Annotated in this window: 53 protein-coding genes, 1 tRNA gene and 1 pseudogene (1 of these 55 running past the window's edge); 20 read left to right on the forward strand and 35 right to left on the reverse strand. The window is 61.3% G+C overall.

The window, feature by feature from the left end; all coding sequences use genetic code 11:
• Positions 1–54 precede the first annotated feature (54 nt).
• Positions 55–951 carry a LysR family transcriptional regulator gene (locus tag HGP16_RS15570; RefSeq protein WP_168840924.1) on the forward strand — a complete coding sequence of 299 codons (897 nt, stop codon included), beginning with the start codon at positions 55–57 and terminating at the stop codon, positions 949–951.
• Positions 952–980: 29 nt separating this feature from the next.
• A complete protein-coding gene (locus HGP16_RS15575; protein WP_168840925.1) occupies positions 981–1,544 on the forward strand; it encodes an O-acetyl-ADP-ribose deacetylase in 564 nt (187 codons plus the stop codon).
• A gap of 3 nt (positions 1,545–1,547) precedes the next feature.
• Here HGP16_RS15575 and HGP16_RS15580 read toward each other — a convergent pair whose 3' ends face one another.
• Complete coding sequence (locus HGP16_RS15580; protein ID WP_168840926.1) at positions 1,548–2,711, reverse strand: adenosylhomocysteinase; 1,164 nt, start codon at positions 2,709–2,711, stop codon at positions 1,548–1,550.
• Between the two features lie 126 nt (positions 2,712–2,837).
• Positions 2,838–3,743, reverse strand: coding sequence for a LysR substrate-binding domain-containing protein (locus tag HGP16_RS15585; RefSeq protein ID WP_168840927.1), 906 nt, complete (start codon positions 3,741–3,743; stop codon positions 2,838–2,840).
• A 264-nt stretch (positions 3,744–4,007) separates the two neighbouring features.
• Between HGP16_RS15585 and HGP16_RS15590 the strand changes: the two genes are divergently transcribed.
• From HGP16_RS15590 to HGP16_RS15600, 3 genes are all read left to right on the forward strand, one after another.
• Positions 4,008–4,505 carry an NUDIX hydrolase gene (locus tag HGP16_RS15590; RefSeq protein WP_205926568.1) on the forward strand — a complete coding sequence of 166 codons (498 nt, stop codon included), beginning with the start codon at positions 4,008–4,010 and terminating at the stop codon, positions 4,503–4,505.
• Positions 4,506–4,601: 96 nt separating this feature from the next.
• A complete protein-coding gene (locus HGP16_RS15595; RefSeq protein WP_168840928.1) occupies positions 4,602–6,137 on the forward strand; it encodes an inorganic phosphate transporter in 1,536 nt (511 codons plus the stop codon).
• A gap of 71 nt (positions 6,138–6,208) precedes the next feature.
• A complete protein-coding gene (locus HGP16_RS15600) occupies positions 6,209–6,946 on the forward strand; it encodes a 16S rRNA (uracil(1498)-N(3))-methyltransferase (RefSeq protein ID WP_168840929.1) in 738 nt (245 codons plus the stop codon).
• A 4-nt stretch (positions 6,947–6,950) separates the two neighbouring features.
• On the opposite strand, the gene HGP16_RS15605 is transcribed toward HGP16_RS15600, so the two are convergent.
• Positions 6,951–7,565, reverse strand: coding sequence for a LysE family translocator (locus HGP16_RS15605; protein ID WP_168840930.1), 615 nt, complete (start codon positions 7,563–7,565; stop codon positions 6,951–6,953).
• Positions 7,566–7,808: 243 nt separating this feature from the next.
• On the opposite strand from HGP16_RS15605, the gene HGP16_RS15610 reads away from it, so the two are divergent.
• The 3 genes from HGP16_RS15610 to HGP16_RS15620 all read left to right on the forward strand — a co-directional run bounded on the left by HGP16_RS15610 (position 7,809) and on the right by HGP16_RS15620 (position 11,193).
• A complete protein-coding gene (locus HGP16_RS15610) occupies positions 7,809–9,182 on the forward strand; it encodes a glutamate--cysteine ligase (RefSeq protein WP_168840931.1) in 1,374 nt (457 codons plus the stop codon).
• 135 nt (positions 9,183–9,317) lie between these two features.
• Entirely contained in the window at positions 9,318–10,187 is an 870-nt protein-coding gene (locus tag HGP16_RS15615) for a DUF937 domain-containing protein (RefSeq protein WP_168840932.1), read from the forward strand.
• A 127-nt stretch (positions 10,188–10,314) separates the two neighbouring features.
• The gene (locus tag HGP16_RS15620; protein WP_168840933.1) at positions 10,315–11,193 is read left to right on the forward strand and encodes an aldo/keto reductase family oxidoreductase; all 879 of its coding nucleotides are present in this window, start codon (positions 10,315–10,317) and stop codon (positions 11,191–11,193) included.
• Positions 11,194–11,201: 8 nt separating this feature from the next.
• Here HGP16_RS15620 and HGP16_RS15625 read toward each other — a convergent pair whose 3' ends face one another.
• The 3 genes from HGP16_RS15625 to HGP16_RS15635 all read right to left on the reverse strand — a co-directional run bounded on the left by HGP16_RS15625 (position 11,202) and on the right by HGP16_RS15635 (position 14,018).
• Positions 11,202–12,800: an ABC-F family ATP-binding cassette domain-containing protein gene (locus HGP16_RS15625; protein WP_168840934.1), complete on the reverse strand. Its 1,599-nt coding sequence runs from the start codon at positions 12,798–12,800 to the stop codon at positions 11,202–11,204.
• A gap of 150 nt (positions 12,801–12,950) precedes the next feature.
• Positions 12,951–13,529, reverse strand: a complete 579-nt coding sequence (locus tag HGP16_RS15630) for a dienelactone hydrolase family protein (RefSeq protein WP_168840935.1) — start codon at positions 13,527–13,529, stop codon at positions 12,951–12,953.
• 189 nt (positions 13,530–13,718) lie between these two features.
• Positions 13,719–14,018 carry a DUF1127 domain-containing protein gene (locus HGP16_RS15635; protein WP_168840936.1) on the reverse strand — a complete coding sequence of 100 codons (300 nt, stop codon included), beginning with the start codon at positions 14,016–14,018 and terminating at the stop codon, positions 13,719–13,721.
• A gap of 201 nt (positions 14,019–14,219) precedes the next feature.
• Between HGP16_RS15635 and HGP16_RS15640 the strand changes: the two genes are divergently transcribed.
• Positions 14,220–15,173, forward strand: a complete 954-nt coding sequence (locus tag HGP16_RS15640; protein WP_168840937.1) for a LysR substrate-binding domain-containing protein — start codon at positions 14,220–14,222, stop codon at positions 15,171–15,173.
• 36 nt (positions 15,174–15,209) lie between these two features.
• On the opposite strand, the gene HGP16_RS15645 is transcribed toward HGP16_RS15640, so the two are convergent.
• The 5 genes from HGP16_RS15645 to guaB all read right to left on the reverse strand — a co-directional run bounded on the left by HGP16_RS15645 (position 15,210) and on the right by guaB (position 19,618).
• Positions 15,210–15,842, reverse strand: coding sequence for a TetR/AcrR family transcriptional regulator (locus tag HGP16_RS15645; RefSeq protein WP_168840938.1), 633 nt, complete (start codon positions 15,840–15,842; stop codon positions 15,210–15,212).
• A gap of 206 nt (positions 15,843–16,048) precedes the next feature.
• Positions 16,049–16,930: a dienelactone hydrolase family protein gene (locus tag HGP16_RS15650; protein ID WP_168840939.1), complete on the reverse strand. Its 882-nt coding sequence runs from the start codon at positions 16,928–16,930 to the stop codon at positions 16,049–16,051.
• Positions 16,931–17,074: 144 nt separating this feature from the next.
• On the reverse strand, positions 17,075–17,497 hold the full coding sequence (locus HGP16_RS15655) for an MAPEG family protein (RefSeq protein WP_168840940.1): 423 nt from the start codon (positions 17,495–17,497) through the stop codon (positions 17,075–17,077).
• A gap of 42 nt (positions 17,498–17,539) precedes the next feature.
• Complete coding sequence (locus tag HGP16_RS15660; RefSeq protein ID WP_168840941.1) at positions 17,540–18,130, reverse strand: hypothetical protein; 591 nt, start codon at positions 18,128–18,130, stop codon at positions 17,540–17,542.
• 3 nt (positions 18,131–18,133) lie between these two features.
• Entirely contained in the window at positions 18,134–19,618 is a 1,485-nt protein-coding gene (gene guaB, locus HGP16_RS15665; protein WP_168840942.1) for an IMP dehydrogenase, read from the reverse strand.
• A 388-nt stretch (positions 19,619–20,006) separates the two neighbouring features.
• Here guaB and plsY point away from each other — a divergent pair, with 388 nt between their 5' ends.
• Complete coding sequence (gene plsY / locus HGP16_RS15670) at positions 20,007–20,678, forward strand: glycerol-3-phosphate 1-O-acyltransferase PlsY (RefSeq protein WP_168841107.1); 672 nt, start codon at positions 20,007–20,009, stop codon at positions 20,676–20,678.
• Between the two features lie 53 nt (positions 20,679–20,731).
• Here plsY and HGP16_RS15675 read toward each other — a convergent pair whose 3' ends face one another.
• Positions 20,732–21,604, reverse strand: a complete 873-nt coding sequence (locus tag HGP16_RS15675; protein ID WP_168840943.1) for an MBL fold metallo-hydrolase — start codon at positions 21,602–21,604, stop codon at positions 20,732–20,734.
• 347 nt (positions 21,605–21,951) lie between these two features.
• Between HGP16_RS15675 and HGP16_RS15680 the strand changes: the two genes are divergently transcribed.
• Positions 21,952–23,382 carry an MFS transporter gene (locus HGP16_RS15680; RefSeq protein WP_168840944.1) on the forward strand — a complete coding sequence of 477 codons (1,431 nt, stop codon included), beginning with the start codon at positions 21,952–21,954 and terminating at the stop codon, positions 23,380–23,382.
• An 80-nt stretch (positions 23,383–23,462) separates the two neighbouring features.
• On the opposite strand, the gene HGP16_RS15685 is transcribed toward HGP16_RS15680, so the two are convergent.
• The 5 genes from HGP16_RS15685 to HGP16_RS15705 all read right to left on the reverse strand — a co-directional run bounded on the left by HGP16_RS15685 (position 23,463) and on the right by HGP16_RS15705 (position 27,968).
• Positions 23,463–24,200 (reverse strand): RlmE family RNA methyltransferase, encoded by a 738-nt coding sequence (locus tag HGP16_RS15685; protein ID WP_168840945.1) that lies wholly within the window; start codon positions 24,198–24,200, stop codon positions 23,463–23,465.
• Positions 24,197–25,780, reverse strand: coding sequence for a Ppx/GppA phosphatase family protein (locus HGP16_RS15690; protein ID WP_168840946.1), 1,584 nt, complete (start codon positions 25,778–25,780; stop codon positions 24,197–24,199). The genes HGP16_RS15685 and HGP16_RS15690 overlap by 4 nt, the downstream gene beginning before the upstream one ends.
• Before the next feature lie 144 nt (positions 25,781–25,924).
• Complete coding sequence (locus tag HGP16_RS15695) at positions 25,925–26,728, reverse strand: anti-sigma factor family protein (RefSeq protein WP_246703489.1); 804 nt, start codon at positions 26,726–26,728, stop codon at positions 25,925–25,927.
• Positions 26,721–27,365: an RNA polymerase sigma factor gene (locus HGP16_RS15700; RefSeq protein WP_168841108.1), complete on the reverse strand. Its 645-nt coding sequence runs from the start codon at positions 27,363–27,365 to the stop codon at positions 26,721–26,723. The genes HGP16_RS15695 and HGP16_RS15700 overlap by 8 nt, the downstream gene beginning before the upstream one ends.
• A 60-nt stretch (positions 27,366–27,425) precedes the next feature.
• The gene (locus tag HGP16_RS15705; protein WP_168840947.1) at positions 27,426–27,968 is read right to left on the reverse strand and encodes a tetratricopeptide repeat protein; all 543 of its coding nucleotides are present in this window, start codon (positions 27,966–27,968) and stop codon (positions 27,426–27,428) included.
• A gap of 198 nt (positions 27,969–28,166) precedes the next feature.
• Here HGP16_RS15705 and HGP16_RS15710 point away from each other — a divergent pair, with 198 nt between their 5' ends.
• The 3 genes from HGP16_RS15710 (at position 28,167) to HGP16_RS15720 (ending at position 31,195) form a co-directional block, all read left to right on the forward strand.
• Complete coding sequence (locus HGP16_RS15710) at positions 28,167–29,219, forward strand: type III polyketide synthase (RefSeq protein WP_168840948.1); 1,053 nt, start codon at positions 28,167–28,169, stop codon at positions 29,217–29,219.
• Positions 29,219–29,716, forward strand: coding sequence for an isoprenylcysteine carboxyl methyltransferase family protein (locus tag HGP16_RS15715; protein ID WP_168840949.1), 498 nt, complete (start codon positions 29,219–29,221; stop codon positions 29,714–29,716). The genes HGP16_RS15710 and HGP16_RS15715 overlap by 1 nt, the downstream gene beginning before the upstream one ends.
• 231 nt (positions 29,717–29,947) lie before the next feature.
• On the forward strand, positions 29,948–31,195 hold the full coding sequence (locus HGP16_RS15720) for an FAD-binding oxidoreductase (RefSeq protein ID WP_168840950.1): 1,248 nt from the start codon (positions 29,948–29,950) through the stop codon (positions 31,193–31,195).
• A 64-nt stretch (positions 31,196–31,259) separates the two neighbouring features.
• Here HGP16_RS15720 and HGP16_RS15725 read toward each other — a convergent pair whose 3' ends face one another.
• The 9 genes from HGP16_RS15725 to HGP16_RS15765 form a co-directional block, all read right to left on the reverse strand.
• A complete protein-coding gene (locus HGP16_RS15725; protein WP_168840951.1) occupies positions 31,260–31,787 on the reverse strand; it encodes a gluconokinase in 528 nt (175 codons plus the stop codon).
• Positions 31,788–32,051: 264 nt separating this feature from the next.
• Complete coding sequence (locus HGP16_RS15730; protein ID WP_168840952.1) at positions 32,052–33,005, reverse strand: peptide ABC transporter ATP-binding protein; 954 nt, start codon at positions 33,003–33,005, stop codon at positions 32,052–32,054.
• Positions 33,002–34,018 (reverse strand): ABC transporter ATP-binding protein, encoded by a 1,017-nt coding sequence (locus HGP16_RS15735; protein WP_168840953.1) that lies wholly within the window; start codon positions 34,016–34,018, stop codon positions 33,002–33,004. Before HGP16_RS15735 ends, HGP16_RS15730 begins: the two co-directional genes overlap by 4 nt.
• Positions 34,018–34,926, reverse strand: a complete 909-nt coding sequence (locus HGP16_RS15740; protein ID WP_168840954.1) for an ABC transporter permease subunit — start codon at positions 34,924–34,926, stop codon at positions 34,018–34,020. The genes HGP16_RS15735 and HGP16_RS15740 overlap by 1 nt, the downstream gene beginning before the upstream one ends.
• Positions 34,927–34,935: 9 nt before the next feature.
• Positions 34,936–35,940, reverse strand: coding sequence for an ABC transporter permease subunit (locus tag HGP16_RS15745; protein ID WP_168840955.1), 1,005 nt, complete (start codon positions 35,938–35,940; stop codon positions 34,936–34,938).
• An 89-nt stretch (positions 35,941–36,029) separates the two neighbouring features.
• On the reverse strand, positions 36,030–37,625 hold the full coding sequence (locus HGP16_RS15750; RefSeq protein WP_168840956.1) for an ABC transporter substrate-binding protein: 1,596 nt from the start codon (positions 37,623–37,625) through the stop codon (positions 36,030–36,032).
• 340 nt (positions 37,626–37,965) lie between these two features.
• On the reverse strand, positions 37,966–38,454 hold the full coding sequence (gene rirA, locus HGP16_RS15755; RefSeq protein WP_168840957.1) for an iron-responsive transcriptional regulator RirA: 489 nt from the start codon (positions 38,452–38,454) through the stop codon (positions 37,966–37,968).
• Between the two features lie 248 nt (positions 38,455–38,702).
• Positions 38,703–39,050 carry a VOC family protein gene (locus tag HGP16_RS15760; protein ID WP_168840958.1) on the reverse strand — a complete coding sequence of 116 codons (348 nt, stop codon included), beginning with the start codon at positions 39,048–39,050 and terminating at the stop codon, positions 38,703–38,705.
• 143 nt (positions 39,051–39,193) lie between these two features.
• Entirely contained in the window at positions 39,194–40,690 is a 1,497-nt protein-coding gene (locus HGP16_RS15765) for a CoA-acylating methylmalonate-semialdehyde dehydrogenase (RefSeq protein ID WP_168840959.1), read from the reverse strand.
• A gap of 124 nt (positions 40,691–40,814) precedes the next feature.
• On the opposite strand from HGP16_RS15765, the gene HGP16_RS15770 reads away from it, so the two are divergent.
• The gene (locus HGP16_RS15770; RefSeq protein ID WP_168840960.1) at positions 40,815–41,696 is read left to right on the forward strand and encodes a LysR family transcriptional regulator; all 882 of its coding nucleotides are present in this window, start codon (positions 40,815–40,817) and stop codon (positions 41,694–41,696) included.
• Between the two features lie 47 nt (positions 41,697–41,743).
• On the opposite strand, the gene HGP16_RS15775 is transcribed toward HGP16_RS15770, so the two are convergent.
• Positions 41,744–41,953, reverse strand: coding sequence for a hypothetical protein (locus tag HGP16_RS15775; RefSeq protein WP_168840961.1), 210 nt, complete (start codon positions 41,951–41,953; stop codon positions 41,744–41,746).
• 192 nt (positions 41,954–42,145) lie between these two features.
• Between HGP16_RS15775 and HGP16_RS15780 the strand changes: the two genes are divergently transcribed.
• On the forward strand, positions 42,146–42,292 hold the full coding sequence (locus tag HGP16_RS15780) for a hypothetical protein (RefSeq protein WP_168840962.1): 147 nt from the start codon (positions 42,146–42,148) through the stop codon (positions 42,290–42,292).
• Positions 42,293–42,343: 51 nt separating this feature from the next.
• On the opposite strand, the gene HGP16_RS15785 is transcribed toward HGP16_RS15780, so the two are convergent.
• Positions 42,344–42,420 (reverse strand) — tRNA-His (locus HGP16_RS15785).
• A gap of 217 nt (positions 42,421–42,637) precedes the next feature.
• Positions 42,638–43,084 carry a phasin gene (locus tag HGP16_RS15790; RefSeq protein WP_168840963.1) on the reverse strand — a complete coding sequence of 149 codons (447 nt, stop codon included), beginning with the start codon at positions 43,082–43,084 and terminating at the stop codon, positions 42,638–42,640.
• A 222-nt stretch (positions 43,085–43,306) separates the two neighbouring features.
• Here HGP16_RS15790 and HGP16_RS15795 point away from each other — a divergent pair, with 222 nt between their 5' ends.
• The gene (locus tag HGP16_RS15795; RefSeq protein WP_168840964.1) at positions 43,307–46,960 is read left to right on the forward strand and encodes an ATP-binding protein; all 3,654 of its coding nucleotides are present in this window, start codon (positions 43,307–43,309) and stop codon (positions 46,958–46,960) included.
• 18 nt (positions 46,961–46,978) lie between these two features.
• On the opposite strand, the gene HGP16_RS15800 is transcribed toward HGP16_RS15795, so the two are convergent.
• From HGP16_RS15800 to HGP16_RS15810, 3 genes are all read right to left on the reverse strand, one after another.
• Entirely contained in the window at positions 46,979–47,380 is a 402-nt protein-coding gene (locus HGP16_RS15800) for a GFA family protein (protein ID WP_168840965.1), read from the reverse strand.
• A gap of 22 nt (positions 47,381–47,402) precedes the next feature.
• A complete protein-coding gene (locus tag HGP16_RS15805) occupies positions 47,403–48,104 on the reverse strand; it encodes a Type 1 glutamine amidotransferase-like domain-containing protein (RefSeq protein WP_168840966.1) in 702 nt (233 codons plus the stop codon).
• Positions 48,105–48,235: 131 nt separating this feature from the next.
• The gene (locus tag HGP16_RS15810) at positions 48,236–49,126 is read right to left on the reverse strand and encodes a LysR family transcriptional regulator (RefSeq protein WP_168840967.1); all 891 of its coding nucleotides are present in this window, start codon (positions 49,124–49,126) and stop codon (positions 48,236–48,238) included.
• A gap of 175 nt (positions 49,127–49,301) precedes the next feature.
• Between HGP16_RS15810 and HGP16_RS15815 the strand changes: the two genes are divergently transcribed.
• The gene (locus HGP16_RS15815) at positions 49,302–50,198 is read left to right on the forward strand and encodes a DMT family transporter (protein WP_168840968.1); all 897 of its coding nucleotides are present in this window, start codon (positions 49,302–49,304) and stop codon (positions 50,196–50,198) included.
• A gap of 20 nt (positions 50,199–50,218) precedes the next feature.
• Here the strand turns inward: HGP16_RS15815 and HGP16_RS15820 are convergent.
• A pseudogene (locus HGP16_RS15820) lies at positions 50,219–50,446 on the reverse strand (chromate transporter); the annotation flags it as partial.
• 345 nt (positions 50,447–50,791) lie between these two features.
• Between HGP16_RS15820 and HGP16_RS15825 the strand changes: the two are divergent.
• The gene (locus tag HGP16_RS15825; protein ID WP_168841110.1) at positions 50,792–51,814 is read left to right on the forward strand and encodes an SAM-dependent methyltransferase; all 1,023 of its coding nucleotides are present in this window, start codon (positions 50,792–50,794) and stop codon (positions 51,812–51,814) included.
• Between the two features lie 88 nt (positions 51,815–51,902).
• Here the strand turns inward: HGP16_RS15825 and HGP16_RS15830 are convergent, their stop codons facing one another.
• On the reverse strand, positions 51,903–53,822 hold the full coding sequence (locus tag HGP16_RS15830) for a DEAD/DEAH box helicase (protein ID WP_168841111.1): 1,920 nt from the start codon (positions 53,820–53,822) through the stop codon (positions 51,903–51,905).
• Between the two features lie 355 nt (positions 53,823–54,177).
• Positions 54,178–56,130, reverse strand: a complete 1,953-nt coding sequence (locus HGP16_RS15835) for an acetoacetate--CoA ligase (protein WP_168840969.1) — start codon at positions 56,128–56,130, stop codon at positions 54,178–54,180.
• Between the two features lie 166 nt (positions 56,131–56,296).
• On the opposite strand from HGP16_RS15835, the gene HGP16_RS15840 reads away from it, so the two are divergent.
• Positions 56,297–56,507: the 5' end (the start) of an AsmA-like C-terminal region-containing protein gene (locus tag HGP16_RS15840; RefSeq protein ID WP_168840970.1), read on the forward strand. The gene runs 1,691 nt beyond the window's last position; the window shows 211 of its 1,902 coding nt (coding positions 1–211); its start codon is at positions 56,297–56,299; its stop codon lies beyond the right edge, outside the window.

A 56,507-nucleotide genomic window follows, 5' to 3' on the forward strand; every position in this document is an offset into this window, starting at 1 on the left:
CCCAAGTTTGGAGCAAATGATAAGCATTTATTCCAAAACAGGAAATAATCGTGCATGACCAATTTAGGAGACCTGGAAATCTTCGCCAGCGTCGTCGCAACGGGCAGCATGTCGCTGACCGGCCGCGCGCTCGGTTTTTCGCCGGCCGTGATTTCCAAGCGCATCAAGCGCCTCGAAGACAGGCTCGGCACCCGGCTTCTGCAGCGCACCACGCGGCAGATTTCGCTGACGGAGGCAGGCCAGGGCTTCTACGACCGCGTGCTTGCCATTCTCGCCGGGCTGGAAGAGGCGGAAGCCTATATTGCGGGACGTTCCTCCCAGATGCACGGCACGCTAAAGATTTCCGCTCCGACATCCTTCGGCCGGCTGCATATCGCGCCGCATCTGCAATCCTTCATGCAGGCCCATCCAGACCTAGCGATCAATCTGGTGCTGAGCGACGAATTCGTCGATATCGTCGGCGGCGGCTTCGACCTTGCCATCCGCATCGCGGAGCTCACCGATTCCAGTCTCGTCGCCCGCAGGCTTGCGCCGGTGCGCCGCGTGCTCTGCGCTTCACCAGCCTATATCGATGCCCATGGGATGCCGGAGGATATCGAGGACCTGCGTCGCCATACTTGTCTTCCCGCGCACAATCACGACCCCTGGCGGCTCGACGGCCCGCAAGGCAGCCTCACTTTTCGGCCGGAGGGCAGACTGATCACTAATTCCAGCGAGGTCGTCCGCGAAGCCGTCATCGCCGGTCTCGGCATTGCCCTGCGCTCGACCTGGGATGTCGGGCCGGAGCTGCGCAACGGCCGTCTCGTTCAGGTCCTGCCGGCCTATGAAGGCTCGCACAATGTCACGCTTTCAGCCGTTTACCCCAGCCGGCAGTTCCTGCCGGCGAAAGTGCGCGTCTTCATCGATTTTCTCGCGGAACTTTATGGCCCTGTTCCCTATTGGGAGCGATAGAAGCACGCTTGAGGATGGAGGAGATCAACATGTCCGCGCCCGAGATCATTCGTTCTGATGTTACCTCCACCTCGAAGACGCGCTTCACCGTGGCCCTCGGAGATATCGCCAGCCTTCCGGTCGACGCCATCGTCAATGCGGCCAACAGCAGCCTGCTCGGCGGCGGCGGTGTCGATGGCGCGATCCATCGCGCCGCCGGGCCGGATCTCCTCACCGAATGCAGGACTCTGAACGGCTGCAAAACCGGACAAGCGAAGATTACCGCGGGATATCGCCTGCCGGCAAAGCATGTGATCCACACCGTCGGTCCCGTCTGGAATGGTGGCGATCGTGGCGAGGAAGAACTGCTCGCCAGCTGTTATCGCAGCAGTCTCGCTCTCGCCCGGGAACGCGGGGTCAGAACCATTGCCTTCCCCGCCATCTCCACGGGCGTCTATCGCTTTCCCGCCGAGCAGGCGGCCGGGATCGCAATCCGCACCAGCCTTGACGAAAGCAAGGATGGCGCCTTCGAGGCGATCATCTTCTGCTGTTTCGGCGACGACATGGCGGCGCTCTACGACCGATTGCTGCCGCGGGAGCTGGCCGGAACCTGAGGCTTACCGCGCCAGGTCGAGATAGGCGGAGGCGACCAAGGCGTCGATATCGGCCGGAACGGGGATGACGCAAGCTTCGCCACCGAGGCCGCCCTTGGCGACCCGCTCCAGGCAACGGGACTGCAGCGTAAAGCCGAGATCCATGGATTCGATGGTATTGCCGAGCGGACGCGGACCGGCCAGATTGGCCATGTGACCGCCGCCGAGAATATGGAAGGTGCGGCCGTCGCGCATGCGGATCGTCTCGATCTGCTCGGCTTCGTAGCAGTCGATGCCGGCGACCTCGGGACTGTTGCGGAAGCCTTCGACATCGATCTCATGCGGGAAGTGGCCGCCATTCATCAGGATCGCACCGTCCTTGATCAGCGGCAAATCCGCCGTCGTGACGATATCGCGGAAGCCGGTAACGGTGATCAGGATATCGGCGGAGCGGATTGCCGCTTCGCGCAGCGGCGTCGAGAAGCCGTCGAGATGGGCTTCAAGCGTTGTAACCGGATCGATATCGACGACGCTGACTGCGGAAAACGCATTGCGGAAGCATGCCGCGGTACCCTTGCCGCAAGCACCATAACCGAAGACGGTGACGCGTTTGCCATTGGTGGATCGATTGGTAAAGCGCAGATAGCTCTCGAACAGGCTCTGCCCCACCGCATGTCGGTTTTCGGCGAATTGCTTGATCGGGCTGTCGTTGATGACCAGGATCGGCATGTCGAGCCTGCTGCGCATCGGTATGAGCCGGGCCCGGCCGGATGTGGTTTCCTCGGTGCCGCCGAGCAGATTGTCATAGGGCTTATCGGCCGCGCGGGCGAAGAGATCGCCGCCATTGTCGAGGAGCAAATCCGGCTTTTCCGCCAGGATCGCATCGAGGCTCGCGCCATGCTCCTCGGCGTCGCGGGTCTGCGTCGCAAAGACCTTTATGCCCTTCGCCCGCAGGTAGTCGACCGTTTCGGGCTGCGTGCTGTTGAGATTGCCGGTGCAGACGAGGCCGGCGCCGCCGGCGCGCAGCGTCATCAGCAACGCGACCGTTTTCGGCTCGAGATGGATGCCCGTGCCGATGGTCAGGCCGGCAAAGGGTCTGGTGTCGCGGAATTCCGCCGCCGTGGCCGCCAGCAACCGGCAGCCCTGGGCAACCCAATCGATGCGGGAAAGAGAAGAAGACTGATCCATGACGCGCTCCTGCCGGCTGGTTCCATATGGCGATCTGGCATGGCGGGAGGTTGGCTGTCGATGGACATTGCAATGCCTCACATGGCAGAAAATCTGCCATAGAGATCCGATCGGACAGATGGCCTGCTAAGCCTGTTCGGCCCCTGCCTTGCTCAGCCAATCGGCCAGCCGGACGAGAGCCGGATCCTTCACATCGCCGCTGCGGATACTGAGGCTGTAGCCGGCCGGTCTTCGAATGAAGCCGTAAGGTGCCACCAATGTGCCGCGATCGATATCGTCACCGACGGCCGTGCGCGGCGCGATGGCAATACCGAGCCCTGAGCGAGCGGCTCCGATCGCAAGCAGCAGATCCTCGAATTCGCGATTGCCGGCGAAGCGAATGGGTACGCGGCCGCTTTCCACGAACCAGTCGCTCCAGAGACTTGGAGCAGAGCGGCTTGCAAGCGCCACAGCATCGGCAAGTGCCGAGACATCGGCCGAGAGGCCAAGGCGATCGGCGAGTTCCGGCGTCGCGACCGGCCCGAATTCATCCTCCATGAAGCGGATCGCGGTGATATCACGCGTCGGCCGGTATTCACCGCCCATGATGACGGCCTCGAGATCCGGGCGCTTGGCCAGAGGCTCCACCGTTGCCATCGGCACGATATCCATATCGATGTCCTGAAGCGCTGCCTGCAGGCCGGCGGCGCGCGGCATCAGCCACCAGATCGCGAAAGCCGAGGGCACGCCGAGCCGGATGGACCGCCTGCCTTCGATCGAAAGTTCCGCCGAAGCCCGTGCCAGGATGCCGAGGGCGACACCGACCGAATCGGCGAATGCCTTGCCCTTCGCCGTCAGCACCAGCCTGCCATTCTCCCGATCGAACAGGGCGATACCGAAATGGGCTTCCAGCAAGTTCAACTGCTGCCTGACGGCGCCGCGCACGACCCCGAGTTCATCGGCGGCCTTCAAAATGCTGCCGCGCCGCGCCACCGCATCGAAAGCGCGCAATGCATTCAGAGGTGGCAGACGTCGGGATGCTCGTTCGGACATGACAAGAATTTATCTTTTTTCCCAGTATGATAGCGGCACCATTCAAGCAACTGCACCATCTGCGGCATAAAAATGCTGTTCAATGTCGTTTTCAGCACAATGGCTGGCGAATATCAGAAAACAAAACTTTCGTTTTTTAACTACGAAGCACTGAATAAATTTGTGGGGAAATACCATATAGCGTCATATATGGCGCAAATTTTTTCCACACAATGTTATTATGCAACTCAAGCGTCACTCCAACACCCAAAGGTGATCCGACAATTGGCCTTTCTCAATCGCATAGCGAATGATGTGCAACTTATGTTTCGGCGCCCGCCGCGACAGCAATATGCTGCGCTCTGCTATCGATTGAAGAAGAAAACGGGCGATCTCGAAGTGTTGCTGCTGACCAGCCGCGATACCGGCCGCTGGGTCATTCCCAAGGGCTGGCCGATGCCGGGCAAGCTTTCCCATGAGGTCGCCGCCCGCGAGGCCTATGAAGAGGCCGGCGTGCGCGGCACGGTGGAGACGGAGCCGCTCGGTTCGTTCGGTTACGACAAGGTGCTGAGGGACGGCATTCAGGTGCCGTGCCGCGTGCAGGTCTATGCACTCGAAGTCAGCGAGCTCGCCAAGAACTTCAAGGAAAAGGGCGAACGTTCCCTGGAGTGGGTCTCCTACGAGACGGCGGCCGAACGCGTTCGCGAACCGGAACTGCGCGAGATCATTCTCGCTTTCGCACAGCGGATGACGGCGACTCCCGCCGCAATCCAGGCGAAGTAAGCCATATTAGCCACAAAAAACTGTGTCAGTGTGCGTGACGGATATTGCGCGCCTCATCGGTCAGCGCGATACGAGAGTTTTAATTCAGAGAATTGCATGCCCGACCGACCGGCCACACCGATAAAAAGGACCCTCGACAAGGACCTCGACAAATTCACCTATGTCGAGGACGCGACCCATCACGTCGCAAGACGCCTTGTGGCGCCGGGTATCGGCTTGATCTTTCTCGGCCTCGCCATGGTCTTCGCCGGCATTTACGTGTTCGATCAGCCGCGCGCGACATTGATCTTTGCCGCCGTTGGCCTTGCCGGCTACATGGCCATGAACATCGGCGCGAAGGACGTCGCCAACAATGTCGGCGCGGCAGTCGGCGCGCGCGCGATCACCATGACCCAGGCGCTGGTCATGGCGGCCATTTTCGAGATCCTCGGCGCGACGATTGCCGGCGGCCCGGTCATCAATACCATCTCGGCGCATATCGTCGACACCAATCGCATCGTCAGCATCGGCAAGCTTGCCTGGCTGATGATGGCGGCATTGCTCGCCGCAGCACTCTGGATCAACTTCGCAACCTGGTTGAAAGCGCCCGTTTCGACCACGCATACGATCGTCGGGGCTGTCGTCGGCGCGGGAGCCGCAGCCGTCGGTCCCGAGCTGGTAAATTGGAACGTTCTCGCGGCGATCTCTGCAGGCTGGGTCGTGACGCCCTTCCTTGGCGGCGCTATCGCGGCCGGCATCCTGTTCTTCATCGAGAGCTTCATCGTCTATCGCGACGACAAGATCGCCGCCGCCAGATACTGGATCCCTATTCTGATCGGGTTGATGGCCGGCTCGTTTTCGGCCTATCTCATTGTCCAGCTCGAGCCCAAGAATGCCATCCCGAACCTGCTGAACCTCGCGATCGGCATTATCGTCGGCATGATCGCCTGGCTGGCGGCGCGACCGCTGGTGGCGGCGCAATCGGTCGGGCTCGAAAACAAGAACAGTTCGCTGCGCAAGCTTTTCCGCCTGCCGCTGATCTGCTCGGCGGCGCTGATGTCCTTTGCGCACGGCGCCAACGATGTCGCCAATGCCATCGGACCGCTGTCGGCGATCGTGCGCGACATCGGCCTTGGCGGCTCGCTCGGCGTGGTCGCAGAGACAACCACCCAGAAGGCGCCCTTCTGGGTCGTCATGATTGGCGGCTGCGGCATTTCCGTGGGTGTGCTGCTTTACGGCCCGCGACTCATTCGCCTGCTCGGCGAGCAAATCACCAAGCTCAATCCGATGCGGGCCTACTGCGTTGCCGTATCCGCGGCGCTCACCGTCATCGTCGCGGCCTGGTTCGGTTTCCCGGTGAGCTCGACCCACATTACGGTCGGCGCGGTTTTCGGGGTCGGCTTCTTTCGCGAATGGTATACCGTCCGTTCCAAGCGGCGATTTGCCTATATGCGCAAAAAGGCGGAAGCCGCGGGCATTCCCTGGCTTGAGCCGGAATCCGCGGACGAGCGCAATCCCGATGAAGTTCATCGCCGGCGGCTGGTGCGCCGCTCGCATTTCATGACCATCATCGCGGCGTGGGCGATCACCGTGCCGGTCGCGGCCATGCTTGCCGCCGCCGTATATTGGGTTATGGTCGCACTCTTCATTTAGGGCGGTTCGGCTTCTCACCGGGTCTTCGAGCCGCTCCATCTCACTGCTCTAAGCAATTCCGGGGGTAATCCATGCGCGCCAACTTCCGCATGCAGCGGCTGTTCGTGACTGCAGACATCAAGGCAGGCGTCGCCATCGAGGCCGACCAGGATCAGTTCAACTATCTTGCCAATGTTCTGCGCCTGGAGGATGGCGCCGAGCTGCTCATCTTCAACGGCCGCGACGGCGAGTGGAAGGTAAGCGTCTCCTTTCCCTCGCGCAAACGCATCCTGCTGACGCCGATCGAAGAAACACGACCGCAGCCGGCCCCATCCGACCTGCATTATCTCTTTGCGCCGCTGAAGGTCGGGCGGCTTGATTACCTCGTGCAGAAGGCCGTGGAAATGGGTGCGGGTCTGCTGCAGCCGGTCATGACGCAGCACGTCCAAGGCAAGATCACCAATCTGGACAAGGTCAGGGCCAATGTCATCGAGGCGGCGGAGCAATGCGGCATTCTTAGCATTCCCGATGTCGCCGAGCCGGTAAAGCTCGCCGACCTGCTCGCCCGCTGGCCGCGCGAGCGTCGCATCATCTATTGCGACGAAGGCGATGCCGGGCAGAATCCGCTGCCGCTGCTGACGCGGGTCAAGGAGAAGCATCTGGCGCTGCTGGTCGGCCCCGAGGGCGGTTTTTCCGAAGAGGAGCGCGCGCTGCTGCGCAGCCTCGATTTCGTCAGCGCCATTCCGCTCGGGCCGCGCATCCTGCGTGCCGACACGGCGGCCGTCGCGGCCATGGCAGTGATCCAAGCGGCGATCGGCGACTGGAACTGAGCGTTCACTCCAGGACCGCAACGACGGTTGCAACGATCAGCAGGATCGCCAGCGATATGTTGACGATCCGCGAGACTTTCGGATTTTGAAGGAAGCGGGACAGGGAAGCGCCGACAAGAAGCCATACCATATGGATGGCGACGATCATTCCCGTCAGCAGCACGACCTTGAGGGCTGCGTCCAGCAGCCTTCGGTCCTGAAACAGGCTGACCCCGGCAAAGACGGCAGCAATCGCCAGGTAGGCCTTGGGGTTGGCGACGGCCAGCAGGAAGCCGCCGGAGAAGGCCGGAACCGCGGCCCGATCGTCGCGGCGCGACAGCGGCGGCGCCGTGGCGATCTTGAAGGCGAGATAAAGGATATAAACGGCTGAGATCGCCGTCAGCAGGAAGGCACCGTGCGGCACCGACAGCAGGATCGCAACGACACCGGCTGCAACGGCGAGCAGGACCATGACAGTGCCCGCGATAAGGCCGGAGACGTAACCGAGCGACCGCCGGAAGCCATAGGCCGCCCCCATCGCCGTCGCGCTGATCGTCGAGGGGCCAGGGCTTCCCATGATGACCAGCGAGGCCAGAAGCAGCGTCAGTATAGGATAGTAAAGGGCGTTCGTGCCGTTCATTGATATGCTCCGCTTGACGTCAATCGAAGCAAAACTATCCGTGCTCACGGCGAGACGTCTTGAACGCTTGTGCAAATATACCGGCGGCCGGCACGGCTGTGATGCACTGGCGAGACACAAAATCCTATTTTTTTGAACGACCCTTGAAAGAAATTCACTTGCACCGTACCTCAATCCGCGTCAATCACCCTCCTATTGACCTGCGGCTTGCGCGGGTGCTTCTCCGAGATCTAAGGTAATACCATGGCGCGCGATACCACCGACCAGACTCCGCTCTCCTCGGTCTCGGAAATGACGGCCTATCTGGCTGCCGGCAACAAGCCGAAAGAGAAATTCCGCATCGGCACCGAGCACGAGAAATTCGTGTTCTTCCGCGCCGACAACAGCCCCGTGCCCTATTTCGGCGAGGCCAGCATTTCCGCGCTCCTCGAAGGGCTGCAGAAGAAAAGCGGCTGGGATCCGATCATGGATGGCGACAACATCATCGGGCTCGGCGAGCCCACCGGCATGGGTGCGATCTCGATCGAGCCGGGCGGCCAGTTCGAACTGTCGGGCGCGCCGCTCGAAACCATCCACCAGACCTGCAAGGAATCGAACAACCATCTGGCGACGGTGCGCGAGATCGCCGAGCCGATGGGCATTCGCTTCCTCGGCGTCGGCGGCAGCCCGAAATGGACGCTCGCCGAAACGCCGCGCATGCCGAAATCGCGCTACGAGATCATGAGCCGCTACATGCCGAAGGTCGGCACCAAGGGCCTCGACATGATGTACCGTACCTGCACGATCCAGGTGAACCTCGATTTCTCCTCGGAAGCCGATATGCGCCGCAAGATGCGCGTGTCGATGAAACTGCAGTCGCTGGCAACGGCGCTCTTCGCCTCCTCGCCCTTCACGGAAGGTAAGCCGAACGGGCTTTCCTCCTGGCGCGGCGACATCTGGCGCGATACCGACAACCGTCGCAGCGGCCTGCTCGATTTCACCTTCCGTGACGATTTCGGCTTTGAAGACTATGTGAAGTGGGCGCTCGACGTTCCCATGTATTTCGTCGTTCGCGACGGCCGCTATCACGACTGTACGCATGTCACCTTCCGCCAGTTCATGGACGGCGCGCTGAAGGGCGAAATCGCCGATTGGGAACCGACGATGGGCGACTGGACGAACCATCTCTCGACGCTGTTTCCCGACGTACGCCTCAAGCGCTTCCTCGAAATGCGCGGCGCGGACGGCGGCCCCTGGCGCCGCATCTGTGCGCTGCCGGCCTTCTGGGTCGGCCTGCTCTATGACGACGAGGCGCTGACGGCCGCCGACGAGCTGACCAAGGACTGGAGCTTCGACGAGGTCAACGCGTTGCGTGACGTCGTGCCGGCGCAGGGCCTGAAGGCCGCGATCAAGGGCCATGGCCTGCTTGACGTGGCGCGCGAAGTGGTCGGCATTTCCCGCCTTGGTCTGAAGAACCGCGCGCGCCTGAACGGCGACGGGCAGGACGAAACCGTCTTCCTTTCGCCGCTCGACGAAGTGCTCGCCAAGAAGGGCACGCTCGCCGACGACCTGCTGATGCTCTACAACGGCCGCTGGAACCAGTCCGTCGAGCCGATCTTCGAGGAATATCAGTATTGATATCCGGTCGGCCGCCGTCATCGCCTCGATGAGATGACGGCAGAAACCGGTATGCGCTCTCTTTTTTCCGCTATAGTATCGTCATAAAGCGCCGCCTGATTCCGAAGCGGCCTCATAGCGGGGAAAGGGACTTCGATGCTGCCACTCTTCGACATGATGATGCAGGCTCAGAACGGCGCCGCCACGGAGGCCATGGCCAAGCAGTTCAATCTTGCGCAGGAGCAGGCGACGAAGGCGATGGCCGCGCTGATGCCGGCATTTTCTTCCGGCTTCAAGCGCAGCGCGACCGATCCTTACAACTTCGTCGGCGTCATGCAGGACATAACGTCAGGCAACTACGCCAAATACTTCGAGGATATGACGAAGGCCTTCACGCCCGAAGGCATTGCCGACGGTAATGCCGTGCTCGGAAGGCTGTTCGGCTCCAAGGAGGTTTCCCGCGCGATTGCGGCGCAGGCTGCGCAGATTACCGGCATCGGCCAGGAGATCTACAAGCGCATGCTGCCCGCCATGGCCGATACGCTGATGGGCGGTCTCTTCAAGGAAACCAGCGGCCAGATCTCACAGATGGCCAATCCCTTCCTCAATACCGATATGGGCGAGATGATGCAAAGCTGGCTGCGGAGCATCGGCTTCGCGCCGAAGCAGCAGCCGACGCCGCAGGCGAGCATCTTCGACAATCCCTTCACCCAGGCGATGGAGCTGATGTTCGGCGCCGATTCGGCCAAGCGCGAAAAGCCGGCGCAGACCAATCCGTTCCTCGACAATCCCTTTGCCAGAGCTTTTCAGGACATGATGAAGAACTTCCCGATGCCATCAGAGCCGCCGAAGGAAGAACCGAAGGCCAAGCCCGCCGCCGGCGTCGACATGGCCGCCTACACCGAGATGTTCAACGCCATGTTCGATAGCGGCCTGGAAGTGCAGAAGAGCTATCAGAAGAACATGGAGGCGATCTTCGACAGCTATTTGAAGACGCAGGACAAGCCGGCACCCAAACAAGAGTGACGGCGGGGATCGTCACTTTCGACGCCTGTCGATTGTTCGCAATTCCGCACAGCCCGTGCGCATTGCGCCCGCTTATCATACACTGAGACTGAGCCTATTTCTGCTTTCATCTTGAAAGGAGATAGCCATGTCCAGCATCGATCAATCCGGCGGCTTTACACTTGGGGACCGTAAGGTCAAACGGCTTGGCTACGGCGCCATGCAGCTCGCGGGCCCCGGCGTGTTCGGCCCGCCGAAGGACCATGACACTGCACTGGCGGTTCTGCGCGAAGCGATCGCCTCCGGCGTCAACCATATCGATACAAGCGATTTCTACGGTCCGCATGTGACCAACCGGCTGATCCGGGAAGCGCTCCACCCCTATCGCGACGATCTCGTCATCGTCACCAAGATCGGCGCGCGACGCGGCGCGGATGCATCCTGGCTGCCGGCCTTTTCCCGGGAAGAGCTGACACAGGCGGTGCATGACAATCTGCGCAACCTGGGACTGGATGTGCTCGATGTCGTCAATATCCGCATCATGTTCGACGTGCATGGTCCGGCCGAAGGGTCGATCGAAGCACCCCTGACAATCCTGGCCGATCTCCAGCGGCAAGGTTTGGTACGTCACATCGGGCTCAGCAACGTCACAGCCAGCCAGATCGCCGAGGGCCGCCGGATTACGGAGATCGTCTGCGTACAGAACCAATATAATCTTGCCCATCGCGCAGACGACGCCCTGATCGACACGCTTGCCCGCGACGGCACCGCTTATGTGCCCTTCTTCCCGCTCGGCGGATTTTCGCCGCTTCAGTCCTCGGCCCTGTCCGATGTGGCTACCCGGCTGAACGCGACGTCGATGCAGGTGGCGCTCGCCTGGCTCTTGCAGCGCGCACCGAACATCCTGCTCATTCCGGGCACATCGTCGCTTGCCCACCTCAAGCAGAATATCGCAGCCGCCGAGCTGAAGCTGCCGGAGGATGCGGTCGCGGAACTCGATCGCATCGCCGGCGCTGGCCACGCCTGACGCGATCTTCAGCTATTGGAGACAGTTCGGGCAGGCAGCTCGAGCCGTCTCTCGATTCCGATGTTATCGAGAAACACCTCATCATGGCTGACGACGAGAAGCGCGCCGTCATAGGCGCGCAGCCCGGCTTCGACCGCCGCAATGGAATCGATATCCAGATGGTTGGTGGGTTCGTCGAGAATCAATAGCGAGGGCGGCACTGAGCCGCCAAGCACGCAGGCGAGCCCGGCACGCAGAAGCTGGCCGCCACTGAGGCTGGAAACGACCTGCAGCGCGGCATCGGCCCTGAACATGAAGCGCGCCAGGGCGGCACGGCAGGCATTCTCATCGGCATTCGGATTGAGCTTGCGGAAATTGTCGCGGATCGACAGCGATGGGCCGAGGAGACTGACCCTCTGGTCCAGTAGAGCGGAACGGACGACCCGCACCGTTCCGCTCCAGGGTTCCAGCGCACCTGATATCAGCGCCAGCAGCGTCGTCTTGCCCGAGCCATTCGGCCCGGTGATGGCGACGCGCTCCGGTCCGGTGATGACAAAATCAAAATCGCGCAGGATCGGCCGTTCAGGTTCGTAACCGGCTGTGACGCCCTCCATCCGCAAGACGATCCTGTTTGCCGGCAATCCCGATGTCGGCAGCTTGACGGTCAGCGGCTGCAGAATCTCGATCTTTTCGCGGGCGGCGGCGGCATCCTGCAGGACCTGAGCGCGGCGTCGTTCGGCGAGCCGCGTATTTTCGCCGCTCGTCATCTCGCTTCGCTCCTTCATCCCGCCGAGCAGGATGCGCGGAATGCCGCCCTTGGCCGCCATCTTCCGGCCCGCCTTGTCCCGCCGGGCCTGTCGCTCGACGGCCGCCTGCGCGCTCCTCTCCACTTCAGCGACTCGCTTCTCCGCCTCGGCGAAATCATGCTCGGCGGCGGAAAGCTCCAGCGCCTTGCGTTCACGATACTGGCTCCAATTGCCGCCATAGCGCGAGGCACCGAGCGATGTCAGCTCGACGATCGCATCCATGGTATCGAGCAGCTCCCTGTCGTGGCTGATGACGATGGCGCCCGCCCTCCAGCCGGAGAGCAGATCGATCACCGCGGCGCGACCATCGCGGTCCAGATTGTTGGTGGGTTCATCGAGAATCAGGAAATCGGGATCGTCGACGATAAGGGCTGCAAGGCCGCAGCGCGTGCGCTGTCCGCCGGATAGCGTCACGAGGGGCGTTTCCGGCGTGACGTCAAGCCCGACGCGGTCAAGTGCCGCGGCGATGCGCGCCTCGAGCGTCCAGTCCGCCGAGGCGAGCTCTTCATTCGTCGCTTCGCCAGCTTCCGCGCGCTTCAGGACGGCAAGGGCTTCGCTCGCATCGAAGAGATCGGCAACGGTTTCGTCCGCCCTCACCTGCACGCTCTGACGCAGGATGCCCAATCTGCCGTTGAAGGAGATGCTGCCGGATTGCGGCAGCAAGTCTCCGGCGATGAGCTTTACCAGCGTCGTCTTGCCGACGCCATTGCGGCCGACAAGGCCGGTGCGCTCGGCGCCGAAGCTCAGATCGAGATGGGAAAAGAGCGGCCGGCCGTCAGGCGTGGACCACGAAAGATTGGATAGAACGATGGATATGGGCATGAGCAAGAATTTCCCTGATGGCAAGGCTGAACGGCATTGCGGTCGAGGTGGAATCCATTGCTGCACACATCCTGTTGGTATTGCTGATGCCCATAAACTAAGCGGCGAGCGGCTTCAGTTCAAGTCCGGCGCGCAAAGTCAGAGGCAAGTTCAACCCTTGGCGTCGATGGCATCCAGGAAGTCGATGACGCGCTTCCAGGTAAGATCGGCCGCCTTGGCGTCGTAATCGGGCAGGCTGGTATCGGTATAGAGGTGGCCGCCGCCCGGATAGGTGAAGACTTCCGCCGATATGCCGGATCGGTCCGCCGCCTGCCGCCAGGCAGCAACCTCCTCCGCCGGTTCGAACGGATCGGGGTCGGCCAGATGAAGCTGCAGCGGCAGGTTCTTGCGGGCATTGTCGGCAATGGTGGCAAGGCCATGCAGCAAGAGGACACCGGCCGTCTTTTCCCGTTTGGGCCAGAGGCTGGATGCGACGCCGGCACCCATCGAAAACCCGGCAAGCACGGTCGATGCCGGCAGGCCGGCCAATGCCCATTCCGCCCGCTCGCAAATCGTCGGCCAGCCAATCTCATCCTTGAATTCGAAGCCCTCTTCGATCGATCGGGCAATCAGCCCATCATAGAGATCCGGCGCGAAAGCCTTGTGCCCCGCGGCCTGAACGCGCTCGACCGCCTCATGCTCGAGCGAGCGCAAGCCGTAGACGGAGTGGAAGAAGATCACCGTTGCCATCGTCGAATCCCTGCTATCTGATCACATGAAGATAAGACAATTGCTGCCGGAGGCAACTTGTCCGCGTATGATCCATTGCGAAAACACGGTCTCCAGAAAGAAAAAACCCGGTGTTGGCCCTTAGGCCGAACACCGGGAAAGAGGCAGGGCTTATTGGCTATCACCCTGCGGGGAAACTATTGTCCGCCATCAGCCTCTAACGCTGCTGAAGCCGGAGATGCGCGAGCAGCGACGCGCGGAATTGGTGAGATGGCCGGACGGATCCCCGAAAAAGGTCGAGGTGGTCAGCGCAGCGTTCAAATCCTGCCGGGTGAGGCCGATATCGCGCAACTGATTATCGTTCAGCTCATTCAGATATTCGATTTCCTTACGATTTCGGATTGCGCGCCAGGTCGATGCGACATTGCCCAAAGCAAGCATCATGCGTGCCGTCAGCGACAGCGATGGCGTTGCAAGGCCGAGGTCAAGGGTCCGATCTGTCGTGCGCATTTCCGTAGTCCTTCCTTTGCGGCACACGCCAGCCAAGCCCCTTTCCGATGATCCGGAAAAAGGGCGGAGGCCGGGAGGAGTTCGACAAGAGTGTCTGTTCGATTGGTATGCTGAATTGCATTAGGAAGATGCCAAAGCCCTATTGATCAGTCCAACGAATGTTTCTAATGATAACTATCAAACTCCTTTATAGGTGAACTCATGTCCGCGCCGCTTGATATCGATCAGTTGCAGACCTTCATCGCCATCGTGGATTCCGGCAGCTTCACCAAGGCGGCCGACCGGGTGTTCAAGACGCAATCGGCCGTATCCATGCAGATGCGCCGGCTGGAAGAGCGCGTCGGCAAGCAGCTTTTCATCAAGGACGGGCGCGGCAACCGCCTGACGGCCGAAGGCGAAAAACTGCTGAACTACGCCCGTCGCATCATTCGCCTGAACAACGAGGCGATGGCGGCTTTCGACGACAACAGGCTCGAAGGCACGCTGCGCATCGGCACGCCGGACGATTATGCCGACCGCTATATGCCCGAGATCATCGGCCGCTTCGCCAAGACGCATCCGAATGTCGAGCTCTATATCGTCTGTGAGCCCTCGGTGGATCTTGCCGAGCGCATGCATCGCGGCGAACTCGACATCGCGCTGGTCACCCATAATCCGCGCGAGCGGATGTCGGATGTGGTCAGGACGGAACCGCTCTGCTGGGTCGGCTCGGCCAACCATCCGCTGCGCGACGATGCGCCCATTCCGCTCGCGGTCGGGCGGCGCGACTGCCAGTGGCGCCAGCTCGCCTGCTCGGCGCTCGATGCCGGTGGCCGCGACTATCAGATCCTGTTCACCAGCTGGTCCTGCACCGTCGTTGCCGCGGCCGTGCTTGCCGGCATGGCGGTATCGGTCATGCCGGAATCCGCGCTCAGGACCGGCATGAAGGTGCTGACCCAGGCGGACGGCTTCCCGCCGCTACCGCCGGTGCAGATCGGCATCATGAAGCGGCCTGGGCTTTCCGTTTCATTGATGAACGCGATCACGGCGCATATCTCGGCCTGCCTGGACAACATCACGCCGGCTGCGGTCGACGATGACCTCGATGGCGAGGTGAAGACCTTAACGCGCTTCTATCCGCGGCTGCGCGCCGGGCATATTCTGCCGGGTTGGTGACCTCGGGGCTCACCAACCAATTACCTTTCGTCAAAGTTACGGGGCCGGTTCCGCCAGCAAAGTTGTGCGGATCACCTGCTTCCATTCATGCAGCATGCGCACGGCCATCTCATTGTCGCTCATGATGGCAAAGCGAACGGATGCGCCGATCAGATGGCTGAAAAGCTGGGTGCGCGCCGTCAGGTCGATGCGGCTTTCAGCCGGCAGGAATGGCCGAATGCTTGTCAGGAATATGTCGGCGACGCGATTGCTGTGCTGTATGTTGAGCTGCAGGATATCCCTGTCGATATCCGTACCGAGCCAGACGCCAAGATAGGCGGGATCGCTGCGAAACTCGTGGTAGTACCAATCGATCATGCCGCAGACCAAGTCGATGGCGTGATCGAGCGATGTTACGGTCGAAAAAGCTTCCCCGACCTTTTGCTGAATGAGACGGGAGTGCCGGTCAAGCAGGGCTCCGACGATTGCGGCCTTGTCCGGGAAATATTGATAGACGGAACCGATCGGAATCCCCGCGACAGCGGCGAGCTCCGTCATCTTCATCGCGCTGACGCCCTTTTCGGCGATCAGCCTGGCAGCGACCGATAGGATGACGTCGACGCGCTGAATGCTTCGCTCCTGCTGCGGCCTTTTGCGGAACGTGACGCGGTCGGGCCTATCCGGATTCATTCTTTCTCCGTTTCATTTTCATACTGAACGACGCTGGACACGGCAGACGCTATGACACCAGACGCGTTCAATGCGCGTAAACGGGAAAAGTCCAATTTTAATCATTACTTAGGTGCCGTTGCCGTTATGAAAATCGAGGCCGGAACATGGTTTCGACCTCGGTAATCAACGGATGGCTGACACGCCGCTATTAACGGCTTGTGTCGTTACGATACATATTTCTTCAGAAAATCGACCGTCCTGCCCCAGGCGAGATCGGCCGCCCGCTTATCGTAGCGGGCAGCCGAAGTGTCATTGTTGAAAGCGTGGTTGACCCCGTCATAGACGAAGATCTCGAATGTCTTGCCACCCGCCTGCAGCTCCTTGCGATAGGCATCGATACCGGCGTTGATGCGATCGTCGAGGCCGGCATAATGCAAGAGCAGAGCCGCCTTGATATTGGGCACATCGCTTGCCTGCGGCTGTGCGCCGTAATAGGCAACGCCTGCCTTCAGCTCAGGCGAGATCGTCGCGAAACGATTGACGAGACCGCCGCCCCAGCAGAAGCCGACCGCGCCGACCTTGCCGTTGGCGCCATCGGCCTTGGCAAGATAGGTCAGGCTCGCTTCGGCATTGGCGGCCGTCAATGCTGGATCGAGACCGGTGAACATATCGCGTGCCTTGTCCTCATCGTCAGGCGTGCCGCCGGACGGAGAGAGAAAATCCGGCGCCAGTACCACGAAACCTTCCAGCGCCATGCGGCGGGCGACATCGCGGATATGCGGATTGAGACCACGGTTCTCGTGGATGACGATGACGCCGCCGAGCGTGCCGGCCGCGTCTTTCGGGCGAACGAGATAGCCTTTCATCTCGCCCTTGCCGCCGGCATAGGTCACATCCTTTGCTTCCAGCCTGCTGTCATCGGCGGCGATGACCTCGGCGCTTGCCTTGTTGGCGGCGAGCAGCGGCGCGATCGCGGCAGCAGCGCCGGCGGAGCCCGCAAGCTTGGTCAGCTTTTCCATGAAACCCCGACGATCGAGCGTCAGATGCGTGTATTCGTCATAGGCGTTGATCATCGCCTGCGTCACAACGGGCTTTTCCGTGCTCATGGTCCTGTTCTCCCATTTTCCCCGGCAGCAGACGCAAAGCGACCGCCACCCGCTGACAAGATAGATCAGTGGGCGGCGGGGTAACGGTAAAGGTAAAACACAAATACGTTACCGCAGGTTGTCATCGCGATAACATACGTGGTGTCAGGAGAAGGCAAGCCAGATGCCGAGCCAGACCCACATGCCGACGAGTGCCATAAAGCCGAGCGTAAAGAGTGGGCTGCGATAGCGTAGGTTGTTGCTGGTCACATGCACGAAAGCATGAGCGTAGCGCGTGGCGACAAAGACCCAGGCGAGGATCACGGCCGGCAGATTATCCGCCTGACTGGTATAAAGCACGATGCAGCAGGCGTAAAAGAGCAAGGGAAGCTCGAACTGATTGGCAAGGCTGTTTCGCACCACCAGGCTTTCGGCCGGCTCGTTGGCGGGATGGTTCTCGCGAAATTGCTCGGGCTGGATGCGGCCGGCCTTCACCAGTACGCGGCGGCGCCATCCCAGGAGCGCATAGAGAATGAAGACAAGCACCGCATGCGCCACCATGGGCCAAAACATTTCATAGCCGGTCACGCCGCCAACTCCTTTGGAATCTCCGAAAGTCGATAGGATCAATCAGGACGGCCGCGCGCCGTCGCGCGACAGGTAGCGAAAAATCGCGAACCGGGCCAGTAGAATAACCGTCACCACCAGCGTCAGGAATTTCAGCCTGACGATAACAGGCAGTACGCTTGCAAGAAGCGCCACGGTCGAGTCCGATGGCGTCGCCGGCGGATAAAGCATGAGACCGGCGATATTCTCGGCATAATCGACAACCGTATAGAAGATCGGCAAGCAGAAAATGACTGCGGTCGCGCCGGGAGGGATCGGTCGGCCGAAGAAAAAGCCGCCCGGCCCGATCAGCCGCATCAGGCAGAACAGCAACCCACCCAGCACCAGCGGAAAGATCAGCTCCGGCCCGAGATACATGGAATGCAGGATCTCGGCAGGATCGGGATGATCCTTGAGGTAGCCCAGCATGGCGATGACGTCGTCGCGCTCATAGCCGCCGATGCGCGCATCGAGCATCTGCTGGCCGGTTGCGGCTTCGCTGAACGCTCTGACGAAGCCGGCGTAGATCCAGGCGAAGAGCGCCAGCGAGAGAGCCGCGAGGATCGCCGCCAGGCCCTGCAAGGACCTGGCGCTGTCCTGAGCGCGATCCGCCATCAATCAGCCGCCTGCACCCGGATAGTTCGGGCTTTCACGGGTGATCGTAACGTCATGGGCGTGGCTTTCGCGCAGACCCGCACCGGAGATGCGAACGAAGGTCGCGCGCTCCTGGAAGTCCTTGAGATCGGCGCCGCCGACATAGCCCATAGCAGCCTTGAGGCCGCCTGCGAGCTGATGCAGCACGCCGGAGACAGGCCCCTTGTAGGGAACCTGGCCTTCGATACCTTCCGGCACAAGCTTCAGCGTGTCGCGGACCTCGGCTTGGAAGTAACGGTCCGCCGAACCGCGCGCCATGGCCCCGACGGAGCCCATGCCGCGATAGGCCTTGAAGGAGCGACCCTGGTAGAGATAGACCTCGCCCGGGCTTTCATCCGTGCCGGCGAGCAGCGAGCCGATCATGGCGGCGGATGCGCCGGCGGCGATCGCCTTTGCCAGGTCGCCGGAGAACTTGATGCCGCCGTCGGCGATAACAGGGATGTTCTGATCCTGCGCCGCCTGCACCGCCGACATGATGGCGGCCAGCTGCGGCACGCCGACACCGGCAACGATACGGGTCGTGCAGATGGAGCCGGGACCGATACCGACCTTGACGGCGTCGGCGCCGGCATCGATCAGCGCCCGCGTGCCGTCATAGGTAGCGACGTTGCCGGCCATGATGCGGACCGAGTTGGAGAGCTTCTTGACGCGGGTGACGGCGTCCAGAACGCGCTGCGAATGACCGTGAGCGGTATCGACGACCAGGAGGTCGACGCCGGCGTCGATCAGGCGCTCGGCGCGTTCGAAGCCGTCATCGCCGACGCTGATGGCGGCAGCGGCGCGCAGGCGGCCCTGCGCATCCTTCGAAGCATTCGGGTTCAGCTGCGACTTCTCGATATCCTTGACCGTGATCAGGCCGACCAGACGGCTATCGCCATCGATGACGAGCAGCTTTTCGATGCGATGCTTGTGCAGCAGGCGCTTGGCTTCCTGCTGTTGGACACTTTCCGTGACCGTGATCAGATTTTCGCGGGTCATCAGCTCGTAGATCTTCTGCTGGGGATCCGAGGCGAAACGGACATCGCGGTTGGTGAGGATGCCGACGAGGCGATGCGACTTTTCGACGACCGGGATGCCGGAAATGCCGTGCGCCTTCATCAGGCCGAGCGCCTCGGCAAGCGTCGCATCCGGACCGATGGTGACCGGGTTGACCACCATGCCGCTTTCGAACTTCTTGACCTGGCGAACCTCTTCGGCCTGCTGCACCGGCGTCAGGTTGCGGTGGATAACGCCCATGCCACCGGCCTGAGCCATGGCGATCGCGAGGCGGCTTTCCGTCACCGTGTCCATGGCAGCGGAGAGAATCGGCAGGTTGAGCTCGATATCCTGGGCGATGCGGGTGGCGATATTCGTCTGGCCCGGCATGACCTCGGAGTGTCCCGGCTGCAGGAGCACGTCATCGAATGTGAGGGCATCCAACCCGGTAGACGTTTCAATAATGCGTGCCATGGCCAATTCCTTCGTCTGTGAAAAACAGGAAAGCCCGGAACGAATCGTCTACCGGGCGATCTTGCAAGTGTTGCTTGGAAGTTGGCGAGGGCTGGTAACACGTCTATGACAGGAAGTGAATAGCAAAAAGCGCGGGGCAGATATGCCAATCCCGGCTTCAACACCGAATTCGACCGCGGCCGCACGATTGAGGCCGTTTGGTGCATCTCGTTGTCAGTATTGGAACGTTGAGAATATTTTCGTGCGAGGTGCAGCGAAACGCGATTGCTGGGACTACCCTTCGTTCGCAATGATACTGAATGCAAAACTGTCGTTCAGTCATGAGCTTTGCGACATCGCAATTCCGGCCGGGATCCACGACGGCAAAGACATAGACGAGGTGGCATTTATGACTTTCTGGATAGCGAGCGCAATTGGATTGGCGATCGCTTACCTCTTCGGCTCCGCGCCCACGGGCTATCTGGCGGGGAGACTGCTCAAGGGCGTTGATATTCGGGAGCTTGGTTCCCAATCCACCGGCGCAACGAACGTATTGCGGACGCTTGGGAAATGGCCCACCTTGGCAGTGCTCCTGGTCGATGTGTTGAAAGGTGCCGCGGCGATCGTCTTCGCCCGTTGGTTTTATCCTTGGCTCTCTACATTGGCGTCTGTGACACCGCCGACCGCGCTTAATCCGCAAATCTGGGTGCCCTGGGCTGTTTGCCTGGCAGGATTTGCCGTGCTGCTGGGGCATAGCCGTCCGGTTTGGTTGAATTTTAAGGGCGGCAAATCCGTCGCGACCGGACTTGGCCTGCTGCTGGCGATATCCTCGCCAACGGGTCTAGGGGCTCTGGCGATTTTTGGTCTGGTGTTGGCTGTTTTTCGGATTGTCTCGCTTGGTTCGATCCTGGCGGCCCTGACCGCGATTGCCCTCATCTGCGGCCTGGAACAACCGTTATCCTATCGGCTGCTGGTGATCGCGGGCGGCCTTTACGTGATCATACGCCATCGGGCCAACATACGACGGCTGATGGCAGGCACTGAGCCTCGCCTCGGGCAAAGTGCCATCGTCCAGAACTGAAACGGGATCGCACGTCCGGCAGGTGCGATCCCGTTTACTTTGGTTTGCTTATCTCAAACGTCCAGCTGATAGGTTTTCGGAATGTAGCGGAAGCCTTCCGGCTGCTTTTCGACGAAGCCGACGGCGGGGAAAGGCATGTGGAAGCCGAGGAAGGGAATGCGGTCGGCGGCGATCATGTCGAAGATGCGCCGGCGGGTCTTGGCGGCCTGTGCTTTGTCGGCATCGAAACGGACTTCCCAATCCGGCCGGCCGAGCGACAGGATATAATGGTTAGCGGTGTCGCCGGTCATAACAAGCTGCCTGCCGTCGGATTCCAGATGAAAAACGAGATGGCCGGGCGTATGGCCCGGAGCCAGCATGGCGGTCATGCCGCTGACGATCCGGTCGCCGTCCTTCAGAAAGGTCATCTTCTCGGCAAAGGGCACGACATTGGCAAGCACGGCCTTGTGGCCGCCTTCCGCCGACGTTCCCTCGCGCGCCTTATCGGTCCAGAACCCATATTCGATCTCGCCGCTGACGTAGCGAGCATTCGGAAAGGCCGGGCCGCCCTCCTCCATCAGTCCGCTGATATGATCGCCATGCAGATGCGTCAGGGCGACGACGGTGACCTGCTCCGGCGTGTAGCCGACTGCCTTCAGCCCCTCGCGAAACCGGCCGAGGCCCCGCGCGCGGCCGGCAGCGCCAAAGCCGGTGTCGACGACGATCACATCGAAGCCGGTATCGATGATGGCAGGCGCATAGCTGTTAACAAGCTTTTCCGTCGGCAGGAAATTCTGCTCCAGCAGCTTGCGCACGGTATCGGGCGCCTGGTTGGAGCCGAAGGTCTCCCAGGGATTGTCCATGATGTTGGCGCCGTCCTTGACGACGGTGATGGTGCAGGATCCCAATTTGAACTGGTGCGTGTCTGGGGGCGGGACAGCGGTCATGATCTCACTCCTTGTGCTGATGCGCAACGTAAGCTGCGCCTATCGACATCGCCGGCAGCAGCGGCCAGGAAAGACGTGCTGCTTGACCGAAAAATTGGTCATGACAAGACAATCCAAATCCGCTAATACACCGGGCGACGTTTTATGCGTTTAGCATTTCCATGCTCTTAGCATATGTCAAATCCTGCGGTCCACATCGTGCGGTGGCGGATATCACGAAGACGTGATCCCCAAGCGTTCATGGTGCAAGATCCGGGATTGGCAGCAGCCTCGCACAAGACTACAGAGCGGCTATCGCGCGCCCAGCGACAGCCTTCCCGAAGACAGACCTATCAAGGCGGATGCCTATGAATCGCATCGTTCCGTTGATCCTCGCCGTCGCTCTCTTCATGGAACAGATGGATTCCACCGTCATCGCGACGGCGCTGCCAGCCATCGCCAACGATCTCCATGTCGGGCCGATCACGCTCAAGCTGGCGCTGACCTCCTACATGGTGTCGCTGGCGGTTTTCATCCCGATCAGCGGCTGGATGGCGGATCGCTTCGGCGCGAAGAACATCTTCCGCGTCGCCATCTGCGTTTTCGTTATCGGTTCCATCATGTGCGCCTTTTCCGGCGGCCTGCTGGAGTTCGTCTTCGCCCGCTTCCTGCAGGGCGTCGGCGGCTCGATGATGACGCCGGTCGGGCGCCTCGTGCTGGTGCGCACCACCCAGAAAAGCGATCTGGTTTCCGCCATGGCGCTGCTGTCCATTCCAGCGCTTGTCGGCCCGCTCGCCGGCCCGCCGCTCGGCGGCTTCATCACCACCTACGCCTCCTGGCACTGGATCTTCCTGATCAATGTTCCCGTCGGCATTCTCGGCGTCATCCTGTCGTCGATCTTCCTGCCCGACGTGGAAGCGACCATGCCGCCGAAGCTCGATTTCATCGGCTTCCTGCTGACATCCTTTGCGGCATCCGGCGTGGTCTTCGGCATGTCCGTCATCAGCCTGCCGGCATTGCCGCCCTACATCGGCATCTCCGCCGTCGTTATCGGTTTCGTCTGCGGTTTCCTCTATATCGGACACGCGCGCCGTCACCCGGCTCCGATCCTCGACCTGTCGCTGCTGAAGAATGCCACCTTCCGCGCCTCGGTGACCGGCGGCACGCTGTTCCGCATCTGCATCGGCGCCATGCCCTTCCTGACGCCGTTGATGCTGCAGCTCGGCTTCGGCCTCAACCCGTTCCAGTCAGGCCTCATCACCTTTGCCGGGGCGATCGGTGCCATCTCCACCAAGTTCATTGCCCGCCGGGTCTTTACCGCCGTCGGCTTCAAGACGGCGCTACTTTCAGCCGCGGCCATCACGACCATCACCACCATCTGCACCGGCTTTTTCCAGCCCTGGACGTCGCATCTCATCATCATCGGCATATTGCTGATCGGCGGCTTCTCACGCTCGTTCTTCTTCACCGGCATCAATGCGCTCGCCTTCGCCGATATCAGTGACAAGCAGGCGAGCCAGGCAACGTCGATGAGCTCCGTCATGCAGCAGATCAGCCTCGCGCTCGGCGTCGCCGTCGCCGCCATGATCCTGGAAGCCTCGACCTTCTTCAGCGGCACGCAACTGCAGGTCCGCGATTTCCACATCGCCTTCTTCTGCATCTCGGTGCTGACCGTGCTTGCGACGATCCCCTTCATCCGGATGGATCGCAGCGCCGGCGCCATGGTTTCCGGCCACAAGGCCGGTCTCAAGCGCGTCGACGCCCTGCAGCCGCAGATACAGCAGCCGGTTGCAAAATGATGATGCAATCCTCGTTACGCTTCGGCAAAGCCGCAGCGTAACGAGGGTTTCGTCGATTTATCGATTGGAGATCGCCGGATTTAACGACCGGCGGCGGATTGCTTTTCTTCCGTCTCGCCGTCCGGCTTCCGGCCCTTGAAGCCTTTCGCCAGCAGGAACATTTCCACCGACTCGGCTCGGGATGCGCCCGGCTTCATATGGACGACCTGGCGGAAGTTCTGCTTCAGGAATGCCAGAAGGTCGCGCTCGGTGCCGCCCTGGAAGGTCTTGGCAAGGAAGTGCCCTCCTTCGGCCAGCACTTCGACGGCGAAATGCGCTGCAACTTCGCAGAGGTGCATCGTCCGCAGATGATCGGTGCGGTGATGGCCCGTCGTCGGCGCGGCCATATCCGAAAGCACGACATCGGGCGCGCCGCCGACGGCATCGAGCAGCCGTTGCGGCGCATCCGGCTCCAGGAAGTCGAGTTGGAGCACGGTAACGCCCGGCAGAGGCGCCATTTCCAGAAAATCGATGGCGGCGACGCGAATGTCATCTTCGGTCGAGTCGGTCACCTTGGCGGCGATCTGCGACCAGCTGCCGGGCGCAGCGCCCAGGTCGATGATGCGGCGCGCACCCTTCAGGATCTCATGCTTCTCGTCGATCTCCAGCAGCTTGAAAGCGGCGCGGGCGCGATAGCCTTCGAGCTGGGCACGCTGAACATAGGGATCGTTGATATGCCGATGCAGCCACTGCCGCGACGAGGCCTTCAGCTTCTTTTTTTTGACGCGCTGGCCGAGCTTGCGGCCTGTGCGGTTGCCGGCGATGGTTGGCTTGGTCACGTCTGCGGCCCCTTCATATCCCTCGGTCGATGACCCCGGCGCGAGCGGCCACGCCGCCAAACACCGTCATCCGCCATCATGTCAGTCAGCAGCCCCTCGCGCAGGCCTCGATCGGCAACCCGCATGCGCGGGCTTGGCCAGCGCCGGCGGATCGCCTCCAGAATGGCGCAGCCCGCCAGCACCAGATCGGCGCGATCCGGCCCGATGCAGGGATTGGCGGCGCGGCCGGCAAAATCCCAGGACAAGAGCTTGGCCTGCATCGCGCTCACTTCGTCGTCCGACAACCAAACACCGTCGACCCGACGCCGATCGTAGCGCGGCAGATCAAGATGGACGCCGGCGAGCGTCGTCACCGTGCCCGAAGTCCCGATCAGATGGAAATCGTCGCTGTCTCGCGCGGCTCCCTGCACCGGCGGGCAATCGAAACGCTCGAGCATGCGCTGGACTTCGCACACCATCGTCTCAAACAGCTCCGGCGTCACGTCGCGTCCGCCATGCCGCTCCGAGAGCGTCACGACGCCGACTGGCAGCGAGGTCCAATGGGTGATGTGATTGGCAAGCCGGCTGGAGCGGTTCTCGCCGATACGGATGACGGCAATCTCGGAAGAGCCGCCGCCGATATCGAACAGCACGACCGAGCGCGCCTCCGGCCCCACAAGCGACGAGCAACCGGAAACGGCAAGCCGCGCCTCGGTCTCGCGATCGATGATCTCGAGCTGCAATCCCGTCTCTTCGGTCACGCGCGAAAGAAACGTCTCGCCATTGTCAGCCGCGCGGCAGGCCTCGGTCGCGATCAGCCGCATGCGGCGGATTTCGCGCGTCTTCAGCTTGGCCGCGCAGATGCGCAGCGCCTCCACGGCCCGATCCATGGCATCGCTCGAAAGGCGTCCGCTGGCGCCGAGCCCTTCGCCCAGGCGTACGATGCGGGAAAACGCATCGACCACCCGGAACTGGCCGGGGCGTGTCGGCTGCGCGATCAGCAGGCGGCAATTGTTGGTGCCGAGATCGAGGGCGGCATAGAGGTCGAGCGGGCGGGAATCAGCCTCGGCATAGTGATGCTGCCCCTGGCCTTCGCGTCGCGGCTGCGATTGCCGGTTCGGGCGATGATCGTCATGGGCCGGGGCGTGCGCTTTCGCAGGTATGCTCGCGGGAGCGACGATCTGCGCCGTCTTCTCATGCGCCAAGGGCCGGCCCTGCAGGCCGCGCTTGCTGCGATGCTTGCGCCGGTTCTTGCCGCTCTTATGGGATGAGGCATGGCCGTGATCCGCCGCCGCACGGTGTTCCGGCGCAGGCGAAAGCTGCTGCTGCGTTTGGGAAGCGGATTGCGCACCACCATGCGCTGCGCCGCGTGCACGGCGTCGACGCTTGCGCTTTCTGGCCGGTGAGCCGGCCTCATCCTCTGCTGGGCGTTGCGCCGCCTGGCTGGGCTTGTTGCCTGCCTGGCTGGCCTCCGCAGAATGAGCATTCGGGCGGCCGTGACCGCGCTTACGCTTCGCGCGCCGGGAGGATTTACCCTTCCTGCGCTCTGCTTCCGACGCCCCGTCTGCTTGCGGCGCTGAGCCGCTGTCGGGGTCACTCACGTATCTTTTCCACCGCACCGCGCAAGGCCCTAAGGCATGCTGCAGGCGCTCGTTCGATTTTCGTTGGGCAAAGAATACCAGCAGGATGGGTTTTCGCCAAATTCTTTTTGAATCGCGCCAATTTAGCCGTCGGCGAAACAGCCGTCAGGCGACCAGGCGTCCCCGGACATCAGCCGCAAGTTGCTGCATGCGATCGATCGGCGCATGGCCGATCAGCATAAAGGCATGGGTTGGGCTCGACCAATAGACGACATTCATGCCCTTGCGATTTTCCATATCCGGCGCGGCCGCACCCCTGGCGGATTGGACGATGCAAAGCGCCAGAGGGCCGCTTTCCGGATCGAGATAGGCGATCTGGGCCAACGGCTTGCTGTCGTAATTCAGAATCTGGGCGCGCTTGAATTCGACGCCCGGCATTGCCACGGCCTCCGGCGCCAAAGACAGGCCCAGTTTGGCACCGACCTCATTCAATTGCGCGACCTGCTGCGCATGATCGCCGGCCGGAGCGCTCAGCGTATCCGCCGTATAGAGCGAAAGATATTCCGCAACCACGGCACGCCATTCGGTATCTTCATCCGGCTTCGAAAGCCGATGGCCGATGCCGATCACGGAGCGGTCGACGGCAATGGCGGCGACAAAGCTTGCGGCAACCGCGGCAAGGAAACCACGGCGACCGATGTCGGCAGCACGGGACCTAGGCTTTTCAATTGCGGGAATGGCCGCAAGCATGGCCTCCAGCTTCGCAGCCGGTGCCTCGACAAGCATTGGCTCGAACGCTGCCTTGAAGGGCAGCGTGCTGCGGGACAGGAAATCGAAACGCTCGGCAACACGCTCGTCGTCGGCGATCAATCGTTCGATCCGCTCGCGCTCGGCGGCATCCAGCTCGCCATCGATGAAGGCGGTGAGCTGTTCGTCCGAGGGCATCTGTCCTTTATCCAATTCACTCATTTCCATTCCCCAGTCGCTCACCTCCGGAAGATTTTCCGTCAGCCACTATCCCCATGCCATCCGCAAGTTTTGCCCGCGCCGCCGCCAGCCGGCTCATGATCGTTCCGATCGGCACCTCGAGAATCTCGGCCACTTCGCGATAGGAAAGCCCCTCGACATAGGCGAGAAATACGGCGGTGCGCTGCGCCTCCGGCAATGCCTGCACGCGCTGCAATACCTGCCCGGCCAAAATATGCGTTTCGGTTTCCCGCGCGCCGTCGAAAACCAGTGTCTCGTCGGCATCGACGAAGCCCTGCCCCATGCGCACCCGGCGCGAGCGGACCTCGTTCAGCCATATCGAATGGAGGATGGCGAACAGCCAGCGATCGAGCCGCGTGCCCGATGTAAATTGAGCCGCCCGCTCCAGAGCCCTGACACAAGTCGCCTGAACGAGATCGTCGGCCACGTCCCGCTGGCGCGACAGCACGACGCCATAGCGCCACAACCGCGTCAGATGCTGGGACAAGCCAGCCCTGATATCCTCTTCGCTCGCTATGACATCCTCCGCCGCATTCGCATGTCCGGAAGCCGCCGACCTTTTCGGCGGCTTCATTGCTGTCAGACTATAAGCAGAAATTGCGCTACGAGCGACCGGCATCACTCCCATATTTCTCGCAAAGCTCCCTGCTTACAGTCTTCATCGTTGACCCAGGCGCCGTTACAGGCTGGTCGGATTCAGGATCGCGGCGTGAAGATCGCGATATTCCTCGCAGCTCGTATTACCGCAGAGCGTCTTGATCGTGCTCAGCTGGTCCTTGGCGAGATCCATCTGGCCCTTGATGACGTAGGCTTCGCCGAGATATTCACGGACCAGCGTGTATTTTGGGTCCATGGCGACGGACTTCTGGTAGTAGGAAATGCCCTCGTCCGTGCGGCCGAGCTTGCGGGTGGCATAGCCGCGGTAGTTCAGCGCCTCGGCCGTATTCGGGTTCTTCATCGTGTCCAGAACCGCCAGGGCTTCTTCGTAGCGATGATCCTTCTTGGCCAGCGAATAGGCGTAGTCGGCGCGGTTTTCATCGGTGACGTTGGCGCTTTGCTGCTTGACGCATTTCTTCGCCTTCTGATCGTAGATCTCGCCCTTCTTGCAGGTCGGCGTCGTGCTCGAATCGTCGCCGGCCGCAAAGACGGGAACGGCGAAAGCGCCGAGGGTCAGGCCTGCACCGAGAGCGATGGAAGCCAGGCGAAATGCTTTGGTCGTCATGAACTGTCTCCTTGGCAAAATGAACGTTGCGAGGAGAGAACACACCGTCCGGACATTTTATTCGGACGGCCCGAGAATTTTTTTCTGAGCATCCCGGACCCGGACACCCGTCACTCTTTCGTGACTGCTCCGGCATCGAATAGACCGTCGCCATCGCGTGTTTCCTCCACATGCCCCTCAAGGGCACAGGAGAAACCCGTGACCGATAGCATCAAACTTCTCAGCCTCGCCGTAGCAACACCCGATAACATCATCCTCCAAACGGACGCCGCCGAGACGGCGAGCCGCCTGTTCTCGGATCGTTTTCAGGACTTCAAATATCTCGCCCGCGTGTTTGAGAGCACCGGCATTTGCAAGCGCCATCTGGCGCGGCCGCTTTCCTGGTTCGAACAGCCGCATGGCTGGGAGGACCGCATGGCCGCCTATGCGGAAGTGGCATCCGAACTTTTCCGCCGGACAGCGACTGCGGCTCTGCAACGCGCCGGCCTCGAAGCGCGCCAAGTGGACTGCGTCGTCACGGCCTCATCCACCGGGCTTGCGACGCCGAGCCTCGAGGCGCGTCTCGCCGGCGAGATGGGCTTCCGCGGTGATATCGAACGCGTACCGATTTTCGGGCTCGGCTGTGCAGCCGGCGTATCTGGTCTTGCCGTCGCGACGAAGATGGCAAGAAGCCGGCCGGGCGCCGTCGTGCTTTTCGTCGCGATCGAACTCTGCTCGCTCGCCTTCCGTCTGGACGAACTGACACGACCCAACATCATTGCCACGGCGCTGTTCGGCGATGGCGCGGCCGCCTGCGTGCTGCGGGCGGGCGAGAGCGGCATCGCGGAAATCGAATCGACAGGCGAACATCTCTTTCCCGACAGCCTCGGCATCATGGGCTGGAGGATCGATGATACGGGCTTCGGCATCGTGCTGGAACAATCGCTGCCGGTCTTTGCGGAGACTCATCTGAGAAGCGCTGTTGCCGGCATTCTGGAGCAATCCGGGCTTTTGATCTCGGATGTCGACCGCTTCATCTGCCATCCCGGCGGGGCCAAGGTGCTGGTAGCACTTGAAAAGGCGCTCGGTCTCCAGGAGGGATCGCTCGACATCGAGCGCGGAGTGATCGGCGACTACGGCAACATGTCCTCCCCCACCGTGCTTTTCGTGCTGGAGCGCATGATTGCGGGCGGATTGCCCTCTCGTTCGGCCTTGCTCGCCATGGGTCCGGGCTTCTCGGCAAGCTGCATCACCTTGAGGAGGGTCGCCTGATGCTGTGGCCATCGATCGCGCTTCTTGCCTTCGTGACGCTGCAGCGGCTAGCGGAGCTCATTTATGCCCGGCACAACACCGCCGCCCTGCTTGCCCGCGGCGCCCGGGAATATGCCTCGGAACACTATCCCTTCATGGTGGCGCTGCATGCGGCGTGGCTGATCGGATTATGGCTGCTCGCCATCGGCCGGCCGGTCGATCCCGGCTGGTTCCTGCTCTTCATGCTGCTGCAGGCATTGCGTCTCTGGGTGCTGGCGACGCTGAGGGAACGATGGACGACACGCATCATCATATTGCCCGGCGCGGCTCTCGTGGCCAAGGGACCCTATCGCTTCCTCAGCCATCCGAACTATGCGATCGTCATCGGCGAGATCGCCGTGTTGCCGCTCGCCTTCGGCTTCCCGCTCTATGCCGCGATCTTTTCGCTGCTGAACGGTATCATTCTCGCAATCCGCATCCGCGCCGAAAACATCTGCCTGAAACAGAGTGCGGCCTAGAGCCGGATGATTCTAGGTCTGTTCGACCTAAAATCTGAATCCGCTCTAGAAACAAAGAAGTAGAGCGTGATGTCGTCCGAAAACCGCCTACACTTTTCGGCATCGCGCTCTAACCGCATTTTTCAATTGCACCGCTGAAATTTGGCAGGCATTTTCGATGCTTACAGCGCGGCCCAGGCAATGAAGAAGGGCCGCGCGACAATGCAATGAGCATGCGGATAGCAGGATAAGATGACAAAGGACGCAATCGTTCTCGGTGCGGGCATCGTCGGGGTTTCGACGGCAATCCATCTGCAGCGGCGGGGACGACAAGTCGTCCTCGTCGACCGGCAGCCGCCGGGCCAGGGAACGTCTTTCGGCAATGCCGGCCTCATCCAGCGCGAGGGTGTCGTGCCCTATGGCTTTCCGCAGCAATTCGGCCTGCTGCTGCGCTATGCCTTCAACAATCGCATCGACGCGCATTACCATCTGCGCGCCCTTCCCGCGCAGATCGCCTTCCTCGCCCGCTATTGGTGGAACTCCAATACGAAACGCCACGAGATGATTTCGCGCGCCTACGCGCCGCTGATCGAACATTCCGTCAGCGAACACAACGACCTCATCGAAGCCTCGCATGCCGAGGAGCTCATTCGCAAGAACGGCTGGGTGGAACTGTTCCGTTCGAACGAGAAGCGCGACGCGGAATTTGCCGAGGCCGAGCGCCTCAACCGCGAATTCGGGATCGGCTACGATGCTCTGAGCAGTGCGGAGGTCGCAGCCGCGGAGCCGTATCTCCGGGGCGACTTTGCCGGTGCCCTGCGCTGGCGCGATCCCTGGTCGGTACTGGACCCACATGGGCTGACATCAGCCTATCGCCGCTACTTCGAAAGCATCGGCGGCCGCGTGACGACCGGGGATGCCGTCTCGCTCGGCATGGCCGGGTCGGCCTGGAGAATGGTGACGGCGGACGGGTCGATCGAGGCGGAGGATGTGGTCGTCGCGCTCGGCCCGTGGGCCGACATCGTGACGAAGCGCTTCGGCTATGCCTTTCCCCTCGGCGTCAAGCGCGGCTATCACATGCATTATGCGGCGGAAGGCAATGCCGTCCTCAACAACTGGACGCTGGACGCCGAGCGCGGCTATCTGCTGGCTCCGATGAGCCGCGGCATCAGGCTTACGACCGGCGCCGAATTCGCCCTGCGCGACGCGCCGAAGACACCGGTACAGCTCGATCGCGCCGAGGCCGTCGCCCGCGCCACCTTCCCGCTCGGCGAACGGCTCGACCCCGAACCCTGGATGGGCGCGCGCCCCTGCACACCCGACATGATGCCGATCATCGGCAAGGCCCCGCGTCATAAGGGTTTGTGGTTCGCGTTCGGGCACGCTCATCATGGTTTGACGCTCGGGCCGGTGACCGGCCGCGTGCTCGCCGAGCTCATCACCGGCGAGAAGCCTTTCATCGATATTTCGGCCTATGCTCCGGACCGGTTCGCGCCCTGAGCTGCTCTGTCTCATTCTACGCATTCCGGGCGGAAAACCGCTGCACACCCTTCCAGGAATTGCGTTAGAGGATTGCCGTCAGGCTTTTGACGGAGGCTTCGACAATGCCTTCGATCGTATCGTCGATATCCACGGTCACGACGCCGGGTTCGCCGGTCGGTACTTCCAAGGTCTGCAGCTGGCTTTCGAGCAATGACGCCGGCATGAAATGCCCCTTGCGCTCGCCCATGCGCTTCGTCAGAAGTTCCTTCGAGCCCTCGAGATAGATGAAATAGAGATGGCCGCCGGCGGCGGCCCGCAGGCGCTCGCGATAGACGCGCTTCAGCGCCGAGCAGGTAACTGCGACCCCCTCGCCCTTGGCTAGGCTTGCCGAAATTTCCTGACCGATCTTTTCGAGCCACGGCCAGCGATCTTCGTCCGTCAGCGGAATGCCCTTGCTCATCTTCTCGACATTGGCGGCCGGATGCAGGGCGTCGCCTTCGATGAAATGGATGCCAAGCTTGGCCGCGACACCTTCGCCGATCGAGGATTTGCCGCTGCCGCTCACGCCCATGACGATGATGGCAAGGGGCGTTTGGGATGTTTCACTCATGTCGTTTTCTGCCTTGAATGACGGGGGCCAATGATCGTCGGGCGGGTCCGCCGTTGAAGCATCCGATTGCCTGGCCCCTCACCCTAGCCCTCTCCCCGTAAACGGGGCGAGGGAACGACGGAGCAAGCCAATCGGCGGCAATACCAGGACAGAACCGGCTCTCGTTAGATCAGCCCCCTCTCCCCGCATGCGGGGAGAGGGTTGGGGTGAGGGGCCAGGCAGAAAGGCGCGACAAAGCGACATCTGCCCGATTCACAACTTGGATCAATCCAGTGGAAAGAAACAGGAAAATTTATGCGTTCCGTCGCCCGCCAGCTCCGGTTCGACCTGCCGGCACTTGTCCTGGGCGCGCCAGCAGCGCGGATTGAAGTGACAGCCCTTCGGCGGATTGAGCGGTGACGGCAGCTCGCCCTGCAGGCGAATGCGGTTCTTCTCGCGCTCCGGATCGGCGATCGGCGTTGCCGACAGAAGGGCTGCCGTATAGGGATGGCGCGGACGGCTGAAGACCTCGTCGGCGGTGCCGGTTTCGACCGGGCGGCCGAGATACATCACCATCACATCATCAGCGATATGGCGGACGACGGAGAGGCCGTGCGAGATGAAGAGATAGGCAAGTCCCATCTCCTTCTGCAGGTCCATCAAAAGGTTCAGCACCTGCGCCTGGATCGAGAGATCGAGCGCGGAGACGGGTTCGTCGAGCACCAGCACCTTCGGCCGGAGCATCAGGGCACGCGCAATGGCGATACGCTGGCGCTGACCGCCGGAGAACATATGCGGATAGCGGTCGTAATGTTCGGGGCGCAGGCCGACGCGCGCCATCATCTCCTCCGCCTTGCGGCGGCGGGTGGCGGCGTCGTCATCCGTGTTGATCTTCAGCGGCTCTTCCAGGATCGAGCCGACCTTCTGGCGTGGATTGAGCGAGCCATAGGGGTTCTGAAACACGATCTGCACGGCGCTGCGCAAGCTGCGGTCGCCAAGCTTGGCGGGCTTGCCGTCGATCAGCAATTCGCCAGCCGTCGGGTTTTCGATCATCGTCACAAGGCGGGCAAGCGTCGACTTGCCGCAGCCGGATTCGCCGACAACCGCAAGCGTGCGGCCCGACTGCAGGCTGAAGCTGACGCCGTTCAATGCCTTGACGGTCGCTTCCGGTTTGAAGCTGCCGCGCTTGATGGTGTAGAAGCGGGCGAGATCGCGCCCTTCGAGAACAGCGCCGGTCATGCGGCACCTCCTGCTTTTTGCGTGGCGGCAATACCGGGGTGGCCGAGCGGCTTGCCATGTTCCAGCGGATAGTTGCAAAGGGTCAGGCCGAGTTCGACGCCCTGGCGCTTGACGCCCCTGTCGCATTCCGGCGTGGCGAACGAGCAGCGCGGCGCAAAAAGACAGCCCGTCGGCCGATCGTGCTGACCGGGAACGACGCCGGCGATCGACGGCAGGCGCTCGCCGACTTCGGCACGTTCAGGCAAAGCCGATAGAAGCGCCGCCGTGTAGGGGTGATGCGGATCGCGGAACAGCTCCCTGACCGGCTGCTCCTCCACCTTCTGGCCGGCATATTGCACCTGCACGCGCTCGGCCGTTTCGGCGACGACGCCCATGTCGTGGGTGATGAGCACGAGCGCCATGCCCTGCTCCCTTTGCAGGCGCACGAGCAGATCGAGGATCTGTGCCTGGATCGTCACGTCGAGCGCGGTGGTCGGCTCATCGGCGATCAGGAGCTTCGGATTGCAGGCGAGCGCCATGGCGATCATGACGCGCTGGCTCATGCCGCCCGACATCTGATGCGGGAAGTTCGACAGCCTATCCTCGGGCGCGGGAATGCCGACCAGATTCAGAAGCTCGATCGAGCGCTCGCGACGCGCCTTGCGGTCGAGGCCCATGTGGATGCGCAGGGTCTCGCCGAGTTGGAAGCCGACCGTGAAGCACGGATTGAGGCTCGACATGGGCTCCTGGAAGATCATCGCCATGTCCTTGCCGATGATCTTGCGGCGCTGTCGCGAGGAGATGCCGCGCAGGTCCTTGCCATCGAACATCATGCGGTCGGCGGTGATCTTCGCCGTCCAGGGCAGAAGCCCCATCATGGCGAGCATGGAGACCGACTTGCCGGAACCGGATTCGCCGACGATCGACAGGATTTCTCCCTTGTCGCAGCTGAGCGAGACGCCATCGACCGCCCGGAAGAGGCCGGACGATGTTTGGAATTCAACGGATAGATTTTCAATATCGAGGAGTGCCATTACGACCTCTTCAGCTTCGGGTCGAAGGCATCGCGCAGGCCGTCGCCCATCAGATTGATGGCGAGCACCGTAATCAGGATGCACAGACCGGGGAAAGTGACGAGCCAAGGGTTGCTCTGGAAGAATTCACGCGAATCCGCGAGCATCGTACCCCATTCCGGCGTCGGCGGCTGGGCGCCCTGGCCGAGGAAGCCGAGTGCCGCGGCATCGAGAATGGCGGCGGAGAAGGCAAGCGTGCCCTGCACGATCAGCGGACCGAGACAGTTCGGCAGGATCGTCTTGAACATCAGCCGCAGCGGACCGGCACCCGCAACACGCGAGGCGATGACATATTCCTTGTCGCGCTCAGTCATGACCGAGGCGCGCGTCAGGCGAACGAAATGCGGCTGGTTGACGATGGAGATGGCGATCATCGCATTGGTCAGGCCCGGGCCGAGGATGGCCACCAGCACCAGGGCCAGCAGCAATGACGGGATGGCAAGGATGATGTCCATGATGCGCATGATGATCGTATCGGTGCGGCCGCGGACATAGCCGGCGACAAGGCCGATCAGGATGCCGGCGATCGCCGAAAGCGAAGCGACGACGAGGCCGATGAACAGCGAGAACCGCGTGCCATAGATGAGGCGCGACAGAAGATCACGACCATTGGCATCGGTGCCGAGCAGGAAGCTGCTGTTGCTGCCCTCCGCCCAGGCTGGCGGCAGGCGCTGCATGTCGCTGCCATAGGCGGCATCGGGATTATGAGGCGCCACGACGCCGGCGAAGATCGCCAGCAGCAGGACGAAGAGGAAGATCGCAAGGCCGATGACGGCGCCCTTGTTGCGGGAGAAGTAGTACCAGAACTCCGCAAGAGCGGAGGGGCGGTCGGATTTGACGTTAACCGTTTTGACGCTAACCGTGCTCATGGGCCGCTCCTAGTGACGAATGCGTGGATTGACGAAGCCGTAGAGCAAGTCGACAGCGAGATTGACGAGCATGACGATGCCGGCGATCAGCAACAGGCCGCCCTGCACCACCGGATAATCACGCTTGAAGACGGCATCGATCATCCATTTGCCGATACCCGGCCAGGAGAAGATGCTCTCGGTCAGGATGGCGCCGCCGAGCAGCACGCCGACCTGCAGGCCGATCGTGGTGACGACGGGGATCATCGCGTTGCGAAGCGCATGCACGGAAACGACGCGCAAGGGAGACAGCCCCTTGGAGCGGGCCGTGCGCACATAATCCTCGCCGAGCACTTCCAGCATGGCGGAACGCGTCTGGCGCGCGATGACGGCGAGCGGGATGGTTCCGAGCACGATGGTCGGCAGGATCAGCGAATTGAGAGCGGAGGCGAAGGCGCCCTTCTGACCGGAGAGCAGGCTGTCGATCAGCATGAAGCCGGTGATCGGCTTGAAGAAATAGATGAGGCCGATGCGGCCCGAAACCGGCGTCCAGTGCAGATAGCCGTTGAAGACGATGATCAGCAGCAGACCCCACCAGAAGATCGGCATGGAATAGCCGACGAGGGCCACGCCCATGACGCTCTGGTCGAACCATGTGCCGCGCTTGACGGCGGCGAAAACGCCGGCCGGAATGCCAAGACAGATCGCGAGGATCATGGCGCAGATCGACAATTCGAGCGTTGCCGGGAAGAAGGTGAAGAAGTCGGTCAGCACATCACGCTTGGTGGTGATCGAGGTGCCGAGGTCGCCATGCAGGGCGCTCCAGATATATCGGCCGTACTGCACGACCATCGGCTGATCGTAGCCGAGATCGTGGGAGATCTGCGCATGGCGTTCCGGCGACATGACGCGTTCGCCCGACAGCAGCATGACAGGATCGCCGGGAAGCAGGCGGATGAAGGAGAAGGCGACGATCGAGACGCCGAGGAATGTCGGGATCAGCACAGCAAGGCGGCCGAAAAGAAATCGCAACATGGCAGATATCCAAATTTTTCCGGCGGTCAGGCAAAGTGCCCGACCGCCGGATCGCCCGGTTCTAACCGGACATATTCATAGATTTTTCGTTATTCGGCGATGTCGACGCCGTCGAAGCGATGAACGCCGACCGGATCCTGGAAGTAGCCGGAGACATTCTTCGTCATCGGGATGAACTCTTCCGAATGGTCGATGGTCATCCAGGGAGCTTCACGCTTGAAGACGAGCTGAGCCTCTTCGTAGAGCTTGGTGCGCTCCTTGACGTCGGCGGTCTGCTTGGCCTTCTTCACGAGAGTGTCGAATTCCTTGTTGCACCACTGCGCGCGGTTGTTGCCGCCGACGGCATCGCAGCCGAGCAGCGTGTCAAGGAAGTTGTCCGGATCGCCATTGTCGCCGGTCCAGCCGAGGATGGCCGCGCCGTCGCGGTCCTTGGCGGAGGAGAGCTTCAGGTACTGAGCCCAGTCATAGGTGACGATTTCGACCTTGATGCCGATCTTGGCGAGATCTGCCTGCATCAGCTCGGCGGCGCGACGCGCGTTCAGCATGTACGGACGCGAAACCGGCATAGCCCAGATCTTCATGCTGAGATCCTTGACGCCGGCCTTTTCAAGCAGCTTCTTGGCTTCGTCCGGGTTGTAGGCGTCGTCCTTCACGTCCTTGTTGTAGGACCACATGGTCGGCGGGATCGGGTTGGTCGCAACCTTGCCGGAACCCTGGAAGACGGCATCAACGATCGCCTGCTTGTTGACGGCCATGTTGATCGCCTTGCGTACTTCGACCTTGTCGAAGGGAGCAACAAGCGTGTTGTAGGCGAGATAGGAAACGTTCAAGCCGGCCTGCTCCAGAACCTTGAGGTTCTTGTCGGCCTTCAGATCCTTGATGTCGGCCGCATTCGGATAGGGCATGATGTTGCATTCGCCGGACTTCAGCTTCTGCGCGCGGACGGATGCATCCGGCGTGATCGCGAAGACGAGATCGTCGATCTTTTCCTTGCCCTTGAAGTAGGTTTCGTTCGACTTGTAGCGGATGACGGCATCCGGCTGGTAGGCGACGAAGGTGAACGGACCGGTGCCGAGCGGCTGCTGGTTCATCTGCTCCATCTTCTTGTCGGCCTGCAGCTTGTCTGCATATTCCTTCGACAGGATCGAGGCGAAGTCCATGGCCAGGTCGGCGATGAAGGGAGCTTCCGGATGGTTCAGAACGAACTTGACGGTAAGGTCATCAACCTTGTCGATCGACTTGATGAGCTTCGGGAAGCCCATGCCGTCGGCATATTCATAGGAACCGCCGGCAACATACTTGGCCCACGGATTGTCCGTACCGAGCTGGCGGCTGATCGAGAAGATGACGTCGTCGGCATTGAGATCACGCGTCGGCGTGAAGAAATCGGTCGTCTGGAACTTCACGCCCTTGCGAAGCTTGAAGGTGTATTCCTTGCCGTCGGAGGAAACGGTCCAGCTCTCGGCGAGGCCGGGTTCGACCTCGGTGCTGCCGTGCTTGAATTCGACCAGGCGGCTGTAAACCGCACGCGAGGAGGCATCAAATGTGGTGCCGGCCGTATAGATGCCGGGATCGAACCCTTCCGGCGAACCCTCCGAGCAATAGACAAGCGTTTTCGACCAGGCGGACGTCGCCATGACAGAAGTCAAGGCTGTCACTGCCAGCAGGACAGAAATCTTTTTCATGATATCGTTTCCCAGGTTTGTTATTCTTTTGAAGCCGTGGACACCACCAGAGGTTCCCTTCCGGATCGCGCCGATGGAACTTTATTTTAAGTTTGAAAGCAACAAGCGCCGCCTAAAATTCTTCCAATTTGTAGAGTTTGGAAATTTTTGGACGAAAAGGCCTTTGAATTGGTAATATTCTGGTAAAATTTTGCACGGTTTTAGCATATTCAGAACGATTTGATGGTTTGCTTTCGCAATCCGCTAACCGTTTATTGCCCGCATAGGAGGCAATATAAACGAAAATCCGCAGCTACCGGGGGCAGCCGCGGACAAAGATGATCGAGGTCGGGACGAATGATCAGGCGGCCGGCGCTGAGATCGCGGGCTTCCTGGCGATCGCCTTATGGTCCGCGTCGGTCAGGCCAAGGAGGAAGTTGATCTGCGGCCGCGCCTTGACCAGATCATCGATGGAATATTCGGCCAGAACATCGAAGAAAGCGTTCAGCGCCTTGCGCAGTGCGGAATTGAGGCCGCAGCTATCAACCAGCGGACATTCCACCACGCCATCCTCGAAACATTCCGCCATGGCGAAACTGTCTTCGGTGACGCGAACGACGTCGAAAAGGCTGATATCGGTTGCGGGCTTGCCAAGACGCACACCGCCATTGCGGCCACGCACGGTTTCGACAAGACCCGCCTTCGTCAGCGGCTGCAGGATCTTGAAGAGAAACAGCTCGGAAACGCTGTATGCCCTGGCGATCTCCGGGATGCGGCTCAGATGGCCATCATTGGCGGCGCAATACATCAGCATGCGCACCGCGTAATTGGTCTGTTTCGTCAAACGCATGCCGATCTCCTGGAATCGAGGCTGCCTGGGGGCTGGACCCGTATATAGTGGCTTTCTCAGTTTTGAACAATTCCAAAATATGAAATTCATATTCACGTTATTTCGAAAGTCTCAGCCTTTCGGTCTCGTCCGCTTCTGTCTCGCCGTCCCGCCGCAATCAGGTATCGACCGGCTTCAGACCGTTACGGCGGATCGGTGCTTCGAGGTGGATAGCTTGACTGAGAAGTCTGCGATCCATAGCGGCATGTCTAGGAGGAAGACACCCATACCGCCATTTCACAGCCACCCGGCTCGCGAAAATGGAACCGGCGGCCGCCGGGAAAATCGAAGGCGGGCCGGGTGATGACGCCGCCGGCGAACTCCACGGCGCGCTGGGCTGCCTCCAGATCGGTGGTGCGCACGACGGGCAAGGGCGTACCGGCGGCCTCCCCCGCATCCCCGTCTATGCCGGCATCTATCCCGGCCGCCTCGATGACATGATATGTCGGCCCATAGCTGACAAAGCTCCAGTCGAAGGCTTCCTCGAAAAAGCGCCGGGTTTTCAGGCCGTCTTTCGACGGAAATTCGAGATAGTCGATCTGATAGGTCATAGGCACGCTGCGGCCCTCCCATTGTTCTCGTTTTGTTCTAAGCCAAAACGATGACGCAGACAAGATCACTCTATCGAAAATCGGCGCAACAAAAAACCGCCGCCCGAAACGTGCCGGGCGGCGGTCGATAATACCGATGGTGGCGATGCTTACTTCATCGTCGGCATGACGAATTCGGCACCATCCTTGATGCCGGACGGCCAGCGGGCGGTGATCGTCTTGGTGCGCGTCCAGAACTTGATGGAATCCGTGCCGTGCTGGTTGAGATCGCCGAAGCTGGAGGCCTTCCAGCCGCCGAAGGAGTGATAGGCGAGCGGGACCGGGATCGGAACATTGACGCCGATCATGCCGATATTGATGCGCGAGGCGAAATCGCGGGCCGCATCGCCATCACGGGTATAGATGGCGACGCCGTTGCCGTATTCGTGCTTCATCGGCAGCTCGAGCGCTTCCTCGTAGTTCTTGGCGCGGACAACCGAAAGAACCGGCCCGAAGATCTCGGTCTTGTAGATGTCCATGTCCGGCTTGACATGGTCAAACAGCGTGCCGCCGACGAAATAGCCGTCTTCATAGCCCTGCAGCTTGAAGCCGCGGCCATCGACGACCAGCTTTGCGCCTTCTTCTACGCCACGATCGATCAGGCCGGTAACGCGGTTATAGGCATCCTTCGTCACGAGCGGGCCGAGATCGGCCTTGTCGTCGGTGTAGGGGCCAATGCGCAGGGACTCGATCTTCGGCACCAGCTTCTCGACAAGCCGGTTGGCCGTCTCTTCGCCGACCGGGACCGCGACCGATACCGCCATGCAGCGTTCGCCGGCCGAACCGTAGCCGGCGCCCATCAGCGCGTTGACGGCCTGGTCCATGTCGGCATCGGGCATGATGATCATATGGTTCTTGGCGCCACCGAAGCACTGGGCGCGTTTGCCGTTCATGGCAGCGGTGCCATAGACATAGCGGGCGATCGGCGTGGAGCCGACGAAGGAAACGGCAGCGATGTCCGGATCTGCCAGGATGGCGTCGACGGCGGCCTTGTCGCCGTTGACGACGTTGAGGATGCCTGCGGGCAGGCCGGCTTCGATCATCAGTTCGGCGAGACGGAGCGGCACGGACGGATCGCGCTCGGACGGCTTCAGGATGAAGGCGTTACCGCAAGCGATCGCAGGGGCGAACATCCACATCGGGATCATGGCCGGGAAGTTGAACGGCGTGATGCCGGCGCCGACGCCAACCGGCTGGCGAATGGAGTACATGTCGATCGCCGGGCCGGCGCCTTCGGTGAACTCACCCTTCTGGAGGTGCGGGATACCGCAGACGAATTCGCAGACTTCCAGGCCGCGGATGACGTCGCCCTTGGAATCTTCGACTGTCTTGCCGTGCTCCTTGGAGAGCAAAGTGGCAAGCTCATCCATGTTCTTGTTCAGAAGTTCAACGAACTTGAAGAAGACGCGTGCGCGGCGCTGCGGATTGGTGGCCGCCCATTTCGGCTGCGCGGCCTTGGCATTTTCAACCGCGGCGCGGATTTCCTCGACGCTGGCGAGCGCGACAGTCGCCTGCATTTCGCCGGTTGCCGGGTTGTAGACCTTGCTGATGCGCCCGCTCGTGCCGGCGACGTGCTTGCCGCCGATGAAATGACCAATCTCACGCATGGATGTGCCTCCTCGTTTTCTTCGATGGTGACAGGATCGCACTTCAATTTGCACAAATCAATGAGCTGTTATAAGCAACCGTTGTGCAAAAATTAAAGCCCTAGATGTGCAATTGGATGTGCGAATGGATTGGGATGACGTCCGAATGTTTCTCGCCGTCGCCCGAACCGGGCAGATCCTGGCCGCCTCGAAGCGGCTGGGTGTCAACCATGCCACCCTCTCCCGGCGGGTGACGACGCTGGAGGAGCGGCTGAAGACGCGGTTGCTGGTGCGTCGCACCAATGGCTGTGACCTAACGGCGGAGGGCGAGATTTTCCTTCATGCGGCGGAACGCATGGAAACCGAGATGCTGCGCGCGCAGGCGAGCGTCGGCCATCTCGACAGCGCCATAACAGGCACGGTGCGGATCGGTGCGCCCGACGGCTTCGGGGTTTCCTTCCTCGCGCCCCGACTCGGGCGGCTGATCGCGCGCTATCCGGAGCTGCGCATCCAGCTCGTGCCCGTTCCCCGCTCCTTTTCGCTGTCGCAGCGCGAGGCTGATATCGCGATCACGCTGGAGCGCCCCGAGCAGGGTCGGCTGGTCTCATCCAAGCTGACGGACTACACGCTCGGTCTATACGCCTCGAAAGCCTATCTGACGCAGGCCGGATTGCCCGACAGCGTCGAGGCGCTGAAGCTGCATCCGCGCATCGGCTATGTCGAAGACCTGATCTTCACGGCGTCGCTGAATTTTTCCGGCGAGATCATGCGCAGCTGGGACGCGTCGTTCGAGATCTCCACCTCCATCGGCCAGACGGAAGCGGTTCGTTCCGGCGCCGGCATCGGCATCCTGCATGATTATATCGCCAGGCAATTTCCGGAACTCCACCGCATCCTGCCCGATGTCTCCATCAAGCGGGCCTACTGGACGACCTATCATGAAAGTGCCCGCGACCTCGTGCGCGTGCGCACCGTCGCGGATTTTCTGCAGGAGCTGGTGAACGAGGAGCGGCGGATGTTCCTATAACGTCAGCGGCCGGGATCACGCCCATGGCTCACAGTGCCCTGCTGTGGTCACGGCATCAAGGTACTCCACCATGACGGCGCATGCGGCAACGCGGGTGTCAGGGCATGCTTGGGCGGCTCCTCATTCTCGTCGGGATTGGGAACGGGAATCTCATCCGGCAGCCTGTCCGGCTCCGGCTCCTCGACCGGTGGTCTCGGCGTCCAGCCAGGCTCCGGTATCGGAGGCGACTCGGGGATCGGCTCGTTCGGTACAGACATGCCCGCTCCTTTCGTCTCGTTGCCGATATGGAGACAACGACGAGCGATACGGACGGTTCCAAGATAAATTTCGGCATGCGGCCGAAACACTGTAGCGTTCGCCGCCTGGGCTCCCGGCTGCTCGCCCCCTTGATGCTGGACAAAGACGGCGCAAAGCCTAGTATTTCGGGGAGAGGTCGAGGAGCCAGGACGATGAGCGACAAAAAGCAGCGGAAACTGAGCGAGAAAGAGCGCAAGGAACAGGACGATTACCTGGAAGAAGCGCTGGAGGAGACCTTTCCTGCCAGCGATCCGATATCGCCCGGCCACGTGTCGAAGAAGCCTGAAGACAAGAAATAGGCATCTAAGGCCGACGGGTCAGCCATACATAAGATGGACTCGTGGGAAGAATGGTACGGTTGGGGGGTCTCGAACCTCCGACCTCAGGTGCCACAAACCTGCGCTCTAACCAACTGAGCTACAACCGCACATGCTCGCGTCGCCGCGAACGGGGGTGACATACGAGGACTTTGAAATTATTTCAAGTCCTATCTCCCCGCAATATAAAAAAGCTTTGCAGATATCCAAACGATGATGCGCGGCAGGATACCGGCCAGACCGGTTCGTGCCGGAAATGAAAAGTCCCGCCCCAGGCTTTCACCTGGGAACGGGACGTTCGTGCCTTGGGAGGCTTATCGGAAGTGATTAGGCCTTGAAGGAAGCCATTGCTTTTTCGGCGGCGTCCTTGGCGGGCTTTGCCAGCTTTTCGGCAACCTTCTTGGTGGTGTCCTGAATGGACTTGGCCTGCTCGACGGTGACTTCGGCCTGCTTGCGGATGAAAGCAGTCTGAAGTTCGAAGAGTTCTGCGACGGACTTGACGCGAAGCAGGGCTTCCATGTGGGCAAGCGAGCTTTCGGCATTGGTGCGCAGAACGTCGATTGCCTTAAGGCCGATTTCTACCGAACCAGCCTGGGCGGTCTGCACGGTTGCTTCAACCGTCTTGCCGGCTTCCTCAGTCGCAGCCTTCAGCTTTGCGAAGGCGTCCTTGGACTGGGCAGCGCCCTTTTCCGCGAAGTCGCGGAAAGATTCGGAGAGCTTGGACGGATCGAATGCAGCCGTTGAAAAAACGTCGTCTTTCTTTACAGTAGCCATGATTACGCTCCTAAAAGGGCCCTCCCTGAGGCGCCCGTCGTGAACCTGTGTGAGGACTATATAATATAAATTATTGTGCAGTGCAACATATTTGTGCGCCGCACAAGGCGTTAACCTTTCCGGCCGAAAAATGGGCCGTTCGCTGGACCGAAAAGCGGGGCGCCGTTATTAATAAACCGTTAAATCACGAGAGGCGGTTACGCCCGCAAAACAGGTTGGAAAATGCCCGCAATTCAATATCCGTTCATTGACATTGCCGTGCATCCCCGCGTTCGGGAGCGTTTCGCGCGCGGTGAAGCCATGGTCATGTTCTCGACCGGCATGGGTCGCGTGCTCTGGGCCAATGGCGCCGGTGCTAACCTCTTCGGCTATGAGGTCATTTACGATTTCGTCGAGCAGGGTCCGAAGCCCGGCGACGTCTCGTTTCGCCAGATCGAGGCAACGGCGCGCGGCCTCGGCGCGGTCGGCGATCAACGGACATTCCTGATCCGCATGGCCTCGGGCTTCCAGCGGGCGGTCGTCAATGCCGCCGTCGAACTCATCCGTATCCAGGCCGGCGAAGAGGCGGTCCTGTTTTCTTCTCCGGTCTCATCGAAGCCGCTCGCACCGGCCGAATGCGCCAAGCGCATGATCGACGGCTTCGACGATCCCGATACCCACATGGCCGTCATCGGCCGCGACGGTGACATCATTGCCGCATCCGCCGGTTTCAGCGCACTCGGCGTGACGCCGCCGACGGCGCGAATGCTGACGACCATGGCCGGCGCCCAGCCGGACCGGCTGATCAAGCGGCCGATTTCGACCGGTCATGGCTATTTGCCTGCCGCCATCGGCAAACTGTCGGAAATTCCCGCCTTACATCTGCTATTTGTCGTCGAGGCCGCAATGGGCCGCCTCGATCCGGCGGAGGACCGCACCGGAAAAACAGGCTCGACGGCATCTGCCACGGTTGAACCGCAGACAGAAGAGGTGCGCGAGGAGCTCGAGGCGGCAGCGGATGAGACCGTAAAGCCCGCCGAGGACGCGCCCTTCGGCGATGTCATCGAGGCCGTGGCGGATATCGAGGAACTGGACGAGCCGCCGGAATATCGCTCGGACGAGCAGGAGGAAGCGGCGGCGCATGCAGAAAGCATGGGCGAGGATACGCACGCGCCGGTGCTGACGAATAGCGCAAGCGAGGCGGACGAGACCACCCTTCATGACGGGAAGCCGCAGGAACAAGCCGCAACCAACGACGAAGAGCCTGCTGCCGGTGATGCCACAGTAGAAGCGCGTGTTGAGGAGGCTTCATCGGAAAGTTCGGCTGCCGAAGATCATTCCGCGAAGGGTTTCGCCTTCCAGCGCAACGGACGCGCCACACGCTTCGTGTGGAAGATCGATGCGGCCGGCCGTTTCAGCGAGGTTTCCCGCGAATTCGCCGATGCGGTCGGTCCCCACGCGGCCCATATTGCGGGCGAGGCCTTCGCCGATGTCGCCCAGCGCTTCAATCTCGATCCGGACCGCAAGATCGCGGAATTGCTCGCGCGGCGCGACACATGGTCGGGCCGGACGATCTATTGGCCAGTGGAAGGCACAAGCCTGATGGTGCCAGTCGATCTCGCCGCTCTGCCGACCTATACCCGCAGCCGCGAATTCGACGGTTTCAGAGGCTTTGGCGTCGTGCGCCTGGCAGACACGATCGACGACCCGATGAAACGCGGTATGGATCTCGGCGAACGGGACGGCCAGGACGTGGCATCCGCGACGGATCCGTCAGCGGAAACGGAGGCGGTTTCGCAGGAACCACCGGCTTCCGAGCCCGAGGCTCAGGCGGCGATGGAAGAGGTGGAGAGCTTGGCGCCAGACGCGGCGGAAGATATTGCCGCCGAGCACCATGAACCGCCTGCCCTGCGGATCTCCGAAACGCCGAACCGGCGTGAATCGGACAAGGTGGTTCGCCTGCACGAACGCCGGAGCTTAACGCAAGCCGGTCTTTCGCTCAGCGAGCAGGCTGCCTTCCGGGAGATCGCGCGACAGCTCGATCCCTTTGGCAAGCGCGCGGAACCGCCCACGGAGCAACCGCACGACGAACGGCACGAAGATGACGCCGATATCGCCCCGCAGCCGAATGCGGCCGACGAGATCCTGTCCGATATGGCGGAGCCGACTGTTGGAAACGACCATGCCCAGGACGAAGAGACAACGGTTCCAGGCGCTGCAGAGGATGCATCCAAACCGGTCGTGAAGCTGGTCGAGACCACGGATGGCGACGGCCTTGGAACGGACGATGGTGCTCATGCCGAAAATCCGGCCGCCTCCGCCGAGCCGGAGGAGGATTTCGATCCGCTTGACGTCCTGAACACCGCCATTCCGCCGCGCGTGAAGATGCGCACCGGCCTGTCTTCCGAGATCGTCGATCAGCTGCCGCTCGCCATCCTTATCCATGCCGGCGATCGCCTGATCCACGGCAATCCGGAATTCCTGCGGCTGACCGGCTATGAGAACCTCGAGGATCTCGAGCAGATCGGCGGGCTGGACGCGCTGTTGCAGCGCAACGATCTGGAAAGCAAGACCGAACAGCCCGGCACGATGATGGTCGTGCGCGCCGACGATGCGCTGGTGCCGGTCACGGCGCGGCTGCAATCGATCCGCTGGGAGGACGGCACGGCATTGATGCTGGCGTTGATGCCGGTGGAAAGAAGCGAGCCGTCGGCACCGCCGCCGCAGCTTGTTCCCGAAGAGGCACGCCAGGAACGCATCATCGAGAAGGTTGCGAAGCTGCAGGTGGAGATCGAGGAGCTGCGCTCGACGCTGGAGACGGCAACGGATGGCGTGATCATCATCGGCCAGGAGGGTGAGATCCGCTCGATGAACCGCTCGGCAAGCGCCCTCTTCAATTACGACGACCAGGAAACACGCGGCAAACCCTTCGTCATGCTGTTTGCCCATGAGAGCCAGAAGGCGGTGCTCGATTATCTCAGCGGCCTTTCGGGCCATGGCGTCGCCAGCGTGCTCAATGATGGGCGCGAAGTGATCGGCCGCGAGGCATCGGGCGGCTTCGTGCCGCTCTTCATGACCATGGGGCGCCTCAACTCCTCGAACGGCTACTGCGCCGTCATCCGAGACATCACGCAATGGAAGCGCACCGAAGAGGAGCTGCGCAACGCCAAACGTGCCGCCGAAACCGCCAATGCCCACAAGACGGATTTCCTTGCTCGCGTCAGCCACGAAATCCGCACGCCGCTCAATGCCATCATCGGCTTTTCCGACATGATGGCCGGCGAGCGCTTCGGGCCGATCGGCCATTCGCGCTATGTCGAATATGCGACCGATATCGGCCGCTCCGGGCGCCATGTGCTCGACATCGTCAACGATCTCCTCGATATCTCCAAGATCGAGGCCGGCGAGATGGACCTGGATTTCGCCTCCGTCGGTCTCAACGAGGCGATCACCGAAGCGGTGTCGCTGGTGCAGCCGCAAGCCAACAGCCAGCGCGTCATCATCCGCACGGCGCTGTCGCAAGCCGTGCCGAATGTCGTTGCCGACCTGCGCTCGATCAAGCAGATCGCGCTCAATATCCTCTCCAACGCCATCCGCTTCACGCCGTCGGGCGGCCAGATTGTCGTATCGACCGCCTATGAGGGCAATGGCAGCGTCGTGATGCGGATCAGGGATACCGGTGTCGGCATGACGCGTTCGGAGCTGGAGCAGGCGATGAAACCGTTCCGGCAGGTCTCCACCAATGCCCGCAAACGCGGCGACGGCACCGGCCTCGGCCTGCCGCTGACCAAGGCCATGGTCGACGCCAACCGGGCAACCTTCTCAATCAACTCGGCCCCGAACGAGGGCACGCTGGTCGAGATCACCTTCCCCTCGCCGAGGGTACTGGCGAACTGAAAAAACTTCGGCTCGCCGTCAAAACCAGAGATCGCGCACACATCGGCCGTCGGAAGGAAGGTCTTCGAATGTGTCCAGGCCGTCGAAATGATCGATAGGCAGGTCAGCGACAAGATCCGGCGGCGCCAGCCGAACGTTGACGGCCATGCGCCGGCGGCCATCCTTTTGCAGCCGTAGGCCGCGCCAGCTCACGACGCAGGCGCAGGATGGACAGAACAGTATTTCAAGGGAAGGTTTGTCCTTGCCGGCGCGGGTATAGGAGGCCGTGTGGCCAGTGACGGAGACCCGCTCTCCTTCGTAGTCATAGGCCCACAGCGTGCCGTAACGCCGGCAGAGAGTGCAGTTGCAGGCGGTGATCGAACCTGGATCTCCCTCGAGCGTCCAGCCCGTCTTGCCGCAATGACATGAGCCGGTCAGCATGGCTTACTTTACCTAAAGTGCGTCAGGAGTTGTGCGAAAGAACCAGCCCCTCGAGAGTGATGTCGTTTGCGTGCCTAACTTCGCCGTCTGCAATCCAAACAGGTTTCCCAATACTATCCGCCCGTCCGTTCGAAACGACAATACCATCCCCATCGTTGCACGCTAAAATTGGTCGGCTCGTGAACTTGCTGTAGCGGATGAGCTCGTTGAGATAGCTTGGCTTTTCGTTCAGGTGGGGAAAGAATTCGAATGGCACGAGGTCGAGTGCAGTTTCCTTGCTCAGAGCTTCCGGCATTTCGCCTGTGAACAAAGCGTCGGTAGCAATCGTCGGCGTCATGAGAATGGCGCCGGCGCTGGTGCCGATCAAAACGCCGCCGCCGAGCGCCCAATCCCTTAGAAGCGGAAGCATCTCGCTTCGCCGCAGTCGCTGCAGATATCCAGCAGTACGACCGCCCGTCAGATGAATGCCATCGCACGCGAAAAGCGCTTCTCTCTCTTCAACAGCGCTCGCTCCCTCAGGATCATAAAACAGCGACATCTCCAAACCGTGGGCATCATAATATTGCCTGCGCTCGTTAAAAAAGCGTCGGTCAGGTTCAAGGCCAGATGGAATGTATCCGATCCGTTTCCCCAATTTGAGAGTTGCCATCATTGACAGAAGCTTGAGGTCTACTCTTCTGTTCTCAGGGATTATCTGGTCACTATAAAAGACAAGATTGACCATGCTAGGTTCCGACAGAAGGGACGATCACGGCATCAACAGTCTGCGGCGGAACAGGCACTATTGCAACTGCCGCTGGTCCTCACTCCAAGCACGATCTGGAGAACTTGCGCCTGTCGAGCGTTAACGACCGATCAACTCGCCAGAGCCAGCCCCCCGTAACGGCTGATCTCGCTCTCGATCTCCGCCACGAGGCTATCGAGAGCGGGATTTCGCACCTTGCGGCCACGGCGCACCACATAGGCCAAGGCAGGTGGCGTCGGCAGGCCTTTGGTGAGGATCTCCATATCGGGCTGCAGGTGACGGCCGTTCAGAAGCGCCACGCCCAAGCCCGAGTTCACGGCCGCGATGATCCCCACAGCACTCGCACATTCGAAGGCGGTTTCCAGGACCACACCGCCATCCTGCCCGATATCGAGCGCCCATCGGCGATAGAAGCATTCATCATCGAAAGAGAGGAAGGGGATTGGGCCGTCCGGCGGCAGGGACAGGTCCGGATGCTTGACCCAATGCAGCTGCTCGCGAAAGAGAACAACGTCGGTCGGGCGGACCTCATGGGCGAAAACCTGTATGATGGCGGCGTCGAGCTCCCCCCGCTCCAGCATCCCCCGAAGAACCAAGCTCATGCGAACCTTGGTGCGCACGGAGACATTCGGATGCAGGCGGCGGAAACGACCCAAGATGCGGGCAAGGTCGGTGCAGGTCGTATCCTCGGTGAGGCCGAGAGCGACGCGGCCGGCAAGCGATGTCTTCGACAGGCTCAAGAGCGCCTCGTCATGCAGACCGAGGATACGCCCGGCATAATCGAGCAGGTCCTCCCCGGCTGCGGTGAACATCGCCGCCCCGGGCTTACGGCTCAAGAGATCGCAATCGAGGCTCGTCTCAAGCCGCTTGATCTTGTGGCTGACGGCGGATTGCGACAGGCCCAAAGCTTCTGCCGCGCGGGTGATGCCGCCGTGATGGCGGATCGCCCATAGCGCGCGCAGAGCATCGATTTCCAAACGTCGGCTGGTTAATTCGGTCATGGCGAACGTGGCCCGGAGATAATCTTGCGGAGAGAATGCATGCTTCGGCGACATCTGGCAAATATCCATGATCTCTAAGACTGAAAAGTCATGTCATGATCGATATTTGTCATGTGCCATTGAGCCAGCACTCACCTATGGCTGGGGCCGCGAAAGACATTCGATCGAGATCTTCATGACGGACCAAAGCCTATCCCGCCCCGCGCCAAACGAACGCCGTTTCCTTTGGCCGTTAATGGCGGCACTCCTGATCGTCAGCTGGAGTTCCGGCTTCGTCGGCATTCGCTATGCCAGTCAGGAGGCCAGCGTCATGCTGGTCCTGTTCTGGCGCACGCTTCTATCCGGTTTGATCCTGCTGCCTTTTGCCCTGGCGATCGGTCCGCGGCTGCGGCTGCGTGGGATAGCGGAACAGATGCTGTTCGGCGTGATGTCGGTCTTCCTCTATCTCGGCGGCTTTGCGCTCGCGATCGAACAGCGGGTGCCGACGGGGCTGGTGGCGCTGATCTCCGACCTCCTGCCGCTGGCGATTGCGGCTCTCTCCCAACCGGTCCTCGGGGAGCGGCTGAGCGGACGCCAATGGCTCGGGACGGCGATCGCGGTGGCGGGCGTGTTGATCGTATCGCTGGACAGCCTCAACTTCGGCGCGGCTCCCATTTGGGCCTATGGGTTGACTGTGGGGTCGATGCTGGTCTTCGCCTTCGCATCGGTCCTGCACAAGCGGCGGCGCATGGGGCATATGCCCGTTCACCAAAGCCTCTGCATCCATACGCTGACGGCCTCGGTGCTGTTCGGCATCTGCGCGATGATGCAGGGCGATATGGCACCGCCGATGACGCGCGGCTTCGCGATCGGCATGGTATGGCTGGTGCTGATTGCAACCTTCACCGCCTATTCGGTCTATTACACCAGTCTGCGTCTCTTTCCGGTGGCGCAGGTCAGCGCGGCCATCTATCTCAGCCCGCCGGTGACCATGCTTTGGGCCTGGGCCTTGTTTTCGGAACCCTTGACGACGGCGATGTTCGTGGGACTGGCGGTGACGCTGGTGGGCGTGTTGCTAACGTCGCGTGGCTGACGCCGCGAATGCCTCTACCGTTAGGAAACGAAGACGGTCCAGCCAACGCCCAAAGCGGCAGATGCCAATAAGGTCGATATCACCGACATCTTCAGGCGAAAGATGGCGATGGCGGCAAGCAAGGTCAGCACCAGTGAGGGCAATGAAAGCGAGGGCAGCGGGCACATCAACCGTCCACGGAGCCCAAACCAAATCGCGAGATTGAGAACGACGCCGACCACAGCCGCCGTTATCGCTGACATGGCGCCGAATGACGGCATGGCGCGTCCTTCGTTGGCTCGGGTTCCAGGACGCGATTCTTCAGCCGTAACCTCGTGGGGTGATCGCAACCCCATGGATAATCATCTGCTTGAAAGTCTCTGCATCCATATCCTGACGGCCTCGATGCTGTTCTGCATTTGCGCCATCAGGCAGGGGCAACCAAGCGCCGCCACCGCTGACGCATGACTTCGCCCGCACTGCCAGCCGGGAATATCCGATGTATCGCGTCAGTATTAGCGATGACAAACTTAAACTCGGTCGCCTTTTGTGAGATAATTCATCGATGCGACCGACTATTCCGGTCGGTCGTCGGACATATAAAGGGGGATCCAATGTCATCGGCGGCGGTAGAAGCAGGCGTGGGCGAAGTTTCGCCCAATCTAGTGGTCGATGCGATGTTTGCGTGCCGAAAGACGGCCGCCATCGTAGCCGCTATAGAACTCGATCTTTTTACCTTGATTGGTGACGGCAGCAATGCAGCATCCTTGGCAGCCGCAACAAATGCAGCCGAACGAGGCGTGCGCATTCTGTGCGACTATCTCGTTGTGAACGGCTTTCTCACGAAAGCAGGCGATCAATATGCTCTGACCCCATCCAGCCGAACCTTCCTCGACCGGCGTTCGCCAGCCTATATGGGTGCGGCCATCGAATTCCTGGCCGCACCGGAAATCCTCAAGCAGATCCTGGATGATCCGACTTCCTATGTCCGCAACGGCGGATCCATTGGATTGGCAAACATGTCTCCGGACAATCCGGTGTGGGTGAAATTTGCTCGCGGCATGGGCTCGTTCACGGGCGGCAGTGCGATCAGCCTCGCCGCCGAAATGGCCAACTTGCCCATGCAGCCAAGGAAGATACTTGATATCGCCGCAGGCCATGGGCGTTTCGGGATCGAGATGGCGAAGACTTTTCCTTCGGCCGAGGTCGTTGCGGTCGATTGGGGCTCCGTTCTGGAATTGGCCGAACATAATGCGCGGCAATTTGGCGTCGCTGAACGCTACAAAGTCATTCCCGGCAGCGCATTCGAAGTCGACTGGGGCACGGACTATGATCTTATCCTGCTGCCGAATTTCCTGCATCACTTCGACCTGGAAACCTGCGCCGGATTGCTTGCGAAGAGCCGGGCAAGCCTGAGCGCGGGCGGCAAGGTGGTTGCTGTGGACTTCGTGCCGAACGACGATCTCGTCTCGCCACCCTTCCCAGCCGCTTTCTCGTGGGAAATGCTGGCCAGCACGCCAAGAGGTGAAGCCTACACGCAGAAGGATCTAGCCGAGATGGCTAGGCGTGCCGGTTTTCAAAACGTGAGGGTAAAGCCATTACCACCATCGCCATCGAGCTTGATCTTCTTCGAGTAGCGGTGCCCGGAATACCGGTCTCCTCTTGCCGGAAGATGCGGAGATGGCGACAAGGGGGCTGCCGCCCCCTTGAGCCCAGTGACAGAAATTAATCTCCCTGAGTTCGCGCAGCCTTGCGCTTGGACCTCGAATTCGGTTTGCCTGCTGGCGGGCCGCCGTCATTCTTAGCGAAACCTGGCTTGCCGGGCTTTTTCGCCCAGGGCTTCTTGTCGGAGCGTTCGGAAACACTGCCCTCCCCCGTCTGCGCCCGCTCGGGCTTGCGATCGGACTTCCACTTCGGCTTGGGGCCGTCGTTCGAACGCCCGCCCTTGTCGGCGAAGGGTTTCTTCTTTGCAAAGCCGCCTTCGCGCTTGGCCTGGAAATCCGGCATGCTGGCGAGCTGCTTGACGCGGATGCCGCGCTCGAGGGTCTTGTCCGGGCCGATGGCGGAGAGGAAGCGCTCCCCACCTTCGAGCGAAAGCTCGACGAAGGTTTCCTCGGGCTGCATCTTGATCGCGCCGATATCGCGCTTGGTCAGATTGCCGTTGCGGCAAAGCATGGGGATCAGCCAGCGCGGCTCGGCATTCTGCTTGCGTCCCACGGAGAGCGATACCCAGAGACCATCAATAAAGTCGTTCCGTCCCGCGGAAGGGCCGTCATCGCGAGGCGTGACCGGGAAATCGTCGCGGCGGGGCTTCCTGCCCTCGCCTTCGGCGGGCACATCCTGTAGGTCCTCGGGTGCGGAGTGGCCGGCCCGATATTGCCGCAGGAATGCGGCGGCGACCTGCTCGGCGCCATGGCGCTCCAGCAATTGCTGCACGATCGACTGCTCGTCTTCGGCAAGCGCGGCGGTAAAGACCGGATCGGCGAGAAGACGCTCATCGTCACGCTGGCTTACTTCGTCAGCCGACGGCGGCTTTGCCCAGGTGGCGCGGATGCGGGCGGCTTCCAGCAGGCGTTCGGTGCGACGGCGGGCGCTCAGCGGTACGATGAGGGCGCTGACGCCCTTGTTGCCGGCGCGGCCCGTACGGCCGCTACGATGCAGCAACGTGTCCGGATTGGTCGGCAGATCGGCGTGAATGACCAACTCCAGGCCCGGCAGGTCGATACCGCGGGCGGCAACGTCGGTGGCAATGCAGACGCGGGCGCGGCCGTCGCGCATGGCCTGCAGGGCGTGCGTGCGCTCGTTCTGGCTGAGTTCGCCCGAGAGCGCGACGACCGAAAACCCGCGATTGTTGAACCGCGCCGTCAGGTGATTGACGGCGGCGCGCGTCGAGCAGAAGACGATGGCGTTGCGCGCTTCATAATAGCGCAGCACGTTGATGATGGCGTTTTCCCTGTCGCTCGGAACCACGGTCAGCGCACGATAGTCGATATCGACATGCTGCTTGGCTTCGGAGGCGGTGGCGATGCGAACGGCATCGCGCTGGTAGTTTTCGGCAAGCTTGGCGATCGAACGTGGCACGGTTGCGGAAAACATCAGGGTGCGGCGCTCGGACGGCGCGGCTTCCAGAATGAACTCCAGATCCTCGCGGAAACCGAGATCGAGCATCTCGTCGGCTTCGTCGAGCACGACGGCGCGCAGTTCGGATATGTCGAGTGAGTTGCGGCGGATGTGATCGCAGAGGCGACCGGGGGTGCCGACGACGATATGGGCACCGCGCTCCAGCGTCCGCCTTTCGGTGCGCATGTCCATGCCGCCGACGCAGGAGGCGATCGTGGCGCCCGTCAGCCCATAGAGCCATTCCAGCTCGCGCTGCACCTGCAGTGCCAGTTCGCGGGTCGGTGCAATCGCCAGCGCCAGCGGCGCGCCGGCGCGGCCGAAACGTTCCGCGCCATCAAGCAGGCCGGGCGCCAGCGCCAGGCCGAAGGCAACCGTCTTGCCCGAGCCGGTCTGGGCCGAGACAAGCGCATCCTTGCCGGCCAGGCCCGGATCGAGCATGGCCTTTTGCACGGGCGTCAGCGTTTCATACCCGCGCTTCGCCAAAGCCTGGGCAATCGCAGGAGCGATGCCTTCGAATTCAGTCATCATCTGTCTTTCGGAATTCTTCGCGCGCCATCAGGCGGCGATCATCGTGGCTCGCACGTCGCGAACCTCTTCTTCAGGCGTGCACATACTTCTTCGGCAAGCCGATGTACAGAGCGGACGCGCTTTCGTGCGCGGTGAAACGAAAAAAAGGCAGCGAATCGCGCTGCCTTTGAAGTTGATGCTGTCTAAAGCAAGCTCGAGTCGGTGAACTTCATGTCTCGGGAGCCAAGGGCAGCTCCAATCCGCTCCAGCTCATGCGAACGGTCTCAAGTTGGCCTTTACCTTTGACCAAGCTTTCTTAACGCGAGGTTACCAAAGGAGGGTCATCGTTTGCCCCTCAGTTTTAAGGACCGCCTCAGCTTTTGAGTTCTTCCAGCCCTGCAAAGAGATCCAGCGCCTCCGGATTGGCGAGCGCCTCCTTGTTCTTGACAGGCCGGCCATGCACCACTTCGCGCACCGCAAGCTCGACGATCTTGCCGGATTTCGTGCGCGGAATATCCGCAACGGCGATGATCTTGGCAGGTACGTGACGCGGCGAGGCGCCCGTGCGGATGCGGGTCTTCATCGCCTTGACGAGATCCTCGGTCAGGGAAACGCCGGCGGCAAGACGGACGAAGAGCACGACGCGGACATCGTCGTCCCAATCCTGACCGATGCAGAGCGCTTCCAGAACCTCGGGGATCTGCTCGACCTGATTGTAGATCTCGGCGGTGCCGATGCGCACGCCGCCGGGATTGAGCGTCGCATCCGAGCGGCCGTGGATGATGAGGCCGCCATGAACGGTCCATTCGGCGAAATCGCCGTGACACCAGATATTGTCGAAGCGCTCGAAATAGGCCGCACGATATTTGGCGCGCTCCGGATCGTTCCAGAACATGACGGGCATGGAGGGAAAGGCCTTGGTGCAGACGAGTTCGCCCTTCTCGCCACGCACCGGCTTGCCTTCGTCGTTCCAGACATCGACGGCCAGGCCGAGACCCGCTCCCTGGATCTCGCCGCGCCAGACGGGCTGCAGCGGATTGCCGAGCACGAAGCACGAGACGATATCGGTGCCGCCGGAAATCGAGGCCAGCTGAATATCGTCCTTGATCCCTTCATAGACGAAGGAAAAACCCTCGGGTGACAGCGGCGAGCCGGTGGAGGTCATCAGCCTCAGGCTCGAAAGGTCGTGCGAGGTCTTCGGCGTCAGGCCGCTCTTGTGGACGGCGTCGATATATTTGGCCGAAGTGCCGAAGACCGCGAATTTCTCTTCCTGCGCATAATTGAACAGAATGTTGCCATCAGGCGCGAAGGGCGATCCGTCGTAGAGGCACAGGGTCGCGCCCGCGGCAAGGCCCGTCACCAGCCAGTTCCACATCATCCAGCCGCAGGTGGTGAAGTAGAAAACCTTTTCGCGCGGAACGACACCGCAATGCAGGCGATGCTCCTTGATCAGCTGCAGCAGCGCGCCGCCGGTGGAATGCACGATGCATTTCGGAACGCCCGTCGTGCCGGAGGAAAACAGGATGAACAGCGGATGGGAGAAGGATACCGGCTCGAACTCGACTGATTTCGCCGCGAAGGGCGCGACCAGATCATCAAGAGTTTGCGCATTCGGGGTGGCCGCGACGACCGCAGCGGCATTGCCGGCATAGGGCACGATGACGGTGGGCGCATTCAGGCGCTGCGCGATCGCGCTCACCTTCGCGGTGACGTCCTGCAGTTTGCCGCCATACCAATAGCCGCTGCAGGCGACGAAGAGCTTCGGCTCGATCTGGCCGAAACGATCCATGACGCCCTGCTCGCCGAAATCCGGAGAACAGGAGGACCAGATGGCGCCGATCGATGCGGCCGCCAGCATGCAGGCGATGGTCTCCGGCATATTCGGCATCATGGCCGCGACGCGATCCCCCTTGCCGATACCATGGGCGCGATAGGCCTGCTGCAGGCGCGATACCATCGCGGCCAGCCGATCCCACGACCAGCGATCGCGCACCCTGTCCTCTCCCCAGAACACCAGCGCATCGCCCTCGCCGCTCTTCGACAGCAGGTTTTCGGCGAAATTCAGCTCGGCATCGGGAAAGAAGCGCGCCTCGAGCATGAGGTCGCCGTTGATCAGCGCCCTCTCCCCGCGCTTGCCCTTCAAGCCGCAAAAATCCCAGACCTCGGTCCAGAAGCTCTCACGCTCGGCAATGGACCAGGCGTGAAGCCCAGCAAAATCCGACATCGAAAGGCCAAAACGCCGGTTGCATTGTTCCATGAAGGTAAACATTGGGCTCTGGCGACGAAACTCCTCCGACGGCGTCCAGAGCGGCTGCTGATCCTGCATATTTCTCTCTCCCGCTTTTCGCTCTATATAGCGATGCTGCAGCGCATTATAAAATCACGGTGCTGTGGGTATTGCCAGTGTGTGATGTTTGCATCCGGCAAACATTTCCTATATCCGGCAAACGCAGGCAGATCATCCCTATCAGTTCGCGAGTCTCCACGGGATCATGAGAGCTTCGAAAAACAATAAATGGTGGTTGACGATGCGATCGGCATCACGCTGGCTGCCTGCCGTCGTCCGCACGACCGGTATCATTCTTCTCACGATTCTCATTGTGTTCGCTGTCTTCAGAGCGACCGCGCCTTTCCTGATTTCCAGCGGTCTGGTGCGCTCCGGCATCGAGAAGGCGCTGTCGGATTGGACGGGATACCGCGCCC

It is taken from the genome of Rhizobium sp. P40RR-XXII (genome assembly GCF_012641405.1).
Taxonomy (GTDB): Bacteria; Pseudomonadota; Alphaproteobacteria; order Rhizobiales; family Rhizobiaceae; genus Rhizobium.

Bases quoted from the DNA above. Each gene is read 5' to 3' on its own strand.
- HGP16_RS15770 (WP_168840960.1), top strand. From the start codon at position 40,815: ATGGATTGGGATGACGTCCGAATGTTTCTCGCCGTCGCCCGAACCGGG.
- HGP16_RS15585 (WP_168840927.1), bottom strand. From the start codon at position 3,743: ATGTCCGAACGAGCATCCCGACGTCTGCCACCTCTGAATGCATTGCGC.
- HGP16_RS15805 (WP_168840966.1), bottom strand. From the start codon at position 48,104: ATGGTCAATCTTGTCTTTTATAGTGACCAGATAATCCCTGAGAACAGA.
- HGP16_RS15625 (WP_168840934.1), bottom strand. From the start codon at position 12,800: ATGCCCATATCCATCGTTCTATCCAATCTTTCGTGGTCCACGCCTGAC.
- plsY (WP_168841107.1), top strand. From the start codon at position 20,007: ATGACTTTCTGGATAGCGAGCGCAATTGGATTGGCGATCGCTTACCTC.
- HGP16_RS15675 (WP_168840943.1), bottom strand. From the start codon at position 21,604: ATGACCGCTGTCCCGCCCCCAGACACGCACCAGTTCAAATTGGGATCC.
- HGP16_RS15750 (WP_168840956.1), bottom strand. From the start codon at position 37,625: ATGAAAAAGATTTCTGTCCTGCTGGCAGTGACAGCCTTGACTTCTGTC.
- HGP16_RS15810 (WP_168840967.1), bottom strand. From the start codon at position 49,126: ATGACCGAATTAACCAGCCGACGTTTGGAAATCGATGCTCTGCGCGCG.
- HGP16_RS15720 (WP_168840950.1), top strand. From the start codon at position 29,948: ATGACAAAGGACGCAATCGTTCTCGGTGCGGGCATCGTCGGGGTTTCG.
- HGP16_RS15640 (WP_168840937.1), top strand. From the start codon at position 14,220: ATGTCCGCGCCGCTTGATATCGATCAGTTGCAGACCTTCATCGCCATC.
- HGP16_RS15630 (WP_168840935.1), bottom strand. From the start codon at position 13,529: ATGGCAACGGTGATCTTCTTCCACTCCGTCTACGGCTTGCGCTCGCTC.
- HGP16_RS15815 (WP_168840968.1), top strand. From the start codon at position 49,302: ATGACGGACCAAAGCCTATCCCGCCCCGCGCCAAACGAACGCCGTTTC.
- HGP16_RS15730 (WP_168840952.1), bottom strand. From the start codon at position 33,005: ATGACCGGCGCTGTTCTCGAAGGGCGCGATCTCGCCCGCTTCTACACC.
- HGP16_RS15700 (WP_168841108.1), bottom strand. From the start codon at position 27,365: ATGCCGGTCGCTCGTAGCGCAATTTCTGCTTATAGTCTGACAGCAATG.
- HGP16_RS15695 (WP_246703489.1), bottom strand. From the start codon at position 26,728: ATGAGTGAATTGGATAAAGGACAGATGCCCTCGGACGAACAGCTCACC.
- HGP16_RS15705 (WP_168840947.1), bottom strand. From the start codon at position 27,968: ATGACGACCAAAGCATTTCGCCTGGCTTCCATCGCTCTCGGTGCAGGC.
- HGP16_RS15745 (WP_168840955.1), bottom strand. From the start codon at position 35,940: ATGTTGCGATTTCTTTTCGGCCGCCTTGCTGTGCTGATCCCGACATTC.
- HGP16_RS15650 (WP_168840939.1), bottom strand. From the start codon at position 16,930: ATGAGCACGGAAAAGCCCGTTGTGACGCAGGCGATGATCAACGCCTAT.
- HGP16_RS15610 (WP_168840931.1), top strand. From the start codon at position 7,809: ATGGCGCGCGATACCACCGACCAGACTCCGCTCTCCTCGGTCTCGGAA.
- HGP16_RS15740 (WP_168840954.1), bottom strand. From the start codon at position 34,926: ATGAGCACGGTTAGCGTCAAAACGGTTAACGTCAAATCCGACCGCCCC.
- HGP16_RS15825 (WP_168841110.1), top strand. From the start codon at position 50,792: ATGTCATCGGCGGCGGTAGAAGCAGGCGTGGGCGAAGTTTCGCCCAAT.
- rirA (WP_168840957.1), bottom strand. From the start codon at position 38,454: ATGCGTTTGACGAAACAGACCAATTACGCGGTGCGCATGCTGATGTAT.
- HGP16_RS15680 (WP_168840944.1), top strand. From the start codon at position 21,952: ATGAATCGCATCGTTCCGTTGATCCTCGCCGTCGCTCTCTTCATGGAA.
- HGP16_RS15775 (WP_168840961.1), bottom strand. From the start codon at position 41,953: ATGTCTGTACCGAACGAGCCGATCCCCGAGTCGCCTCCGATACCGGAG.
- HGP16_RS15660 (WP_168840941.1), bottom strand. From the start codon at position 18,130: ATGGCGGATCGCGCTCAGGACAGCGCCAGGTCCTTGCAGGGCCTGGCG.
- HGP16_RS15600 (WP_168840929.1), top strand. From the start codon at position 6,209: ATGCGCGCCAACTTCCGCATGCAGCGGCTGTTCGTGACTGCAGACATC.
- HGP16_RS15790 (WP_168840963.1), bottom strand. From the start codon at position 43,084: ATGGCTACTGTAAAGAAAGACGACGTTTTTTCAACGGCTGCATTCGAT.
- HGP16_RS15595 (WP_168840928.1), top strand. From the start codon at position 4,602: ATGCCCGACCGACCGGCCACACCGATAAAAAGGACCCTCGACAAGGAC.
- HGP16_RS15780 (WP_168840962.1), top strand. From the start codon at position 42,146: ATGAGCGACAAAAAGCAGCGGAAACTGAGCGAGAAAGAGCGCAAGGAA.
- HGP16_RS15615 (WP_168840932.1), top strand. From the start codon at position 9,318: ATGCTGCCACTCTTCGACATGATGATGCAGGCTCAGAACGGCGCCGCC.
- HGP16_RS15575 (WP_168840925.1), top strand. From the start codon at position 981: ATGTCCGCGCCCGAGATCATTCGTTCTGATGTTACCTCCACCTCGAAG.
- HGP16_RS15800 (WP_168840965.1), bottom strand. From the start codon at position 47,380: ATGCTGACCGGCTCATGTCATTGCGGCAAGACGGGCTGGACGCTCGAG.
- guaB (WP_168840942.1), bottom strand. From the start codon at position 19,618: ATGGCACGCATTATTGAAACGTCTACCGGGTTGGATGCCCTCACATTC.
- HGP16_RS15580 (WP_168840926.1), bottom strand. From the start codon at position 2,711: ATGGATCAGTCTTCTTCTCTTTCCCGCATCGATTGGGTTGCCCAGGGC.
- HGP16_RS15715 (WP_168840949.1), top strand. From the start codon at position 29,219: ATGCTGTGGCCATCGATCGCGCTTCTTGCCTTCGTGACGCTGCAGCGG.
- HGP16_RS15735 (WP_168840953.1), bottom strand. From the start codon at position 34,018: ATGGCACTCCTCGATATTGAAAATCTATCCGTTGAATTCCAAACATCG.
- HGP16_RS15605 (WP_168840930.1), bottom strand. From the start codon at position 7,565: ATGAACGGCACGAACGCCCTTTACTATCCTATACTGACGCTGCTTCTG.
- HGP16_RS15830 (WP_168841111.1), bottom strand. From the start codon at position 53,822: ATGACTGAATTCGAAGGCATCGCTCCTGCGATTGCCCAGGCTTTGGCG.
- HGP16_RS15635 (WP_168840936.1), bottom strand. From the start codon at position 14,018: ATGCGCACGACAGATCGGACCCTTGACCTCGGCCTTGCAACGCCATCG.
- HGP16_RS15725 (WP_168840951.1), bottom strand. From the start codon at position 31,787: ATGAGTGAAACATCCCAAACGCCCCTTGCCATCATCGTCATGGGCGTG.
- HGP16_RS15570 (WP_168840924.1), top strand. From the start codon at position 55: ATGACCAATTTAGGAGACCTGGAAATCTTCGCCAGCGTCGTCGCAACG.
- HGP16_RS15620 (WP_168840933.1), top strand. From the start codon at position 10,315: ATGTCCAGCATCGATCAATCCGGCGGCTTTACACTTGGGGACCGTAAG.
- HGP16_RS15795 (WP_168840964.1), top strand. From the start codon at position 43,307: ATGCCCGCAATTCAATATCCGTTCATTGACATTGCCGTGCATCCCCGC.
- HGP16_RS15835 (WP_168840969.1), bottom strand. From the start codon at position 56,130: ATGCAGGATCAGCAGCCGCTCTGGACGCCGTCGGAGGAGTTTCGTCGC.
- HGP16_RS15645 (WP_168840938.1), bottom strand. From the start codon at position 15,842: ATGAATCCGGATAGGCCCGACCGCGTCACGTTCCGCAAAAGGCCGCAG.
- HGP16_RS15765 (WP_168840959.1), bottom strand. From the start codon at position 40,690: ATGCGTGAGATTGGTCATTTCATCGGCGGCAAGCACGTCGCCGGCACG.